Genomic DNA, 57,355 nt, shown 5'->3' on the forward strand with positions numbered 1-57,355 from the left:
GGGTTGGGGTAGCCGAGGAAGTCGCTGACCGGGGCGATGACCTTGGGGTCGAGCAGGTTGTTGAGGAACTCATGGGCCTCACTGACGTTCTGCGCGCTTTTCGGGATGGCGAAGGAGTCATACCACAGCGGCGCGCCTTCCTTCGGCAGACGCCAGTCGACCACCACGCCGTTGCCGGCTTCCTTGGCGCGGTTGGCGAATTGATAGAAGCTGCCCGAATAGCCGATGGCCACGCAGATGTCGCCGTTGGCGATATCGGTCATGTACTTGGCCGAATGGAAGTAGGCCACGTAAGGGCGGATCTTCAGCATCAGCGCGCTGGCCTTTTCGTAGTCTTCTGGCTTAGTGCTGTTGGGGTCGAGGCCCAGGTAGTGCAGGGCGATTGGCAGGATGTCGCCCGGCGAATCTAGCATGGCCACGCCGCACTGCTTGAGTTTGCTGATGTTCTCTTCCTTGAAGATCAGGTCCCAGCTGTCCACTGGCGCATCGGCACCCAGCACGGCCTTGACCTTGTCCGGATTGAAGCCGATCAGCACCGTGCCGTACATATAAGGCACGGCGTATTGGTTGCCGGGGTCGTTGGCGGTTATCAACTCGAGTAGGCCAGGGTCGAGATGTTGCCAATTCGGCAACTTGCTCTTGTCCAGTTTCTGGAAAACGCCGGCTTTGATTTCGTTCTCGAGGAAGGTGTTAGTGGGCACCACCAGGTCGTAACCCGAGTTGCCGGTGAGCAGCTTGGCTTCCAGGCCTTCGTTAGTGTCGAAGATGTCCCAGGTCAGCTTGATGCCGCTGTTGGCGGCAAAGTCTTTGGGCACCGAGGGCAACATATAGTCGGCCCAGTTGTACACGCGCAGTTCGCGTGGCTTCTGCCCGGCGGGCTCCGCCGTTTGCGCCTGGGCCGCAGTGGCCAGCAGGGTTGCGCCGCATATGGCGACGGCGAGCAGGTGTTTGATTGTTTTCATCGTTCTTCACCCTGAGTGATTAAAAGAGAACCTATGCGCCTTCGAAACCTTCCAGCACGTTGACCGCGTTGACGCCGATCGCCTCGACCGCATAGCCGCCTTCCATAACGAACAGGGTCGGCAGGCCGAGCGCGGCGATGCGCTTGCCCATGGCCAGGTAATCCGGGCTGTCGAGCTTGAACTGGGAAATCGGGTCGTCTTTAAAGGTGTCCACGCCCAGCGACACCACAATCACGTCGGCATCAAACTCGGCGATGCGCTGGCAGGCTTCATCCAGCGCCGCGCTCCACACCGCCCAGGGGCTGCCCATGGCCAGCGGGTAGTTGAAGTTGCAGCCTTCGCCTGCCCCTTCGCCGAGCTCGTCGGCATAGCCGAGGAAGAATGGGAACTCGTCGGCCGGGTCGCCGTGGATTGAGGCAAACAGCACGTCATTGCGGCTATAGAAGATGTTCTGGGTGCCGTTGCCGTGGTGGTAGTCGACATCGAGGATGGCCACGCGCTTATAGCCCTGATCGAGAAAGGCCTGGGCGGCGATGGCGGCGTTGTTCAGGTAGCAGTAGCCGCCCATCAACTCACCGGCGGCGTGATGGCCCGGTGGCCGGCACAGCGCGAAAGCGCTATGAGCACCGGCAGAGATGGCGGCCTGGCCGCTCAGTGCCACCTGTGCGGCGCTGTAAGCCGCTTGCCAGGTGCCAGCGGTAATCGGTGCGCCGCCGTCGAAGCTGTAATAGCCGAGCTGGCCGTGCAGATCCCTGGGGATCACCGCGCGCAGGGTGCGCGCCGGCCAGGTGAAGGGCAGTAGGTCGCCGCTACCGTTCTGCGCCTGCCAGCGATCCCAGGCACCCTTGAAGAAGTCCAGATAAGCGCCGCTGTGAATACGTTCGATCGGCGCGAGGCCAAAATCCTGCGGTGCGCGCACCTCGCCAAGCTGACGGTTCTTGACGCGCGCAAGGATATGGTCGGCGCGTTGCGGCTTCTCGAAGCAGGGCATCAGCTGGCCATCGATCAGTTCGCAGCTGCCGTGGTGCAGGTGATGATCGTCGCTGTAAAAGGTCAGCATGTGAAACGGCTCCAGGCGTGTTGTTGTGCCTGCATTGTTCGCCTGCCGGGCGCTTTGCAGAACGCTGACAACGGCCAAAAGGGGATCGATGTGGCCAGATTTCACGGCCGCCATGGCATTTCGTAGGAGGCGCTTTAGCGGCGAGTTGTTTGATCGCGGTTATCGCGGCTAAAGCCCCTCCCACAGATCCGTGCTGTCTCACGCGCGAAAACGGCTCGGCGGTACGCCACTCCAACGCTGGAAGGCGTGGCGGAAGCTGGCGGTTTCGCTGAAGCCGAGGTATTCGGCGATCCGGCAGACTGGCCATTCTTCCTGGCCCAGCAGGGTTTTCGCCCGTTCGAAGCGTAGCTCGTCGAGCAGCTCCTGGTAGTGCGTGCCGAGTTCGTGCAGGTGGCGGCGCAGGGTGCGTGGCGAGCAGTGCATCTGCTGCGCCAGTTGTTCCAGGCCGGGTGGCGCGGTCAGTTGCTCGCTCAGCAACTGGCGGATGCGCCCGAGCCAGGCCTGGCGGGTGGTGAATTCGGCATTCTGTTTGCGGCAGCGGTCGAGCACTTCGCGGTGGGTCACCGGGTCGGCCAGGGGCAGGCGGCGTTGCAGCCAGGCGGCGGGAAAGGCAAAGGCATTGCGCGGGGCATCGAACTGCAGTGGGCAGGCAAAGCTCAGCAGGTAGCGCTGGCTATAGGCCGGCTCGGCATAACTGAACTGCGCGGCGCTAAGTGGCAGCGGCTGACCGAGCAGGTCGTCGCTGGTCAGCTTGAGCGAAGCCAGGCACATCTCCAGGTTGAACATCTCCAGGGCGGGGGCGTGCTGGTAGTCGCTGGCGCTGACCCAGGCCAACTCGCCTTCGATCTGCAGGTCCATCTTGAAATAGGTGCCGAGCAGGGCCGGGTACTGCAGCATCAGTCGCCAGGCGTCACCAAAGGTGGCACTGGACAGCGCGGCGTAACCGACCATGCCGTAGGCCGATACGTGCATGTGCCGGCCCAGTTCCAGGCCCAGATCACTGCGCAGCTGCAGGCCGTTGGCGCAGACCTGCAACTCCTGGGTGCGGGTGATGCGGGTGTCGCTGCAGGCCAGGTCGGCCGCGGCGATGCCGCTACCGGCCAACAGCTGCTCGGTCAGTTCGGGGTGGGTGGCAAAGGCTTCGAGGATCAGCGAAACCACATGCAGGGTGGTCAGGTGGGCATGCAGCATCAGGGCAACCGCAACTGTTCAGGATGCCCGAACAACGCAAGAACTATGCCGCGGGTCAGCCGCGTGCGCCGGATTGCGCTATTTTCGCGCAGCCTGAGCGTTGGCCGGGGCCGCGTCAGGCGGCCCTCGACAAACGGTGCGTCAGGGTGCCCGCCAGCCCAGGCTTTACGGTATACTGCGCGGCCTTTGGCCGGTCCCGCACCGCCATAATTCATACACTAACAAGCCACGCCTGGTCTCCAGCGTGGCTTGTTAGTTTCTGCAGCGCCTACGGGCACCTGATGAAGAAGAGGCACGACGATGAGCGCACTGGTTGGCGTGATCATGGGCTCCAAGTCCGATTGGTCCACCCTTAGCCACACCGCCGAGATGCTGGATAAGCTGGGCATTCCGTACGAAGTGAAGGTGGTTTCCGCCCACCGCACCCCGGACCTGCTGTTCCAGTACGCCGAACAGGCCGACGGCCGCGGCATCCAGGTGATCATCGCCGGTGCCGGCGGCGCGGCGCACCTGCCGGGCATGTGCGCGGCCAAGACTCACCTGCCGGTACTCGGCGTACCCGTGCAATCGGCGGTGCTCTCGGGTGTCGATTCGCTGCTGTCGATCGTGCAGATGCCGGCCGGTATTCCGGTCGCCACCCTGGCCATCGGTAAGGCCGGCGCAGTCAACGCCGCGCTGCTCGCCGCGAGCATCCTCGGTCACCAGCACCCGCAGTTCCACGAGCGCCTGAAGGCGTTCCGTACCGAGCAGACTGAATCCGTACTGGAAAATCCGGACCCGAGGGACGCGTAATGAAGATCGGCGTAATCGGTGGCGGCCAGCTGGGCCGCATGTTGGCCCTGGCAGGCACGCCGCTGGGGATGAACTTCGCCTTCCTCGACCCCGCGCCGGATGCCTGCGCCGCGGCCTTGGGCGAGCATATCCGCGCCGATTACGGCGACCAGGATCACCTGCGCCAGCTGGCCGATGAAGTCGACCTGGTGACCTTCGAGTTCGAAAGCGTGCCGGCCGAAACCGTGGCCTTCCTCTCGCAGTTTGTACCGGTCTACCCCTCGGCCAACGCCCTGCGCATCGCCCGCGATCGCTGGTTCGAGAAATCCATGTTCAAGGACCTCGGCATTCCGACCCCGGATTTCGCCGATATCCAGTCGCAGGCTGACCTCGACGCCGCAGTGGCCAGCATTGGCCTGCCAGCGGTGATGAAGACCCGCACCCTGGGTTACGACGGCAAGGGCCAGAAGGTCCTGCGTGCTGCTTCCGATGTGGTCGGTGCCTTTGCCGAGCTGGGCAGCGTGCCCTGCATCCTCGAAGGCTTCGTGCCCTTCACTGGCGAAGTGTCGCTGGTGGCGGTGCGCGCCCGTGATGGTGAAACGCGCTTCTACCCGCTGGTGCATAACCGCCACGACAGCGGCGTGCTGGCGCTGTCCATCGCCAGCACCGATCACCCACTGCAAGCCCTGGCCGAGGACTATGTCGGCCGCGTGCTCACGCAGCTCGATTACGTCGGCGTACTGGCCTTCGAATTCTTCGAAGTCGATGGCGGCCTGAAAGCCAACGAGATCGCCCCGCGCGTGCACAACTCCGGGCACTGGACCATCGAAGGGGCCGAGTGCAGCCAGTTCGAGAACCACCTGCGCGCCGTTGCCGGCCTGCCGCTGGGCTCGACTGCCAAGGTCGGCGAGAGCGCGATGCTCAACTTTATCGGCAGCGTACCGCCGGTGGAGCAGGTCATCGCCGTCGCCGACTGCCGCCTGCACCACTACGGCAAGGCGTTCAAGGTCGGCCGCAAGGTTGGTCACGCCACTTTGCGCTGCACCGACCGCGCCACCCTGGACCAGCAGATCGCCGCCGTCGAAGCGTTGATCGCCAAGGCTTGAGGCCGGCTTTGTGACTAAGCTCTTGCGTGGGCCACACGCAAGAGCCTCGTCATGAAGTTTCTGTTGCTGCTGTCTTTGCTGTACCTGCCGCTTTGCCATGCCGAACAGCTGTTACACGCCGATTACCGCGAGCGTCCGCCGGAGATGCAGGTCGTTGACTCACTCCCCGCTGGCCCGCTGATCGAGGTGCTGGACACGGCCGCGCAACGTGTCGGCGCGCGTATCGAATGGCGCTACGCGCCCTTTGTGCGCAGCCTGGAAGACCTCAAATCCGGGCGCATCGACCTGGTGCCGCGCGTGCTGTTCACCGCCGAGCGGCTGGACTACGTGCACTTTCTGCCGTCGATCGGCACACAGCGCAAAAGCATCCGTTTTATCGTCAAGGCCGAGCAGCAGGCCAGTTTGCGCAGCTATGCCGACCTGCACGGCAAGGTGATCGGGGCCAAACGCGGCACCGCCTATTTCGATCAGTTCGACAGCGACAGGGCACTGAAAAAAAGCCTGGCCACCGATGACTACCTGCTGGCCGGGATGTTTCGCGCCGGACGCCTGGACGTGATGGTGGTGCTGGACGCCGAAGCCATCGAGGCGCAGTTCCGCAAGATCGGTTTCAGCGACTACAGCTACGCCGAGTACCAGCACGAGCAGTCCGTCGGTAACTATTACGGCGCGTCGAAGCGCCATTATCTGGGCGAGAAAAAGGCCCTCTACGAGCAACTAGAGCAGGCACTGCGCGGTATGCGCGAGAGTGGTGAAATTGCCCGCATCTACCACCGCTACGGCGTCGCCCCGCCGGAGACCGAGGAATAGCGAACTGCCAGCTTTCTCCGTGGTCAGATCAAGTCATCCCACCGTTCACTGAGGAGGCTCGCATGAGCATTATCGGCATCATCTTTATCGGTCTGATCGTCGGCCTGATCGCGCGCTTTATCAAACCCGGCAATGACAGCATGGGCTGGATCATGACCATCCTGCTGGGCGTCGGTGGCTCGATTGCTGCCACCTACGGCGGCCAGGCGCTGGGCATCTACCAGGTGGGTGAATCCGCCGGCTTTATCGGCGCAGTGATCGGCGCAGTGCTGCTGCTGGTAATCTACAGCGCAGTCAAAAAGGGCTGATGCTCGTTTCTCCTGCCGCCTTGTGAGCCCACCGATGCGCTATCTGTTGTTACCCCTGCTGTTTGTCAGCACCCTGGCCTGCGCCGAACTGCCGGAAACCGATTGGCTGGAGCTGATGCCGCCGGAAGACCGCCAGGCCCTGGAAGACATGCCCGAGATCAGCCACCAGGGCCTCGAACAGGACAGCGGTTTCTACAACCCCGGCGGCCTCAAACAGCAGGACCAGAACCTGCCAGCGGTGATGTACTCGACGAAAACCGTCGCCGCCTTCGACGGCAAAGCCATCCGCCTCGGTGGCTACCCGGTGCCGCTGGAAACCGATGCAGAAGGGCGCAGCACGCTGTTCTTCCTGGTTCCCTACCCCGGTGCCTGTATCCACGTCCCACCACCACCGCCGAACCAGCTTGTACTCGTTCGTTACCCCAAAGGCATCGAACTCGAAGACATCTACAACCCACTCTGGGTCAGCGGCACGCTGAAGATCGAACAGGTCAACAACGAACTGGCCGATGCGGCGTATGCGCTGGAAGCGGAGTTGGTAAGGGTGGTTGAGGAAAGCGACCTGTAACGGTCACATGCCGGGACTCTTCAGGCACATCTCGGTTACCTGCGAGTACTCCAGCAAGCGGTCGGCTCAGTTGGTCTCGATGGCGCGTAACAGCTCCGCCGCTGTCAGGCGCTTCAGTGTGTGGGTGGCAGGGTCCGTTTCCACGTCAAGCGCCAGCGGCGTGGTGCCGTCCGCGTCATACACGAAATAGGCATTGCCGCTGCTCACTTCATGGTTTTTCGCTGCCGCCGTCACGATGGTCTTCGGGGTCGCCGACATCAGCTCGTCGACCGAGCTGTAGCGCAATGCCACATCGACCTCACCCAGGCGGCCAAGGGGCACGTCGGCCGGCTCGGAAGGCTCGGCCATCACGGATTGCAGGGAGACAGCGTTGGAGGCATCGATCCATTTGTCCGAGTAGGCGAAAATCAGGTCCTGGTATTCGCTCGATAGCGGCTTGTCCAGATTGCACACGGCCTTGCGGATAGATACTCCGTTCTGGGCGTTGCGGATATTGCCGTACAGGCAATTGATGACCGGGACGTTGTCCTTGAGCCCGAGGGTATAGAACACCTCGAAAGATGTGCTCGATGCAGTGTTTTCGTAGGTCAGTGCGGGGGCTCCGTTAAACGAAATCAGGGTTCTGAACGTTTCGCCAGCGTTGCCAACGGTGTCGGTGAACACTTTGGTTTCCGGGCCCCAGCCGATGGTTAGCTCGCCGGTATCTGCATTCGTCCGGTATGTTTCGGTGATGCCGTTTCTATCGAATGTTAGGGGTTCGGTCTGCGCGTGCGCAGAGGTAACCAGCGCCAGCGATAGCAGAAGGGTGGCGGATAGGGTGTGTTTCATGGGGTGAAGGTTTCCTTGGCCGAGGAGGTTTCTTTGAGGATGGCTTCGAACTTTCGTGCATATCCCGCTATGCGATCCTGTTGATCGGAACCGTTAATGATTTTCCTAGCATTCACATAGTCCACGCCAGAAGCACTGATGTAATCCGCCAGCTTCTTGTTGGTGAAAATGCCTTCTTTCATGCCCCAGATCATGATCGGAATGGAGTGTTCCGGTTCGGCTGCTTTATCAGGTTGGGTTACGAAGTCTACGCCGAAGTGTTCCTTGGCCTTGCGGTAGTTCTTCTTCCAGGTGAGGTGTACCAGGCCGCGCCCCCGGTACTTGTAGCCGTCACCCTGTACGGTGTTTTCGCAGCCTACGGCCCTGTCACGATGCGCCTGTGTGGCCGCCAGCACTGGATCGTACTTGTTGAAGTAGGAGACATTGCCCACTTCCGGCTTGGAACTGAAGAACTCGCCGGTGGGGAAGTAATAGGCCTCGTGTCGGGCTGTGGCGAACATGTATGCCAGCTCGAAGAGGTTGGCTTTGCCGGTGTCGCTTTCGTAGAACTTGTTGATCTGCTCGACGATGGTGCGCAGGTTGCTCTTCGACAACGCCGAGAAGGCTGGGGAGTCGGCCATGAATGAGTCGTGCTGGGCGGCATATTTCTCGAGGAAGCGCTCGATATCGATCAACTGGCCGCCTCTCTGCATAAACATGTCGAGTGTGGCCAATGGATGCAGGTGGTGAACGCTGGGGTTGGCCAGTGCCGGGATGGCCGTGGCGATGGAGTCCCAGAACACCAGGTTGTCGATTCGCTCTTTCTCATGCCGGAGCACTTCTGGCGTGTCCTTGAGCAGATCGTCCAAGGGTTTCCATTTGGCTTCGCTGGATTTTGCTTGCCACTCGGAGGGGTGGTAACCGATCAGCTTCGACCAACGATCCCGCAGCTTGACGTTCTTCAGGGCATTGGCGATCTCATCGGGTGTGACCTTGCCATCCTTATTGCCCAGTTGGTCGATCTTTAGATAGAGCGACTGGTAAAACTCGGGAATCGCCTGTGGGTCGAGGAAGCCATCGGAGTTGCTGTTGGTTTCCTTGATGATCTGAAAACCGAGCTTTTCCCAGTCGTGCTGGGTGATGAGTTCTGCGTCCTGCTTGGCGATAAAGCCATCCACCGGGGTGGTGGCAGTGTTGACCTTGATCGGGTACCACTCCTTGCCGTCCGGCGCTTTGTACAGCTGCGACTGGTTCGGCTTGATCACATAGTTCTCGCCCATCGTCGTACTGGGCGTGAAGACCGGCGCTGCGGCGGTGCCGCCCTTGCTGTAGATGGATTTCCCCTGTGCGATGCGCAGGTATTGGCGGCCGCTTTTCAATTCCGCCGGGTTTTTCAGAAATTTCTCCATGTTGGGATCGGCAGAAAGCAATTCCACGTGCACTTGATGCTGGCTCTTCACGCCACCGTTGGCGCTGGCAAGCGTTTCGTACAGTCCCAGGTAGCCAACCGGGTCACCGGCCTTGATTGGAATCGAGCAGGTAATGACTGTATCGAACTCAGTCGGGTCCTCGGGAGTCAGCTCGGCCGACTCGCTGTCGATCGCCACCCATAGTGGGTTCGGCGGCGTCAGGGGACTATCCCAGAAGCCGCCGCTGACGAGGGTACAAGGTGCCATGTTGAGTTGCTTGCCGTCACGCTGCACACGCTTGAGGGTGTCCGTGCGGTATTCCAGTACGCTGTTTTCGGTGAGTTGTGCGATCACCGCGCCATCGGCCGTGCCGTAGGCTGGAACGCGCCTCTTCAGCTTGGCCTTGACCAGGCCACGCCAGTAGGTCGGGCGTATGCGCTTTTGCGGCGGAAGCTCTTCCGTGTAGCGCTCTGCATCCTTGTCGACTGCTTTCTTGCTGAGCGCCATCCAGATGACGTCGCCGGCCTTGGCGGTCTGCGCACCGTTTTTCTTTACCGACTTGCTGAGGATCTTCAGCTGCGCCAACTCATAGGTCGTGGTGTCACCCGGGCTGGCCTTGTATTCAGGCGTTATGGAGATGACTTCAAGCTCGGCTCCGGACTCGATCTGCCCGAGTGGGATGCCGGTCAGGTTGGCTTCCTTGCGTACGTTGCGGCCAGCAACTTTGACCCGCAGGCGTTTCTGGAACTCGCCTTCCTTCAGCGGGTACTGCTCGAACGGCAGCAGGTGCATGTACAGGCTATAGAACACCAGTTGGTTGCTTTCCGGCTTCGCTTCCGGAGCTGGCGCAGGCGTGGTGGGTGCGGGGGGTGGCACTTCTTTGAAGATCGCTTGGTTGTTGCTGCCATTGAGGACGGCCCCTCGATTATCGAAGGCAACGAACCAGATCTGAGCGGTAGCGACGCGGGTGACTGGGCTGCCGGCGCGATCACGTCCAGGTAGTGCGGCTGTGGTCTGGGCCAGGGCGTAGCGCACATTGTCTGCGTCGTGGAAGCGGAGAAGTTTCAGTTCCGTGCCGGCAGGCATCAATCCCTCGAAGTTGCCAGTGGTACCGAGCTGTTTGGCTGCGATGTCGCGGGCGTTGCGCGCTGACTCTAGACGTATGGTCTTGCCTGTCCATTCGATCTGTGGCGCGGCGGTGGGGGTGACCGGGCGCTTCGCGGATTCGTAAGTATGGCGAATCAGACAGAACGAGGTCGAATAGCGCAGCAAGTCGACTCGTTCCGGGCCCTGGAAGGACGACGTCAGGTAGTCCTTGTTCAGCCGATAGGCGACCACTTCGCCGTCAGCCATGCAGCGTACGGCCTGCTTGAGCTTGGCGTGCGGCACGCTCGCTTCGCTGAAGTGGATGCCGCCATGCCAGAAGCCATGGTTACCCAGCAGGTAGTGGCCGGAGCTTTCTTTCTCCAGCTCTTTGTATAGTTCGTCCAGGGTGTAATGGCTGCCGTCGGCTTTACGTACGGGGAACTGATACGAACCACCGCTGGCCTTGGCGGGCGTAGGTGCTGCAGCGGGAGCCCCTGTTGGTGTACCGGTTTTGTACTGGACCTTGGGGCGCAGAAACTTGTCTGGTGTCGGCCAGTAGCCGTTCCCGCCAAAACTCGCGGAAGCGGGGCCGGTACTGGTTTGCGAACCATAGAACCGGCCGTTGCCGGTCGCCGGAGTGAAGCTCTCAACCACCCCAGTGTGCTTGTGGGCACTGGTCTGCCAGACCGCTACATCGCCGGCCTGAACGTTGTCCTCGGCGATTTCCTCGTAATAAACGCTGGCAGCATACAGTTGCCCAGTTGTCAGGTACGGGATTTGATAGCCAGCGCCGCGCACCATCTTGAACAGCAGATGCGAGCAGTCGATTTCCTTGCGGCCGTCGTTGTCGGCATCGGCACCACCGCCGCTGCCGTAACCGTATTCGTAGTTGGTCGCGGTGTAGTTGGCGCGTTGTTCGAGAAGTCCTGTGCTCATGGTTGGCGTCCTGCCTGTATGCACTTTATTTGTTCACTGCTTGGCACACCCTTGGTCGCCAGGCGTTTTACATTCTTCTCGGCGCGTGCCGAGCCCTTGCCAGCGGCGCTGGTGTAGCAGGCCAGCGCGCGCGAGGGGGCCTGCTCGACCAGGGTGCCGGTTTCATAGGCATAACCCAGCTGATTGAGAGCGTCCGCCGAGCCCATGTCGGCAGCAGCGATCAAGGCCTGTGCAGCTTGCTGTGGGTTGGCGCAGGGATGCTCGGTTTCGTAGTCACTTGCGGTGCAGTAGAAGTCCGACAGGGCGAGTGCTGCTTCGGGGCTTTTCTGAGCAGCTATTTCGAGTAGCTCCAAGATGCGCGAGTCCTGCAGCCGTGGTGCCTGGCCTGAAAGACTCAGCGTTGCAGCGGCGTAGCTGGCCTCCAATGAGCCTGCTTCCGCTGCGCAGAGATAGCTATCTAGCGCCGCTGCAAATAGCGCCTGGGTCGATGAGGTTTGTTCGGTACTGCCCAGGCGTTCATAAGCTTGTGCCCGTCTCAGGCATTGCTGGGCATTGGGCTGTGTGCCAGCGTTAGTAATTAATTCAGGGTCGCCGAGAGTCCAGTCTTCGACGCGCTTCAGCACCCAACAGGATTGGCGCTTGAAAACAAAGGTGCGCAGATATTCACCCTGGTGCCCGCGCAGTACGACCGTGGATGGAGGCACCCATTCTGGAATCAGACCGAGTTTGGCCCATTGTTCTGGGTGAGGGACTAACGTCGATGGGCGTTGGCTCGCGCTCAATTGCTGAAGTTTGATTTTGAGAGGAAGGTCGTCGCTCAGTGTTTGTAAGGTCAAAGGCGTTGCAATAGATGCCTGTTGCAGTACCTGATTTGCTGCGAATTGTTGGAAGAAAGTTCTGAAGTCACCAGTACCGCAGGTTGCTTCGGTTTGGGCTGCACTGGCCTGTCCAGATAGGAAGTAGAGCAGCAGTGCCCCGAGGCTGAATATCGAGTGAAATTTGAAATGGGTATACATGGCTTGGCTCGTTATTCAGAGAACAGGAAAAATGCTTGCGGCTGGGTTTCAGTCTTTTGCAGTGAATTCAACAACGCCTCATCCAACAGATTTCCTGCCTTATCGCTATCCGCCGCTCCCGGCAGTACTGGTGGTTTGATCTTGATCCCCGTGCCTTTACCCGGTGCGCCGCCGGCGTTGATTTTGGCCAGGGGGCCGCTGAGGGTGATGCCGCTGGGGTCGAGTTTGATAAAGCTGCCGCCGGCCTTGAGTGTGAGCTCACTGGCGGCCTCGATAACCATTTTCTGTCCGGCTTTGAGGTGGATTTCGCGGCCGGCTTTGGTCAGTTGGGCGGTGCCGAGTTTGATGTGCTGGTTCTGCCCGACGGTGAGGTGGTCGTCGGGTTTGACCTCGACCTTGCGCTCGGTTTTGACCGTGAGGTTTTCTTCGGCTTTGAGCTCGGTGTAGCTGTTGGCTTCGACGGTATCGTGGCGTTCGTTGCCGACGCGGATCTTCTGGTCGTGCTCAATGTTTTCATCCCAGTCGCGTTGGGCGTGCAGGTAGATCTGCTCGGTGCCTTTCTCGTCTTCGATGCGCAGCTCGTTGTAGCCGCCACCGCCTGGCGTGCTGAGGGTTTTGAATACGGTGCGGGTCTTGTTCGCCGGCAGGTCGTAAGGCACCACGTGTTCGGCGTGGTACAGGCAGCCGGTTACCAGCGGCTGATCGGGGTCGCCTTCGAGGAAGGTCACCAGCACTTCCATGCCGATCCGCGGGATGGCGATACCGCCGTAGCCATCACCGGCCCAGCTGGAGGCCACGCGCAGCCAGCAGCTGGTTTTATCGTCGGCCTGGCCTTCGCGGTCCCAGAAAAATTGCACTTTGATTCGGCCGTATTCGTCGCAGTGGATTTCTTCGCCTGCTGGGCCGGTGACCACGGCGGTCTGGCTACCGAGCACCCTGGGTTTCGGATGGGCCAGTGGCGGGCGGAAGGGCACGTCCCAGGGCGTGGCGGTGAAGTGGTTGCGGTAGCCCTGGGTGAAGCCGTCGCTGGCTGCGGTATGGCTGGTGACCGATTCCTCCAACACTTGCGGTTGTTTGCCCTGGTGAATCACCTCGTGCAGCAGCCAGAGGTCGTTGTAGTCCTGGCGCGGGTGGTCGGAGAGCTCGAGAAAGTGCCCGCAGAGTAGTTTTGGCTGATCGCCACGGCCTTCGGCCAGGCGGTAATCGGCGCGGTGGCGTTCGAGGTTGCGTTGGCTGAGGTGTTTACCTCGCGCACGGTCGACAAAGCGGCCGGGGTAGTCGTAATCCTCAAGATCCGGCAGCGGCTTGGCCTCGGGGCCGCGATCTTCCTTGAAGGCTGCTTCCATCAGCAGGCGCGGTTGTTCGAAGTCGTAGTCGCGGCGGGTGGTGCGGCTGGTGCGGGTCTCCAGGCGCACGGTGAAACGCTTGATCACCGGTTCGGCGGCGGTCATGCCGTTGTCTTGCAGGTAGGCGGTGGGCTGGCCGAGTTTGCCGAAGGCGCTCTGGTCATCGCCGAAGACCAGTACATGGCCCTGTGCGCTGTGCTGGAAGTGATAGTGAATACCTTCTTCCTCGCACAGGCGCTGGACGAAGTGCAGGTCGCTCTCGTCGTACTGCACGCAGTAGTTGCGCTTGGGGTAGACGGTTGGGCCGAGTTGGAACTGGTAACCACCTTCGACGATGCCGTGCTCTTGCAGCACCTGGGCAACGATCTGCGGCACCGTCAGGTGCTGGAAAATCCGCTGGTTGGTGCGCAGGGCCAGGTAGCTCAGCTGCGGCACGATGCTCAGCTTGTAGCGGGTCAGGCGCTTGCCGGATTCGGCCTGGGCGACCTGGTAAATCAGGCCGTGAATGCCCAGGCCGTCGGGGGTAAAGGCGAGATAGGCACGCTGATGCAGCAGGCTTTGCAGATCCAGCTCGGCGTTCTCGCTGATCAGCTCAACCTCGAAACGATAGGGCTGACTGATGGCTTCGCGGCCGCTGAACTCGAGCACTTGCAGGTCGTGCTCAAGGCCTTCGATATTCAGGCTGAAGTGGGTTTCATTGGCCGGGTTGAACATAGTCATTTCCTTGTTAAAAAATCATCCATTGATGCTGCTGATCCGCGCGTGCTGCGTTCAACTGCGCCGCAACCAGCGTCGCCAACCGCTGGGCATGGGCTGACGAAATACCTCAAGCAACTGCGCGCAGCTGATGTTGCGCTGCGCTTCATCGAACGCCAGCGCGGTGCGCAGGGCGGGCCAGCAATGCGCCGGTAACTGCTCGGGGCGTTGCAGCTGTTTATCCAGCTCCATGGCCTTGGCCTGTTTGGCGCTCTGCCGGCTAAATGGATGGCGCCCACTGGCCAGCTCATACAGCACACAGGCCACGGCATAGACATCGGCAGCGGCGGTCAGCGGCGCGCCGTCGAGCAGCTCCAGCGCGGCGTAGCGCGGCGTCCAGGCGCTGAAGCGGCTGCGGCACAGGCGCGGCAAACCCGGCAGCAAGCCTTCCACCGGCTGACCGAGACCATAATCGAACAGGCGCAGGCCGTCGGCGGCGAGCATCACATTGCTGGGCTTCAGGTCGCCGTGCAGCACGCCCAGGCTGTGCGAATAGCTCAGGGCATCGAGCAGGGCGATGGCGATGCCCTGCAGCTCGCTCCAGGGCAATCCCTCAGGCCGTTCGCTGAGCAGTTGATCAAGCGTCAGGCCCTTGAGTAGCTCCAGGATAAGGAAGGCGCGCTGGCTCGGCAGATCCACCTCGAAGCCGAACAGGCGCACCACATGCGGGTGGTTGAGCCGCGCGGTGAGGGCGAATTCGCTATACAGCAGGGCATTGGCGTCCGGGTATTCGGCGAAGTCGTCGCTGAGGGTTTTCAGCGCCACATAGGGCTCGGGGTCGCCGAATTGCTCGCGCAGCAGATCACGTGCACGGTACACCGCGCCCATGCCGCCGACGCCGAGCAGGCGCTCGATCTTGTAGCGGCCGCCGAGCACTTCCGGCAGTTCGCTGAGTACTTCACGCGGGGCTTGCGTTGCCGGTTTGGCAGCCGTCGCGGCCAGGGCGAAGTAGGTCAGGTCGCTGGCCTCGTTGTTGGCCAGCGGCGCTTCGTCGAGCAGGTTCTCGCTCATCCTTGCGTCCTCATCGGCGCACCACCACCGCGCTCAGATTGTCCCGCGCGGGGCCGTCGAGGGCCTGCTGGAACAACCGATTCAGCGTCAGCTGCGGCGAAGGAAGATTGAGCGCCGCGCCCAGTTCATCGGCAGACAGGCCCTGATAGAGGCCATCGCTGCACAGCAGAAAGGCGTCGCCGGGGAGCACGTCCAGTTCGAGAATCTCCAGCTTGAGCTCGTCGCTGGCCCCGATGGCGCGGGTCAGCGCATGCGCCGCCGGATGCCGAGCGGCTTCGCTGGGGCTGAGCTGCTGTTCGTCGATCAACTGCTGCAGCAACGAGTGGTCGCGGCTGAGTTGGTACAAGCGGCTGCCGCGCCATAGATAGCAGCGGCTGTCGCCGGCCCAGACGCAGGCGGCGCGTTCGCCGTCGATCAGCAGCGCCACCACGGTGCTTCCGATTATCGGGTCCGGCTGGGCGGCAGTTACGGTCAACTCCTGGCCGAGGCGGCGGTTGAGCCAGTGCAGGCGCTGCCGCAACTCGACCAGGCGCTGCTGCAAGTCGCCCGTGTTCGGCTCGGCCAGCTGCTCGACGATCAAGCGGCTGGCCAGGGCACCGTTCTGGTGCCCGCCCATGCCGTCGGCAACCACCCACAGGCCCTGCTCCGGCAGGTCCAGAAAGGCATCCTCGTTGCGCGCCCGGACCTTGCCGGTGTCGGTACGCGCCGCGCTGCGCCACAGGTTGGCAACCGCCTGCATCAGAGCGTCGCCGGCAGCTTGAAGCTGCGCAGCAGCTGGATGTCGAACGGGTTCGGCGAGCGTTGGCTGTGCAGCAGGTAGTTGGCGCGCAAGCCGCCGAGGTCGGCCTTGAGCATCAGTACGTCGCGGCCGCTGTGGTAGTCCACGCTCATCAGGTCGAGCAGGCGGAACAGCGACCAGGGGCCGGTGTTCTTCTCGATGCCGACCTTGCGTCCGCCCAGCTCTTCCACCACCAGGCTGGTGCGGCCTTCGTCGGCCTCGGCCGGCCAACTGAAGGCGGTCTGCACGATCGGCCCGTGGCGGTATTCCATCTGCTGGTTGCCGAAGCGGAAATCGGCACGGCCCAGGCTGGAATCCAGCGAGTAGGGCTCGAGCTTGAACAGCACTTTCGGCTCGTTGGGGTTCTCGGCGAAGAAGCTGCGGCGGATGGTTTGCGCGTTGCTCATCTGCAGCAGGAACTCGCGCGACAGCGGTAGGCCACGGCCATCCACGCGGCGCAGCTGGTACTGGCCGGCGGTGCCGCTGACGAAGGGCCTGAGGTAGCCATCGAAGAAGCGTTCGGCGGTGCCTTGGGCCTTGAAGAACTCGCGGAAATCGGCAATCGCCACGTCGCTTTCGCTGTGCGCGCTGAACGGATAACGCTGCTTCAACGAACCCTTGTAAGCGGCGTACAGCTCGTCCTTATAACGCTGGTTGAGATACTGGTAGGCGTCGCCCAGCACCAGCATCCAGCTGTCTTCGGCGAGCAGGCCGAGCCAGTTGCCGACCGGTTGCGGCAGGCGCGCGGCGCTGCTGCGCAGCTGGTTGATGGCGTCGCGCTGACCGCCCATGCGTGCCTTGGCCAACTCGAAGGCGGCCTGCTCGGGCGCGCTGGCGTGCGCCAGGCTGGCCAGTTGCAGTTGCAAAGCGTCGAGCGCCTGCAGGCTGGCGGCCAGTTCCGCGCCGGCCCCGCCGTTGTCGTCGAGCAGCCGGTGCAGCGGCTCGAAGCGGCGTTCCAGGGTCTTGCGCGCGGTGTCCGGGAGGTTCTTCACCAGTGCCGCTTGCGCCTGCTCGGCGGCGGAGCTGGCCAGTTTTGCGGCCTTGCCCAGCTTGCCTTTGCTGCCTTTCAGGGCGTCGGCGGCAGCACCGGCATCGTCGGCCGCTTCGGCCAGGCCGTTGAAGCGGGTGTTGTCGCGTACTTCCACCAGCAGTTGCAGCAGCGGCGAGTTGGCGGCGGTCAGGCCGGCCAGTTGCAGCGCGCCCTGGTTGGCGCTGCCGATGGGGTCCAGCGTCAGCTGCGCGAGGGCTTCGCTCCAGTAGTTGGCGTAGTCGCGGAAGTACAGCTGTTCCATTTCCACCAGCAGGCGGCTGAGGTCGTTGTTGCTGAGGCTGTCACCTTCGCCGAGCACCCAGTTGTCGCGCAGAATTTCGCGCACCAGGTCTGCACCCTGGGTGACGAACAGCTTCTGGTAGCCAACCTGGGTGTAGAAGCCCGGGATGCTGTAGTCGCTGCCGACAAACAGACCGGCCTGTGGGCCGAGTTTCTGGCTCAGACGATAGTCCGGCAGGCTGCGCGCCTGTTCACGCAGCATGCGGTAGACCACGTTGGCCAGCGATTCGCTGCGCAGCACCTGGCGCGCCTGGGCCACCAGCGGTTCATTCAGCGAGTAGGGCGCGAATGACTCGGCCAGCAGGCGTTCGAAATGCTCATTCAGGCCACGCTGGCCAGCGCTGTTGCCGGCGTAACGCACTGACCAGTCGGCGGCCAGCCACTCCTGCAGGAAGGCCTTGTCGCGACGCTCCTCCAGGTTGAGCATGAGGTAGGCGCGCAGGCTGTTAAGCAGGCGTTCGCGGTCATTCAGGTTGGCCCGTACCTGGGCTTCCAGCTGACGGCCGACGCGCGGCAGCAGCAGGTTTTCCAGCTCGCCACGGTAGGCGCGTTGCAGCGTCGGCTCGACCTTCTCGCCCTGGTACAGGCCGCCGCGTTGCAGGTAGGACACCTCATCCACGGCCGGGAATACCTGGGTGGCGGCATAGCTCTGGTCCAGTGCCTTAAGGGTGCGCAGGGCATCGTCCTGGGCGCTCAGGCTGTCGTGTTGCTGGGTCAGCTTCTGGGCCAGCTCGCGCAGCTGTTCCAGGCGCTCATGGTTACCTGAGAAGCCGTTGGCCCAGAGCAGGCCAAACAGTGCCAGGCAGGCGACGGCACAGGCGTACATGGCGCGCTGGCCCCAGTCGATACGGCGCACTTCCTTCTGGTCGAGGCCGGCCAGTTCGGCTTCGGGGAAGATCACTCGGCTGAGCAGGTGATTGATAAAGCGTGCACGACCGGTGCGGAAGGTCGGCAGGGCGCTGCTGGACAGGCCCAGGTTGCGGCCGATGCTGCTGGTGCTCGGGTCGAGCTGGTCGTTCAGTTCCGGCGCGCTGGTCAGGTAGAAACCGCGCAGCTGGCTGGCGCGCTGGTAGCGGTTGCCGCTGAAAGCCAGCTCACTGAACAGGCACAGACGCTCGCCGAGCAGGCCCAGCTGGTGCGGGAAATCGAGGATGCGGCCACGGCGCTGGGTGTCGCGCTCCTGGTGCATGCGCAGGATCACCTGGCTGTTGAGGCGGCGCAGCAGCTCTTCGAACTCCTGGCGAATCACTTGCACGTCGGTGGCGTTCTGCTCTTTGCGGAAGCTGGCGCCGAGTACCTGATCGCTTTCTTCGCGCGACAGCTGGTCGAAGAACTCATCGAAGCCCAGCACCTTGTCGGCCTTGCTCAGCACCAGGTACACCGGCACATCGGCGCCCAGGCGCTGGTGAATCTCCTGCAGGCGCTGGCGGGTCTGGCGGGCGAGGTTTTCCAGTTCAATTTCGCTGCCGCCTTGCAGCTGCTCCACCGGAATGTTCACCAGCACACCGTTCAGCGGGCGCGCGCGGCGTTTGCGCAGCAGGCCCAGCAGGGTGTCCCAGGCGCGGCTGTCGATGGCCGGGTCGGGTTGAGTCAGGTAGCGCCCGGCGGTGTCGATCAGCACGGCGTGGTCGGCGAAATACCAGTCAGCATAGCGGGTGCCGGAGACGTCTTTGGTCAGGCGTTGCTGGTCACCGCGGTTGAGCGGGAAATCCAGGCCGGAGAAGTCCAGCAGGCTGGTCTTGCCGCTGCTTTGTGGGCCGAGCAGCAGGTACCAGGGCAGCTCATTGCGCCATTTTTCGCTACGGCCGCGGTACAGGCTGGAGCGCTTGAGGGTGTGCAGGGCCTGCTTGAAGCGATTGCGCAGTTCGAGCTGCTCTTCGTTGATCAAGCCTTCGCGGCGCAGGCGCTCCTGGGCGTCGGCGTCATCTTCCTCGGCCTGCTTGCGGGCGGTGGCTTTCCAGCTGGCGAACACCATGGCCAGGCCCCAGATCAGGAACAATCCGCTGATGCTCAGCAAGCGGCTGGTGGCCGATTCCCAGAACTTGTAATCGTTGACCGCCAGCAGCGGGCCGACAAACCACACCAGCAGCGCCAGAACCAATACCAGACACAGGCTCCATACCCAGGTCTTGCGGAAAAATGCGGCTAACTTGCCGAAAAAACTCTTCATTTCAGATCATCCATGCTTACACCCGCAGACGGGTCGAGTTGCTCGTACGGCTGCAAAATAGTTTCGCGCTGCTCGCCCAGTACCCAGGCGAAACCGCCATACATCACCACCAGGCACACCAGGGTAAACAGTGCCACCAGCCACCACGGCACGATGCGCACCAGACGCCGGCGGGTGTCTTTCAGGCCCTGCCAGTGCGGCGAAACTTCGCGCGGCACGTCGCCGCGCATTTGGCGGATCTGCCGATAGAGGCTGTCGCGCACCGCTTCCAGTTCGAGCATGCCGCGCGGCAGTACGCGGTACTTGCCCTCGAAACCGAGCGACAGGCACAGGTACATCAGCTCGAGCATCGGCAGGTGCTTGACGGGGTTGCGCGACAGGCGTTCGAGTAGCTGGAAGAACTTCTCGCCGCCGAAGGTCTCGTTGTGGAACGAAGACAGCAGGCTCATTTGCGACCATTCGCTCTCGTTGCCCCAGGGCGTGGTCACCACGGCTTCGTCGACCACGGTGCAGAGCACGTAACGGGCGGCCATCACCTGGCTGCTTTCCGCGCCTTCATGCAGGGCGCGGTGTTCGAACAGCTTGATGGCGCTGGCCAGGCGCTGGTTCAGCGCATGCATGTCTTCGCTGTCGAAGCTGTGCTTGAGGCGCACCACTTCCGAGAGCAGGGTGGCGGCGGCTGCGACCAGCGGGTTGAGGCTGATATTGAAGCTTTCGGCCGGGCGCAGGCGCGCGGCGTAGATCATCCGCTCTTCCAGCTGCTCGAATTTCGGCGGCGCGGCGAAGTCGGTCAGTGGGCTGTGCGCGGGGGCATCGCCCTTGCGGTTGAGGATGACGGTTTTGTCGTCCTGGCCGTATTCCATTTCCTTGGTCGTCATAATCAGTTCCTGATCGCCCAGAATTTCATCTCAAGCCCGGAGAACTCGCCGGACACGTGGAAAGCGAAGCCACCGGAGCGCTCCAGCTGCGCCAGTTCCTCGGAGCCCAGTTCCAGGGCGAAGTAGGTTTTCCCCGAGTGGAAGGGGATCTGCCGTGGTGCCACCGGCATCGGTTTGACCTTGATGCCTGGCAGGTGCAGGTTGACCAGTTGGCGAATCTGCTCCACCGGGCCGACCTTGAGGTGTGCCGGCAGGCGCTGACGCAGCTCTTCCGAGTCGCACTGGGCGCTGGCGGCGAGGACGAAGGTGGAGGTGGCGAGCAGCTTGTGATCGTGCAGCGGCGACACCTGAATGCCGTACTGACGCTGTTGCAGCAGCATCTCGATGGCGTGCTGTTCCAGCACCATCGACAGTACCTGGCGAATCGCATCCATCAGCTTGCGGAAGCTCACGCCCTGATCGCTGTGCAGATAACGGCCTTCCAGGCGCGGGCGCTTTATCTCGCTGGAGAAGGTCGCCAGCTCGCCGAGCAGGCCGAGTAATTCGCGGTAGATCTGCTCCGGGTGCACCTGCTCGATACCCAGGTAATGCCGCAGCACTGGTTCGAAGCGGTTGATCAGCTGCAGCATCATAAAGTCGCCGACTTCCGCTCCACCGACCTTGCCGGTGGCGCGAATACGTTCGGCAAGGATGTCGCCACGGTGGGCGAGCATGCTGATCACTTCCTTGAGGCAGCTCAGCAGGTAGCCGGAAGCCTGGAAGTTGACGTAGGTCGGAATAAATTCCGGGTCGATGCTTATCACCCCGTCCGGGGTGGTGTCGAGCACGTCGCACAGCTGCAGTTTGACGTAGGCCTGATCGCTCTGTTGCTCGCCGAGCAGCAGACGGAAATCCGGGCGGCCGCAGCTGACCTGACTCGATGCGCTGTCGCCGGCGTTGGAGTCGGTGACTTCCTCATCGAAGGCGGTAAAGCGCGCCAGCACGTCCTGCTGCTCCGGGCGGCGGCTCTCGATATGGTTACCGGTGACCAGCGGCAGTGCCAGGTACACCGGGGTGTTGCCGGTGTTTGGCGGCACGTCGAGGGCCAGCGGCTCGCGCTCGGCACCGATGTCGAACAGGGTGCCGTCGGGCAGGATGCCGCTGGCCTTGCTCACCACCAGCTTGCCCATATTGAGGAACTGACGGTCGATCTCCAGCTCGAAAAAGCCCCAGGCGTAGCTGTCGAGCTTCTGCGTGCGGGTTTTCAGTTGGTAGTCGTAGTAACGGTCGTTCTGCTGGAAGTGCTGCGGGCGCAGCAGCATGCCTTCCTGCCAGACCACTTTATGCATGGCCATGGCTTATTCCTCTTCCTTGTTGGCATCGTCCTGGGCCTTGATGCCCAGGGCATTGAGGGTCAGGACGCTGCTGTTGCGCTCTTTTTCCTGCAGCGGAATCACCACGCGCCAGTTGCTTTCCGGCAGGTCGCGGTAGGCCGCCAGCACGCCGACATAGCGGCTGCCCGGCTGCACCGAGAGCTTCATTTCGCGCTGCTCGCCCGGGCGCAGCTCCAGCTCTTCGAGCACCACCATATCCGGTGACAGGGCTTCTTTTGGGCGCTGATAGAGCGAGAAGAAATCGGCCGTTTCAAAGGCTACTGGGTGCTTCAGCTCGATCAGACGCAGGACGATCGGCGAAGGGCGGCCATTGAGGTCCGGGTTGAGCTCATCGCTGCCGTTAAGGGTTAGGTCGAGCTTGGTCATATCCGAATAGGGTGAAAGCGCCGCGCAGCCAGTCAGGCTGAGCAGGGCGGCCAACAGGGCCAGGCAAGTGAAACGGTGCATGGAGATCATCCTTGAACGTCGTTGTTGAGGGTGGCGATCAGGCGAACCTGTTCTTCATAGGTGTTGGCAAAGTCGCGGGCGAACAGACGGTCGCTCCAGTCGTCGTTCTGCTCCAGGGCGCTGTGCAGGCGACGGTAGGCGCGCCAGCGGCTGCCGGCGGTGGCGATCAGCGGCTTGCGGCCTTCGCGCTCGAAACGCAGGCTCAGTTGCTCCGGCGATAGTTGTTCGAACATGCCTTTGACCGCCGCGCGGCTGGCAGCGAGAAGCGCCACCTGATGCGCCTGCAGGTCACGGAAGCTGCGGCTGATGGTCTGCTCGGCGCTCAGTTGCCCGGCCTTGCCGCCACGCAGCAGGGCGCTCAGCGCTTCACTGCTGTCGGCGGTGTGCTTGAGCGGGTTGTTGCCAGCGCTTTGCACGGTGGTCAGGGCCAGACGCAGCTCGTTCTTCAGCTCGCTGCGCGTGCGCAGGCTTTGCTGCAGGCTGCCGATGCTCTGCTTGAGCAGCTTGGCGCTGTGAATGGCCAGGGCTTCGCGGGCATCGTCATCGAGGTCATCCAACTTGACCCCGAGGGCCTCGCCGAATTTTTCCCAGAAGCTCAAAGGCAGGCGTACCGGTTCCGGCGCACGCTTGGGCTGCGGTTCAGGCGTTGGCATCACCAGCGCAGGCACCAGCAGGTTTTCTTCATCGATCTGCGCATAGTCGCGCTGCTGAGCCTGCACGTTCTGCGGGCGCAGAATCGCCGTCAGGTCATCGACCTCGGCATACACGCGTTCCTGCTGGTCGATTGCGGTCAGCGGGTCGAGGTCGAGAAAGGCATCATCCGGGATGATGCTGCCGGCGGGCTGTGCACGGCCGATATCGCCGGCGAACATGGCCGGGTCCTGAATCAGCCGCGCGCGCAGCTCGAAATCACCAAAGCAATACACGCTGCCATGCTCGATGCGCTGGGCCTCGCCCTTGCGCAGGCTAGCACCGCTGTCTTTCAGCTGAATGCCGTTGCTGCTGGTGTCGGTCAGGTAGAAGGAGCCATTGCGATAGCTCACCTCGGCATGCCGGCTGGACAGCACGCGCTTGCGATCCGGAATCACCCAGTCGCATTCCTCCGCCCGGCCAATAATCCCGCCGGCTTGCTTGAAGGTTTTGGTGGTCAATAGACCTGGCACGAACTGCTGTGCACTGACCACATCGAAGACCAGTTCCATGGTTGTTAACTCCTTGCGGTCAGTTGCCGCGTTTCACTGCTTGCGGTTCGCCGAGGGGGCGATATTCATCATCGTTGAACTTGTAATTGCCGCTGCAGGCGGTGAGGCATAGGGCCAGGGCGAGTAGGGCGGTTGGCCAGAGGCGTTTCAGCATTGGGTGCTCCTTGCATTAAGTGGACAGAGGGTGAGCAATGGCGTGGTAATCAACTCAGAGCGCCGTATGCAGTGGCAGCAGGTCGCGGTCTGCAAGGCTGACTTCGATGGCGTTGGCCGCCTGGATATGCGCGGGGTTGCGTACGTCGAAAACTGCATCGCGAACACTGGCGATCAGCGTTCCCAGCTGTGTCTCTGCGCGAGAGACAGGGAAGATGCCGGCACTAACGGGGAGTGCGTCTTCTGCAATGATTTGCGGCAAGTACAGAATCCATCCCGCTCCCAGGCGATCCTTGAAGACCTGGTGCATGGCGAAATAGCGAGCAGGCCCAACGGAGGCCATGCTCACAGGCCATGGCCAGGTGCTGATCAGTTCACGCAGTAGTTCAATCAGCGGCTCCAGGCGGCCAAGGCTAGGCAGTGATTTGGTTTGCAATGTCAGGGTGCAAGGCGAGCCGGATAAGGTTGACAGGGTCAGGTCGAATGCAGCCGCGCCATCTTTCTCCAGCCCGTTCCAGACACCCAGGCTGCGCCAGTAGCCTACCAAGGCGTCGGGTGAATCTTTTTCGGCCTGTAAGGCGGCACCTACAAGTGCTTGCGAGGCGCAGCTTGGCTCGAACGCTTGCAGGGCTATTGATGCCTGTGGCGTATCCGCTGGCGGATGCCACTGATGCTCTGGCAATCCATAACGCTTCAGCAGTTGCGCCACCTGCCAAAGGGCATCGGCATGCTCTTGGGCAGTGGGTAGTGAGGTGGTCAGGCGAAAAGCCAGCGATAGATTGATACTGCTCATGGTTGCCAAAAGGTCTGAGTTCTGAAGCCGCAAAGGGGACACGTTTGTTATGTCCGCATCGGTAATGGCGATAGGCGTAGACATCAAACATCGCCCTCGCCGGACCAATACCAAAGCGTCGCGCCCCAACGGGAACCGTCGAAAGCCGGCATGATTTCGCCCTGCGTGAACGCACGCCGAGAATTGGCCTGGGCCGGGGTAAACCAGTAGCCCGCTTTGGGGCAGGGTTGCCCGGATTCGATGCGGCCAGTCTGCGTCGAGTTAGAGGGCGAGCTGAAATTACGGGCGTAAGCCACCAGATCTTTGGGGTAGACCATATGGTCGACTTCGCTGTCGTCGATGTCGTAAAGAAAGGCAATGGCAGCTGCTTCGAAGGCCCAGTAGCCGTAATAACTACCTTCGTCACCGTCGATATCTAGGTGGGTGTCATGCCAATTGGTTTGCTTGTCTTCAAAAGCGCTGTACCACTGATCGCAATAAAGCTTCAGTAATGCAGAGGCCTCTTCTTTGGTAGGGGCATAAATAGCTCGGATGAGCGGCGTATAAATATCGTGATACCACTCATCCAGGTCCTTACGATTGGATAAAACCTTGCGTAACAGATCTTCATACAATGTGTCGTCACCGGCATAGCCGGCGTTGTCTAACAAGGCGACAAAGCGCTGCAGCAAGTCGATCCGATGCAGCAGAATGCAGAGACTTATAACCTGTACGCACTCTTCATATTCTCCTGGCCAATCTTCGATGGCGAGGGGCGAAATATTGGGAAGCTGCTCTTGGATCTCCAGTGCTCTCTGGTAATTTTCGTAGTTATCGATCAATTTTTCCAGCGACGGAATAAGTACATCAATGGGCTCGCCGGCTGTATATTGAATAAAAACCTTATCAAGTGCAGCGGATTGAATATCTCGAGCCTTGAGGGCTGTCTCTTGCTCGGCAGAGTCAGATTCCATTGAGTTGTTAGCCCAAAAAGATTCTGTTCCTTCACATAACGCGAGCACGCTCTTGTAGTAATCTGGGGTAATAAATTTTTGTCTTCTTTGCATAGATAAGTTACTCGATAGCCAGAGTAGTTAATTTGCCGTGTTTGGCGACGAGAGATTTCTTCTTCTTATTAACGGCTTGAGTTATTTCTGCATCGTCATAGTGAAAGGCAGCATGCTCTGCATGCTCGTTTTTTTGCCCTGATAGTTTTGCCTCAGCGTGGCTTTTAGGGCTTCCACTTGGGTGATATAAAGGTGAAAAAAACAAGTGCCTATTGTATGAGGTTAGGATTATCTGGTATGTGCTTCGAGGGAATGATTTGGTTATGTTCTCGTATATCCATTCTTTGCTCATTTGCACAAGAATACGATTGCCCTTATTAGGTCGCGCCGCTTGGTTCGAGGCCTGAGGTGTGGATGGCGTTGTTCCTAGCTTTCCACCGGACTTATTCTTTTTCTTTTTGGATGGCTGGTTTGGGGTTACATCCTCCTCGCGCGGCTCTAAAAGCTCACTGGGATCTGCAATTCCCGATACGCCTAATTTGGAGGTGATACTTGGTTTGCGCTTATTGTTCACCTTACGCATGAACTTCGGAGCATCCTCGTCCTTGCTCGCCTTGGCCTCGATAATGGCAAACTTCTTTCCACCATTCGTTGCAGGATTGGCGCGCCAAACCGCATCAATACCTGTGCCGTTGGCGCCGTCGGTTAGTTTGTAAAGCACATGGGGCGATTTAGGGCTGCCGCCTTTAGAAAGCTTGCCCATTTTGCTGGCGTTGGGCTTGCCTTCCAGCCACTGGCCTTCGGCTCCCTTGTCGTGGCCATCCCAGTCTTTGCCCCAGCCGAATTCTTCGGCGCAAATGTAGTCGGCGATATGTTCGCCGCTGACGCCTAAACCTTCGTTGGTCAGGCTGGAGAGTGTTTGGGTGCCGAGGCTGGAGTTATCGATTTTGTTGGAGTGAGTCTGGCTTGCGCCATCTTTACCTTCTGCAGCCACTTGCGCATCTTTGGCTGCTGGTTTTTGCCCTTGACTGGAGCCTCTTCCAGCCGAGGCTGCCGCACTATTGCGTTGTATGCGCTTCCACTTGGTCAGGCGTTTTTCGACGATCCCGACAAGAGCAGGCATGCTGTCTCGTGAAGTAGAAAGCACCGTCAATACGGCGCTCTGCATCCATGCGGGCAGGCTTTTGAATGCAGATGAGCCTTTTACCCCAGAGATGATTTCGTCCAGTTCGGCACGCAGGGCACCTGCGTTAAATACCTGTGCCAACAGCTCTTCCGGACTGGTTTTGACGCCACACTCCTGCAGAACAAAGCGCAGCAGGTCAAACAACACAGGTGCTAAGCGTTGAGGATCCTTGTTGACAATACGCAGGCTTTTTTTCAGACCGTCGCCCGGCCCTGGAATCCAGCCGATGATGGCCATTAGCAAGTCAAACTGGGCGTCTTCTTTGCCCTGGGCAGTCTTCTCGTTGTAGAGATGGATACACGACTCAACGGTGTCATAGGCATCAATCGCTTGGCCTAGGAAGGGCACTGCACCGAGTGCAATACCAGCAGCTAGCTCGGTTAATGCTTCGTTGTATTCCGCCTGCTTTTCTCCAGTGCTCATGCCAGCCTCCCTGCTGCTTGCTCAACCAATTGCTGTAAATCAACTTGACTGGGGTCCAGTCCAAGCGTGCGCAAGTCGTCCTCAATACTTGCATCGGTAACGTCGACTGCCTTGACCGGCGTGCGTACGAACGGGCGAGGGTCTTCGCCGTACCACACCTTGGCCGGCCCAGGCGGTACATCTTCTAGCCGGGCAAAACCGTCCGCGTCTAAAGCGCCCTCGCGAACAGAGCCATCTGCAAATTCGACGCGGTAAGCTGCACCCGGCACGGGCTCCAGGTTTTTGTAGTGCAGGTTCAACTCCAGCCAGGTGGTATTGGCGCTGGCGCTATCGAGCAAATTGCCCGCTTTATCCGTATCCGCAGCGCCCGGAATAGTGGGCGGCAGAATAGAGATGCCTGAGCCTTTGCCCGGGCCACCGCCTGAGTTGAGCTTGATCGTCGCGCCGCTGAGCGTGACGCCACCCGGGTCAAGCTTGAGAAAGCTGCCGCCACCTGAGGCGGTGAGTTCCATGCCGGCGTCGATCACTACTTTGTTGCCGGCGTAGTAGTGGATTTCGTTGCCGGCTTCGACGTACTGGCCGACGCCGACTTTCACATGCTGGGTCGCGCCGACTGTGAGGTGGTCGTTGCTGCGGGTTTCCACTTTGCGGTCGGCGTGGGTGGTGCGCTGTTCTTCGGCGAGGAACTGGCTGTAGCTGTTGGCTTCGACCGTGTCGTGGCGCTGGTTGCCGATGCGAATCTTCTGGTCGTGCTCGATGTTTTCATCCCAGTCGCGCTGGGCGTGCAGGTAGATCTGCTCGGCACCTTTCTTGTCTTCGATGCGCAGCTCGTTGTAGCCGCCACCGCCAGGGCTGCTTAGGGTTTTGAACAGGCTACGGGTCTTGTTGGCGGGCAGTGCGTAGGGCACCACGTGGGCCTTGTGGTACAGGCAGCCGGTCACCAGCGGTTGGTCGGGGTCGCCTTCGAGGAAGGTCACCAGCACTTCCATGCCCACCCGTGGGATGGCGATACCGCCGTAGTTATCGCCGGCCCAGCTGGAGGCGACGCGCAGCCAGCAGCTGGTCTTGTCGTCAGCCTGGCCGTGGCGATCCCAGTGGAACTGCACCTTGATCCGGCCGTATTCATCGCAGTGGATTTCCTCACCGGCAGGGCCGGTCACCACGGCGGTCTGGCTGCCCAGCACCTTGGGTTTCGGGTGCTTCAGCGCTGGGCGATGCAGCACATCCCAGGGCGTGGCGCTGAAGCGGTTGCGGTAACCCTGCTGGAAGCCGTCGCTGAGCTGGGTGTGGCTGGTGACGGATTCTTCCAGCACTTGCGGTTGTTTGCCTTCATGGCTGATTTCCGTCAGCAGCCAGAGCTGGTTCCAGTCATCACGCGGATGCTCGCTAAGGCTGAGGAAGTGGCCGCTGACCAGCAGCGGCTGGTCGCTTTCACCGCTGGCCAGTTCATAGTCGCTGCGGTGGCGTTCCAGATTGCGTTTGGCGAGGTGTTTGCCGCGTTCGCGTTCAACAAAACTACCGGGGTAGTCGTAGTCCTCGAGGTCGGGTTGGAACTCGCTGCTGAAGGCCGCTTCCATCAGCAGCTTGGGCTTCTCGAAGTTGTAGTCGCGGCGGGTTACGCGGTTGCTGCGGGTTTCCAGGCGTAGGGAGAAGCGCTTGATAACCGGGTCGTCGGCAACCAGACCGCTGTCCTGCTGGTACGCAGTCGGTGCCAACTTCGGGAATACCGTCTGGTCGTCGCCGAAAACCAGCACATGGCCTTGTTCGCTGTGCTGGAAGTGGTAGTGAATGCCTTCTTCTTCGCACAAGCGCTGAATAAAGTGCAGGTCGGACTCGTCGTACTGCACGCAGTAGTCGCGCTTGGGGTAAAGCGTTGGGCCGAGTTGGAAGGCGTAGGCATTGCTCTGGATGCCGTGCTCCTCCAGCACCTGGCCGATGATCTCGGCCACCGTCAGGTGTTGGAAAATGCGCTGATTGCTGCGATGGGTCAGGTAGGCCAGCTGCGGGCGCAGGGTCACGTGGTAACGGGTCAAGCGCTTGCCGGACTCGCCTTGGGCGACCCGATAGATCAGGCCGTGAATGCCGCTACCGGTTGCCGTCAGGGTCAGGAAAGCTGGCTGATGCAGCAGGCTTTCCAGATCGAGATCGGGGCGCTCGCTGATCAGTTCCAGCTCGAACACGAACGGCTGGCTGATGGCTTCACGGCCGGTAAATTCGAGCACCTGCAGATCGTGGCTAGCACCTTCGATGTTCAGGCTGAAATGGGTCTGATTGGCGGCGTTGAACATGCTCTTCTCCTTAAGCCTTACACGTCAGCCGGGCTGATATTCAGCCGCTGCATGCGATACAGCAGGGTGCGGCGCGGCAGGCCGAGTTCGCAGGCGGCGCTGGTCTGGTTGCCACGGTTCTTGCGCAGGCAATCGAGCAGCAGGCTGCGTTCGACGCGTTCCATGCGTTCACGCAGGTTCATGCTGTGGTCGTCGGTGTTGCTGTCCTGGCGCAGATCGAAGTGCTCGGGCAGCAGCTCGCCGCCTTCACACAGCAGTACGGCGCGCTCGACCAGGCCCTTGAGCTCGCGCACATTGCCGGGGAAGGCATAGCTGGCCAAATGCTCCAGGGTGCGGTCGGCCCAGCGGCAGGGGTTGCGCTGCAGAAAGGCGCTGGCTTTGTCGGCGAAGTGTCGCGCCAGGGTCAGGATGTCCTGGTCGCGCTCGCGCAGGGCAGGCAGCTCGATGGGGAATTGCGCCAGGCGATAGAACAGGTCTTCGCGAAAGCGCCCGTCTTCCACCAGGCTGCGCAGGTTGTGGTGAGTCGCGGCGACGATGCGCACGTCGACCTTGTGTGTGGCGGTCGAACCCAGCGGCCGCACTTCACCTTCCTGCAATACGCGCAGCAGCTTGGCTTGCAGGCTCAGCGGCATATCGCCGATTTCATCGAGGAACAGTGTGCCACCGTCGGCTGCGTCAAACAGGCCCTGATGATCACGCTCGGCCCCGCTGAACGCGCCCTTGCGATAACCGAACAGCTCGCTTTCCAGCAGGCTTTCCGGCAGCGACGCACAATTCTGCGCGACGAAGGCCTTGCTCCGGCGGAAGCCGCAGTCGTGGATGGCGCGCGCCACCAGCTCCTTGCCGGTGCCGGTTTCGCCAGCCAGCATCACGCTGACCGGGTTGTGCAGCACCTTGCTGATCAGCTGGTAAACGCCGCGCATTGGCGCGCTGTCGCCGATCAGCCCGTAACCACTGGCGCACGGTGGCGCAATGCTGCTGGGTGCTGGCTCCGGGTGCGCCGAGCGCAGGCGTTGCAACAGATGCAGCTGGGCGATGACAAAGCTGCCGAGCTGCGCCAGCGAGCCGGCGAAACCCTGCAGGTCACGCGAGCGCTGGCTGGCGATCAGCAACAGGCCGCAGACGCGTTTCTGCTCGTCGAGCAACGGCTGGCACAGCAGGCTGCGCCAGGCCGGGCTGGCGTCCGGGAGGAAGCCGGTTTGATGCAGGCTGCTGTCCAGCTCGTTGAGGCTGAGCAGCTGGTTCTGGCACAGGCAATATTGCAGCAGCTGTTCGCCGTCGTAGTCACTCGGCAGGCTAGCGTCGGCGCGCGGTTGCAGCAGGCCGTCCTGCCATTCGGCGGACAGGGTCAGGCGGGTGTGAGTGTCGTCGAGCAGGTACAGCTGACTCAGCTCGCAGCCGGACAGTTGCGCGGCGCTTTCCACCAGGCCGCCGAGCAGGGCGTCGCTATTGGCCGCGCGCGCCAGCGTGGCGAAGCGTTGCAACAGCGCTTCGGCATAGCGCAGTGGCTGCGGCACCTGGCTGAACATCAGCGACACGTTAAGCGAACTCACAGACCACCGTCCCTTCGCCGTCCAGGGTGGCGTGTACGCGTTGCAGGCTTTCGCCACTGGCCATGGCGTCGAGCAGGCGGTCAACCACCAGCGGTTGCAGGTGCTGGTCGATCAGGTGATCGATCAAGCGCGCGCCGCTGTCGCTGTGGCTGCAACGCTCGGCGAGGTTTGCCAGCAGCGCCGGGCAATGGCTGAACTGCAACTGACGACGTTGCAGGCGCTCGGCGAAACGCGCGAGTTTGAGGCCGACCAGTTCGTTGAGCACCTCGCCATTGATCGGGTAGTACGGCACCACGCGCATGCGGCCGAGCAGAGCCGGCTTGAAGTGCTGGGTCAGGGCTGGACGAATCGCCTGTTCCAGGTCCTCGGCATCAGGACGCTGGCCGCCCTGGCAGAGGCTGGCGATACGCTCGCTGGCCAGGTTGCTGGTCATCAAAATCAGCGTATTGCGGAAGTTGATCTCGCGGCCTTCGCCATCATTGGCCACGCCCTTGTCGAAGATCTGATAGAAGACATTCATCACGTCCGGATCGGCTTTTTCCACTTCATCGAGCAGCACCACCGAGTAAGGCTTCTGTCGTACGGCTTCGGTGAGCATGCCGCCTTCGCCATAGCCAACGTAGCCGGGCGGCGCGCCGATCAGCCGCGAAACCGTGTGCTTCTCCTGGAATTCGGACATGTTGATGGTGGTGAGGAAGCGCTCGCCGCCGTACAACAGATCGGCCAGGGCCAGAGCGGTTTCGGTCTTGCCGACGCCGCTGGGGCCGACCAGCAGGAATACGCCCACAGGTGCATCGGCGCGGTTAAGGCCGGCGGCGCTGGCGCGCATCGAGCGATCCAGTGCCGCGATGGCTTGCTCCTGACCGCGTACGCGCAGGCCGAGGTCGCGGGCGAAGGTCAGCACCTTGCTGTTGTGCTCGCGGGCCAGCTGGCTTAGCGGTACGCCGGTCCAGTGACTGATCACTTCGGCGACCAGACGCGGGCAGACTTCGAAACTGACCAGGCGCTCATGCACCTGAGCGCTGGCCAGCTCGGCTTGCACGGCGCGTAGTTCGCCTTCCAGTTGCTCCAGCTGCACCGCCTGGCCGTCGCTGTTCTCGGCTTCGGTAGGGTTTTGGCGCAGGCTGGCGCATTGCTTGCGCAATTCCAGCAGGTGTTCGGCCAGTTCTCGCTGCACCGCCCAACGGGTTTCGATCTGCTCCAGCTCGGCGCGGGCCTGGCCCAGGCGGACTTCGAGCTGTTCGAGGATTTCGCTGTCGATTTTCAGGCCGGCTTGCATATCCCGGCCCATGGCCTCGCTCTGCCGTTCGCCTTCGGCAATTTCGCCGCGCAAGCGCTCCAGCGCTTCCGGTGCGGCAGCCAGGCTGATGCGCACGCGGGCGCAGGCGGTGTCGAGTACATCGACGGCTTTGTCCGGCAGCTGGCGGCCAGCCAGGTAGCGCGCGGACAGCTCGGCGGCGGCGACCACAGCGTCGTCACGCAGGTAGATGCCATGGCTCTTTTCATACACTGGTGCCAGGCCACGGAGGATGGTCACGGCTTCATCGACGGTCGGCTCATGCAGCTGCACCAGCTGGAAGCGCCGGGCCAGGGCTGGGTCCTTCTCGAAGTACTTCTTGTATTCGCTCCAAGTGGTGGCGGCGATGGTGCGCAGCTCGCCACGCGCCAGGGCGGGCTTGAGCAGGTTGGCTGCGTCGCCACTGCCGGCCTGGCCGCCGGCGCCGATCAGGGTGTGGGCTTCGTCGATAAACAGGATGATCGGCTTGAGCGAGCCTTTAACCTCATCAATCACGCCCTGCAGGCGGCGTTCGAACTCGCCTTTGACGCTGGCGCCGGCTTGCAGCAGGCCGAGGTCCAGGCACAGCAGTTCGACACCCTTGAGCGCGGCCGGCACTTCACCAGTGGCGATACGCAGGGCCAGGCCTTCGACGATGGCGGTCTTGCCGACACCGGCTTCGCCGACCACGATCGGGTTGCTTTTGCGGCGGCGGGCGAGGATGTCGATCATCTGGCGGATTGCGCCATCGCGGCACAGCACCGGGTCGAGTTTGCCGTCACGAGCCTGCTGGGTGAAGTTGTGAGTGAAGCGCGACAGGTTCGATTCGCCGCCTGCTGCGGGTTTACCGGCGGCGGTTTGCGGCTGCTGGGCCAGGGCGAATTCGCGCAGGCGCTCGGCATCCAGCTTGGCCAGTAGTGGCTGATAATGGCTGCCGGCATAGCGCATTGGATTGCGCAGCAGGGCGAGGATCAGCGCGGCTTCATCAACCTGGCTCTGGCCGAGCTCCAGGCTGGCGACCAGCAGAGCGTCCTGCAGCCATTGCACCAACTCGGTGGCAAATACCGGGTTGCGCGATTCGCTGTGCTCGCCACGCGGTTGCAGCGCGCGGGCCAGCTCGCCGGCTTCCACCTCGGCGTCCTGCAGGGCGCGGGGCAGCAAGCCTTCCGGGCGCTCAAGCAGGCCGAGCAGCAGGTCTTCCACGAGAATCTTGCTGCCGCCGCGCACCACGCAGCGCTCGGCAGCGGTTTCCAGGTCCTGTTTGCTGGCAGCGTCGAGGGCTTGCACTAGTTGCTGTAAATCGACGTTGATCATTTCATCAATCCTTAATGAGCTTTGCTGCCGAGGGTGACCACGCCGTCGGCGTTGTCACGCCCCAGCCAGGTGGTCCAGCCCAGCAGGCAGGGGTTGTCCGCGCCGAGGCGCAATTCGCGTATTTCGTCCTGGCGCAGTTCCAGGCGGATGTCGTAATCCAGCGGGTCGCGCAGGGTGAAGCGCACCAGCGCGCAGAGCGGTTGGTAGCCGCTGCCGATGGGCAGAAATTCATGGAAGCGATCCCAGTTCAACTGGCGTACATGGATGCGGAACTTGCCGCCGCGATCCCGCACGAACTCGCCGAGCACCAGGCTCTCACCCAGCTGGCTGTTGGCCAGACCGAGGCGGTTGCGCTGTTCGCCGAGGATTTCCACCTGGCGCTCCAGGCACTGTTCGATATGCAGATCGGCGTGCTTGAAGTAGTAGCGCAGCACCGACTCGATCAGCGCCGCCGAGTGGGCGCGCAGGCTGAGCAGGCCGAGGTAGGGCAGCAGGCGCTTCCAGTTCAGCTCCTTGGCCTGGCGGATGGTCGCGCCGCCGAGGCCGATCAGGGCGAACAGCTGCTCGGAAAAGGGGTCCAGTGCGCCACTCTGGAAGCGCGAGTGGTAGCGGTATTTCTGCCAGATCGGCAGCAGCAGGCGCTGCAGGCGGTTGTTGAACAGGTCGAGGAACGCGCGGGTCGGGTTGCCGTCTTCACTATCGCCCAACGCCTGCTCGCCATAGAAGGCCGGCAGCGGCGAGCCGGCCCCGAACAGGCTGACCAGGTTGATGCGCAGGCGTGCGCGCAACTCGCCGTGCTCCTCGAAGAACTGCACGCGATCGATATCGCTGCCGGGGAAACCCATGCTCGGGTTGGCCTGCAGTTCCAGACGCTGGTACAGCGCCTCCTCATCCAGTTCCGGATGGGCGGCATGCAAGCGTTCCAGCACCAGCTGCACACCCTGAAACAGGCTGTATTCGCGGATGCCCTGGCTAAGCCGGGTGAGACCCGGCTCAAAGTCTGCTGCGCGTCGGCCAGGCGGCGTTGCAGTCGGGCTCAGAATGCTCATTTACACCTCGTAAACTGCGCTTCTTCGCCCGCCTGCGCCTTGCTTGGCTCTAGCTCGCATGCCTTTGTGCAGGGTCTCATAGCAGGGGCTGTTGCCCCATGCGCGGCGTCCATTGGTACACCTCTCCCTGTGTGCTCTGCACGCGCAGCTCGTGGTACGAGTTGAGGCTGGCGTACAGGGCGAAAAATTCATTGAGTACCGAGGCGAAGAGAAACAGGTCGCCTTCGCCGACATAGCCCTCGGGGTTGATCGTCAATTGGGTGCGTACCCCGCGCACCGGCAGGCCGCGATGCAGGCGGTCGACGTGCTGGTGGCTGATGCTTTTCAGGCCGTCGAGCAGGCGCTTGCTGACCTTTTCCGCGTGCTGGTCGTAGTAGCGCGGCAGGTCGTAGGTTTCGAGGATCACCTTGAGCGCATCGACGTTGGCCAGCGACAGGTAGTTCAGCGACATATTGCTGATCAGCTTCCAGAGAAAGTCGCGGTGCAGCGGCGGCGCGTAGCTCGGCGTGACTGCGCTGATATTGCGGAAGGTGAGGAACTCCGGGGTGTCCTCGCAGGGCATGCAGATATCACCGAGGCCCAGCTGACGTGGCAGGTTCTGGTTGGTGCAGGTCAGCTCGATCGACAGCGTTTCGTGCTGATCGAGGTTGCGCAGGCCAAAGCTCAGGTAGGTTTCCAGGCCGTCGCCAAGCAGCGAAGGTTGCTGGCGCACGCTGTAGTGCGGGCGCGCCAGGGGCACGTCGAAGCTGGCGTCATGCTCGAAGGATTCGAACGGTACGTACTCTTCGTAACCCTTGCCGCCGGGCTTCCAACCGGTGACGCGATCCACCGAAAACACCCCGCAGTGCTGCGAGTCGAATTCGGACGGCAGCAACAGGTATTGGTCCTGCTTGCCGTCGAGGCGAATCGGGATGGCGTCATGGGCGAACAGGTTGACCACCGGCGTGCAGTACAGACGCACGTTGTCCAGGGTTGGGCGAATGCGCTGCACCCCGGCTTTCTGAATATCGAAACGCAGCTCGATGCCGCGTGCCTGCTTGAGCAGGTCTTCCGGCAGGCGCTTGAGCGCATCCAGGCCCGTCACATCGACGAACAGGAACTTGTCCTGGAAGGCGAAGTACTCCTGCAGGTAGCGGTAGCCGCGGAAGGTGTTCAGCGGATAGGGGATCAGCGCCTGGTCTTCGGCAAAACCCACCGGTTGCACGCTGCTGCTGGGCAATTGCAGGGCGGCGACGGGCTGGCCGTAGGCGTCCAGCAGCGGTTTGCCGGCACCGTCCAATAGCACCAGCTGAATGCCGCCCAGGTGGCGCAACAGGCTCAGGTACAGCAGCTGGCTGATATAGCGTTCGCCGGCCAGGTGCAGGCGCAGTTGCTTGAGGTCGATTTCACCCAGATGACCATCGGCGCTCATCGCCAGGCGCAGGCTGAGTAGCGCACCGTCGCCCTTGATCGAGTAGTCCAGCGCACTTAACGCCAGCGGCAGCACCTCGGTGGCAAACGCCGTGCGGAAACGGCAGGTCACGCCCTGGATCGGCTTGGATTCCACCGGCGTATTGCGCGGCACCGGCAAGGCCGGACCGGGACGCTTGAGCGGGTCGAACTGCAGCATGCTGAACGCCGGCAGCGGGCGCATATAGTTCGGCCACAGCAGGTGCATCAGCGAATGGGTCAGCTCCGGCAGCTCGTCATCGAGCTTCTGCCGCAGCCGCCCGGTGAGAAAGGCGAAGCCTTCCAGCAGGCGCTCGACATCCGGGTCGCGCCCGCTCTGCCCGAGGAACGGTGCCAGCGCCGGACTGCGCTCGGCAAAGCGCTTGCCGAGCTGGCGCAGGGCGGTGAGTTCGCTCTGGTAGTAGTGGTTAAAAGACATCAGGCAGGGGACTCCATGTCATTGCCAGTAAGGGCATCCTGTAGCTGTAGGTATTCACGCCAGCCTTCGGAGTGAGAGAGCATCAGCCGCACTCCGGCAAGGTCCAGCCTTCATAGCCGTCGTTCGTGGGGTAGATGGCGTTGCCGTTGACCCACTGCTCGCTCTCGGTATCGGCGAACTCGCGCTGCCAGAGCAGCCACTCCGAACTCTTAAGCAGGACATCGTCTTTGCGGTAAACCCGGAAGAACGCGTCGCTGCTGAACAGCTTCACGAGTTTGCCCGGCACACCGAGAGACGAATAAGCTGGGATGTAGGCGTTGATATAGCAGGACCTTGAGTCGCTCCAGGTGGTCGCATAGGGTTCGGTGTTACGGCTCAGGTCGAGCTTCACGTACAGCCAGACGGCCATGGGTGTCAGTACGAGTACTGCCAGCAGGGCTGCAAGTGCCTTGAAACGGAGTTTTCCAGACATACGGCTCTCAGATACTCGATGCGCGAGCGTTGAACTCTTTGAAGTCGGTACTGTTCAGGTGCACGACGATAGATACGGGGTAGTGCTTGACGGTGGAGAAAACGAGGAAATCACCTCCCTTTCTCAACTTCTTGCGGTAAGCGTTGAAGCTGCCGTTGGTTACTTTTACGTGGCGGACATCACCCTTATCGATGTACTCCGGCTCAGCGAAGTAATCGATGGGGCCGGGGCGAGTGACGCCTTGCTTGCTCCAATAACCCAGTAGCTGGTCGCCATCCACGTTTAGGAAGTCATAGGTATCGCGGACGTATAGGCCGATCTCTTCGATCTCGATGGCGGGGTAGCCGTGGTCGTTGGCCATGGTCCTGAACTTGGTAGCAGCGATCTTGATGGCAAAGCTACCAAGCGCTCCATATACGTCATCGAGGCCGTCAGTGGCCTTCTCCCAGGTAGTGGCACCGATTCGTATCAGGTTGAACTGAGAGGTGTCTTCCAACTGGACCGCGGAGAGGTTGCTGAAATCCTCGTATGCGTTCTGCAGCGTGTGGGCCTTCTCGTCGAGATGGCCGATGCGCTTCAAGCGCGTCATGAACAGAAGGAGCCCTCTGGACAACTGGTCGAGCGGTGTCTTCAGACGCCCGGCCATGGCATTGAACTCGGTAACATTGCTCAGTCCGGAAACCAGTTCTTCGACATCATCCTTGACCCTGGTAGAGCTACTAAAAAGCCAGTCGAAAGGAAGATCAGTGAGCAGATGGGTTGGGTCCAGGGTGCTGGGGGAAACGCTGCCACGCTTAACCTCTGTGGGTAGCTCATAAGCCGCATCGCTGAACCATTTGCGCATCAGGCGTGCCCCTTGCGTCCACTTCAGACTGTCCATGGCAAGTGGGATGTCGGTGATCTTGAAAGTCTCCACTGCCGTTTCCTTGCCAGCGGTCTGGCTGGAGGGACTGAGTTTGGAGAGGATGGGGGCGATGATCATGCGTGCTCCTTATGCAATGACCAGGGTGGTTTGCGGTTCGAGTGTCAGCGCCACGTTTTCGGCTTTGTGGGCGCTAATGAGTTTGGTCTTGCCGTTTCTATCGGTTGTACCTGTTATGACCTGACCGGATTCGGTTTCCAGTCGATAAGGTTGATCGGCAAGCGGTTCTCCCGTGATCGAGTCGCGAATGATGAAGTGCTCATTAAAGACACCTGCCATCACAACCGGAGTGGGCGCAATAAACGCTGCCCCACCTCCGCTAGTCCCGATAATCACCGTCCCCGACCCGCCTACTACCACGTTGCCATGGTTGCCCAGGGTACCGAGGGTGGTCGCCGGTTTGCCGTTGATCAGCACGGTGGGGATGACTGCGCTGGCCAGTTTGCTGCCGCAGGCGGTGGGGTCGCCCATGCGGGCGGCGGACAGGTTGTCGAACAGCACGTCGGGGGAGCCGGCGACTATCGGATTGGTGCCGTGGCCGGGAATCGGGCAAGCAGTGGGGTCGCTGACGCGGGCTGCGGGTTTACCGGACATGGGCTCTCCTTAATTGACCTTGACCTGTCCGCTGCCGTCCAGGCGCGCGGAGAAACTGACTTGGCGTTTAAGGCCGTCCACTTCCAGCAGGCCTTCGATGGCAAAGGCCAGGCTCAGCGGGTTGTTGTCGCGGGGCAGGGAAATCACCCGCACGTCGCTTAAACGCGGTTCGTACGCTTCGATAAAGCGTTCGATGGCGATACGCGCCTGCTGCAGCGAATCGTGCAGCGACAGGCGCATATCGTTGAGATCGGGCAACCCGTAGTCGGGCAGCGTTTGCACGCTGCCCGCCCGGGTGCTGAGCATTTTCGCCAGGTGGGTAGCCACCGACGCCATGGCGGCGACCTCGCGGCTCCAGCCAGCACGCTGGCTGGCTTCACCGCCGAGGCGTTCGAATAGGCTTCCGTACCCGGCCATAAGGATGCTTATTCCTTGTCCAGCTTGCCGACGAGCGACAGGGTGAAATCGGCACCCATGTACTTGAAGTGCGGGCGCACGTTGAGGCTGACGCGGTACCAGCCCGGCTCACCATCAACATCACTGACGATCACCTGAGCGGCGCGCAGCGGACGGCGGCTACGTACTTCGGAGCTCGGGTTTTCCTGGTCGGCAACGAACTGGCGGATCCACTTGTTGAGTTCCAGCTCCAGGTCGGTGCGCTCTTTCCACGCGCCGATCTGCTCGCGCTGCAGCACTTTCAGGTAGTGGGCCAGGCGGTTGATGATGAACATGTACGGCAGCTGGGTGCCGAGCTTGTAGTTCAGTTCAGCCGTCTTGCCTTCTTCGCTGATGCCGAAGAACTTCGGCTTCTGCGCCGAGTTGGCGGAGAAGAATGCGGCGTTGTCGCTGCCTTTGCGCATGGTCAGGGCGATAAAGCCTTCTTCGGCCAGCTCGTATTCACGACGGTCGGAGACCAGCACTTCGGTCGGGATCTTGGTTTCGATCTCGCCCATGCTTTCGAAGTGGTGCAGCGGCAGGTCTTCTACCGCGCCACCGCTCTGCGGGCCGATGATGTTCGGGCACCAGCGGAACTTGGCGAAGCTGTCGGTCAGCTTGGAAGCGAAGGTGTAGGCGGTGTTGCCCCACAGGTAATGCTCGTGGCTGTTGGCGACGTTCTCTTTGTAGACGAAGGTCTTCACCGGGTTGTCTTCCGGATCGTAGGGGTTGCGCAGGAGGAAGCGCGGTACGGTCAGGCCGACGTAACGGGCATCTTCCTGCTCGCGGAAGCTCTGCCATTTGGCGAACTGCGGGCCTTCGAAGTGATCTTTCAGATCCTTCAGGTCTGGCAGGCCGGTGAAGCTTTCCAGGCCGAAGAATTTCGGGCCGGCTGCGGCGATAAACGGCGCGTGGGACATGCTGGCGACGCTGGCCACGTATTGCAGGGTCTTGACGTCCGGTGCGCTCGGGTCGAAGAAGTAGTTGGCGATCAGCGCGCCGACCGGCTGGCCACCGAACTGGCCGTATTCGGCGGTGTAGATGTGCTTGTACAGGCCGGACTGGGTGATTTCCGGGCTGTCTTCGAAGTCATCCAGCAGATCCTGCTTGGAGGCGTTGATGATCTCCAGCTTGATGTTTTCGCGGAAGTTGGTGCGATCCACCAGCAGCTTGAGGCCGCGCCAGGAGGATTCCAGTGCCTGGAATTCGGCGTTGTGGAGGATTTCGTCCATCTGCCGGCTGAGTTTGGCGTCGATCTCCGCGATCATGCGGTCGACCATGGCCTTTTTCACCGGCTCATTTTCGTTCTGCGGCTTCAGCAACTCTTCGATAAAGGCCGACACGCCACGCTTGGCGATGTCATAGGCTTCGTCGTCCGGAGTCAGTTTGGTCTCGGCGATGATGCGGTCGAGAATGCCGAGTTCGGCGGCGCTGCGGCCGCTTTCCACTGCTGCACTAGTGCTCATGAATTAGCTTCCTTGTTAATTGGATCAGGAGTCCAGCTTGGCTTGGGCGGCCAGGCCGAGTTCGCCGAGCACGCGGTCACGCGAGTCGTCGTCGGCGAGTACGCTTTCGATCGCCTTGCGGAAGGCCGGGGCGTTGCCCAGTGGGCCTTTCAGGGCAACCAGGGCGTCGCGCAGTTCCATCAGCTTCTTCAGCTCGGGCACTTGCTCGACCAGGTTGGCCGGGTTGAAGTCCTTCATCGAGTGGATGCGCAGCTGCACGGCCAGCTCGTCGCCTTCGGCTTCGTCCTGCAGGCGGTTGGGTACGCCGAAGGTCAGGTTGAGTTCCTGCTTGGCCAGCACTTCGTCGAAGCTGTTCTTGTCGATGCTGATCGGCTTGCGGTCTTCGATCTTGCGATCGTCGGCGCGCTGGGTAAAATCACCCAGAACCATCAGTTTCAACGGCAGTTCGATCTCTTCCTGAGCACCGCCGGTGGCGGGTTTGAACGTGACGTTGATGCGTTCCTTGGGGGCTACCGAGCCTTCTTTGGCCATGGTCATTCTCCGTTATGGTTATGGCCCGAGGGCCTAGTCCAGTACCACTTCAAGATCGAGGTGGCACAACCTGCGGTAGATCTCTTCCTTGCTTTCACGCACCGCGTGGTTCTGCGGCAACAGCTCACAACAGCTGTGCAGCATGCGCAGTACATCCAGGGCGAGATCGGGTTCCCAGTCGCTTAGGCCTGCGGCCTGGAGCGTCTGGTCGAGCGATTCGAGTTGGGTCTTGGCCAGTTCGTACTTCTTGGCGCTGTAGCACAGGCGCGCCAGGGTCAGCTGCCAGAAGAAGCGTTCGCGGCCGCCACGAGCCTTGGCCAGGCCGAGCTTGAGCTGCTGCACGGCGGATTTGAGACCGTCTTTGCGCAGCCGCGGCAGGGTTTCCTGCAGGGCGATTTCCCAGGCTGGCTGGCTGTCGCCTTCGTTGGTCACGGGCGCGCTGGTGTTCGTCGGGGCTTGCAGATGCGGCATCACATGGGAGCTGAGCCAGGCGCGGGTCTGCGCATCGGCAAAGGCGCTGCCATCGTGGTAACGCAGTTCTTCCAGGCCGCTCATGCGCTGCAGGAACAGCGCCAGCTGGATTTCCACTTCGCGCATCGCCTGTTCGGCGTCCAGGCCTTGCAGGCATTGCCAGACCAGATGCTGACCGTCGAGCCAGAAGGGCGCGCGGGCGATGCTGGCTTCCAGGTCGACCAGCAGGTCGGCGTATTGGCCGTTCTGGTAGCGCTCCTGGTAGCTGGCCAGTTTGTCGGCAGGCAGGCCACGCAGGGCGGTAATCTGTTCGGGGTTGCGTTCCGGCAGGCTGTCGATCGGTAGCCACAGCAGGGTGCGCGCCAGGCGCAGGGCGCGCAGGTCGCTGGCTTTCTGTTTGAGCCAATACGCGCACAGCGGTCGGGCCTGGTCTTGCAGGCTGCGCAGGCTCTTGTGTGCATCTTTTTCGCTTTCAACCGGTGCGCCGGGGGTGAGGATTTGGCTGGCGACTTGTTTGACCTGGGCGATGGCGGCACCGACGCTGCCGGGCTCCGGTTGGCCTTGGCTGGCACGGTTGACCAGCTCATCCAGGCGGCGGCACAGCGGCAGCAGCAGCGGCGCGTCTTCACCCAGGTGTTCGGACAGGCAGGCCTCGAGGGTGCGCAGTTGTTCGGCCAGGGTGCGGAACAGCGCCAGCTGTTCGCCAATCGGCACGTGCTCGGCCAATGCCTGTTCCAGGCGCGGGATCAGCCAGCTGATGGCGGCGGCGCGGGTACGCGGTTTGCGTGGGTGCAGTTCGTGCCAGTGGTTGAGGCACAGGTAATGCAGCAGGCTGAAGCCGGCCTGCAAGCCGGCGAAGGATTCGCGCTGGTACAGGCCCCAGATCAGCCAGGCGGCAACACGCAGATCCTTGGAGTGGGCGCTGAGCAGTATCTCGCTGTTTTCGCGGACTTTCTGCCAGTCGATCGCGGCGGTTTCATGCAGCGCCGTGGCCTTGCCCAGTTCGCTCTCAAGTACTTCATATTCCGTGGAATAACGGACATCAGTGCCGGCAAAGTTCCCTTCATTAATAGGGAGTTTGGCCAGCTCTAAATAATGAGCGGTGAGCTTGTTTGAATAGGTCATTCCATGACTCGGTTATCGATGCGGATAACTTCGAAGAAGCCGACCTGATTTCCTACTGGTCGCTTGTCGCACACTAAAGTGCGCCAAAAGTTGCGCACTTAGATGTGCAACAAGTTGCGCATGTCCCTAGTGAGGTGGGCATCCTAGCCGCATGAAGAGTGTCGGACAACCGTAGAAAGTGTGAAATATGTAACAGTGGTCGATATTGGGTGGTTAATTACTGGGACGCTAGTTCCTAAAAAATGTGAGAGCTAATGCACAAGTAAATTAACCCTGAAGATCATGTAGGGATATGGCTATCTATATGTAAGTAATTGCTTACTGGCAAACTAGTGGCAGGTCACAGAAGTTGCACTTGTGCTGCAAGTTAGTGTGACGCAGTGCAGGTTTTACCGGGTTGGCGAGTGACGGGTGCCTTGCGGCCGACCCTGGGCTGGTTCGGCGCGGGAGGGGTGATAAGCCGTTGGTCGGTTAATGCCCGAAGGGCTCAGTCCAGAGACTCAAGTCGAGCCGATGCTGTTCTCCGGCGTGCAGCACGCGAATGTCGTCCATCACGTTGGCGTGTTCGATGCACAGCATGCCTTGCCAGGCGTCGGCGGCGAATTGCGACAGGCGTTGCGCCTTGTCCGTCCAGGGGTTCCACAGCACCGCCGAATTCGAGCCGCTGCTGTGCAGGTGGATGCGCCGCTGCCAGGCGCGGTCGAGGATGCTCAGTTGCGCTGGGGTGCCCTGGTAGATGCGGTCGGTTTCGCCAGCAAACTGCAGTGCGCCGTCATGCTGGCGCTGCTGCCAGTCTTCCAGGGTTTCGAGGTAGCGGCAGCCGTGCAGGCCGTCGACTGCGACCTGGCGGATATCACTCACGGCAAAGTAGCTGTGCAGTGCCTGGCTGATGGCCAGCGGCGTGTCGCCCAGGTTGCGGCTGTTCAGTTCGATATGCAGGCGGCCATCCAGGCGAACGCGCAGGTGCAGTTCGGCGGCATGTGGCCAGTCGGCCAGCGGCTGGGTGGCGCTGTTGAAGACGAAGTCGAGCTGGATGCCGTCGTCCAGGCTGTCGATCCCGAGCAGTTGCCAGTCGAGGCTGCGCACCAGGCCATGGGCGGGCGCAGTGTCGGGGTGCCGATGCATGGCCTGTACCGCCTGCGGGTTGCGTTGCAGGTTGCCGAACCAGGGCCAGCAGATCGGTACGCCACCGCGCACGCCGTGACCGCGGCGGTAGGCGGCCTGGTCGCTGAGCCAGATCAGCGGCGGCTGTTGGTCTTCCTGGTAGCTGAGAATTTGCGCGCCTTGTTGGCTGATCAGCAATTCGCAGGCCTCATAGCGCACCCGCCAGCAGGTCAGCTCGTCCAGTTCGAGGCGTTCAACGTGGGATCTGGCCATGGTCATGCTCGCGGCGGAGTGGTGGGGAGGGTGCTATTGGAGCCGATCTGCCGTGCAGAAAGCAAAATGCCCACCGGGCGGTGGGCGTTTATCGAGGGTGGCGGCTACTGGCCGTACACCTGCTCGGGCAGCCAGGTGATCAGCCCGGGGAAGAGGTAGACGATCACCAGCATCAGCAGTTGCAGCAGGATAAAGGGCACCACGCCCTTATAGATGGTGCGGGTGGGAATGGCCGGCGGGGTGACGCCGCGCAGGTAGAAGAGGGCGAAGCCGAATGGCGGGGTGAGGAACGAGGTCTGCAGGTTCAGTGCGATCATCACGCCGAGCCACAGCGGGTCCATGCCCATGGCCAGCAGCACCGGGCCGACAATCGGCACCACGACGAAGATGATCTCGATAAAGTCGAGAATAAAGCCGAGCAGGAAGATTACCAGCATCACCAGGAAGAACGCGCCGAGCACGCCGCCGGGTAGTTGGGCGAACACATCCTCGATCAGCACTTCGCCGCCAAAGCCACGGAACACCAGGGAAAACAGCGAGGCACCGATCAGGATCATAAACACCATGGCGCTGATTTCGGTGGTGCCGTAGGCCACCTCGCGCAGCTGGCCGAGGTTGAGCTTGCGTTTGCTCAGGGCCAGCAGCATGGCACCGAGCGCACCGAGTGCCGCCGCTTCGGTCGGCGTGGCGTAGCCGGCGAGAATTGAGCCGAGCACCGCGCCGATCAGGATCAGCGGCGGCACTAGGGCATTGAACAGCTTGCTCCATTCGATCGGGCCGAGTTCTTCCTGCGGCAGCGCCGGCAGTTTCTTCGGCTGCAGGATGGCGATGGCGATGATGTAGAGGATGTACAGGCCGACCAGCAGCAGGCCGGGGATCAGCGCGCCGACGAACAGGTCGCCGACCGAGACGGTCTTCGGCGAGAAGATGCCCATCTTCAACTGCGCCTGCTGGTAGGCGCTGGACATCACGTCACCCAGCAGCACCAGCACGATCGATGGCGGGATGATCTGCCCCAGGGTGCCGGTGGCGGCCAGGGTGCCAGTGGCAATCGCCGGGTCGTAACCGCGGCGCAGCATGGTCGGCAGGGCCAGCAGGCCCATGGTCACCACGGTGGCGCCGACGATGCCGGTGGATGCCGCCAGCAGCGCGCCGACCACGCACACGGAAATCGCCAGGCCGCCGCGTAGGGTGCCGAACAGCCGTGACATGGATTCCAGCAGGTCCTCGGCGACGCGGCTCTTCTCCAGCATCACGCCCATAAACACGAACAGTGGCACCGCCAGCATGGTCTGGTTATTCATGATGCCGAACAGGCGGTTGGGCAGGGCGCTCAGGTAACTGCCATCGAAGCTGCCGGTGAGCACGCCGAGGCCGGCAAACAGCAGCGATACGCCGCCGAGGGTGAAGGCCACCGGGTAGCCGGCCATCAGGGCCACGCAGATGCTGACGAACAGCAGAATCGCCATCAACTCAGCCATGCTCCACCTCCGTGTCTGGTCCGTGACCGGCCAGCAGGTAGGCGCACTTGATCAGTTCGGCAATGCCTTGCAGCACCAGGCTGACGACCAGCAGCAGGATGATGCTCTTCTGCAGGTAGACGAGTGGCAGGCCGCCCGTTTCGCTGGATCCCTCCAGGGTGGCCCAGGCATTGCCGACGTATTCCCAGCTGCTCCAGCCGAGAAACAGGCACAACGGCAGGAGCAACAGCACGCTGCCCAGGCTGTTCACCAGGGCTTGGCGACGACGGCTGAACGCCTGATAGAAGATATCCACGCGCACGTGGCTATTGCGTTGCAGCGTCCAGGCGGCCGCTCCCATAAAGACCAGTGCGTGGCCATACAGCACGGCCTCCTGCAGGGCGGTGGCACCGATGCCGAAGCCATAGCGCAGCACCACCACGATGGCGGTGCCCAGCACCAGAAACACGGTCAGCCAGGCGCAGGCCTTGCCCAGTGCGGCGTTGAGCGTGTCGATCAGCTGTGCCAGGCGGCGCGGCAGGGGAAGCGTGGTGGGCATCTACGGTCCTTGGGGAGATGGGTGATGGCTGGCGCGGGTTCAGATCTCGACCTGGGTGCCCAGTTCGATCACCCGGTTGGTCGGCAGCTGGAAGTAGCGCAGGTTGCTGTTGGCATTCTTCAGCAGGAAGGCAAACAGCGACTCGCGCCAGGCCATCATGCCGATGCGCTTGGTGGGGATGATGGTTTCGCGGCTGAGGAAGTAGGTGGTGCTCAGCGCGGTGAAATCGAGGAAGTCATGCGGGTTTTTTTCCAGGGCCGCCGGCACGTTGGGCTCATCCATATAGCCGAAGTGCAGCACCACGCGGTAGAAACCCTCGCCGAAGCTGTCGACCTCGAAGCGCCTGGCCACGGGCACGTGCGGGTTATCGGCGATGTTCACCGTGAGCATCACGACCTGCTGGTGCAGCACCTGGTTGTGCAGCAGGTTGTGCAACAGTGCATGCGGCACTGCATCGGCCCGCGCGCAGAGGAATATGGCAGTGCCACGCACCCGGTGCGGCGGCTGCAGGGCGATGCTGGAGACGAACATCGGCAGTGGCAGGGCGCTTTCGTCGAGGCGCTCGACCAGCAGTTCGCGGCCGCGTTTCCAGGTGGTCATCAGGATAAACAGGGCGATCCCGGCCAGCACCGGGAAGGCCCCGCCTGCGACGATCTTGGGGATGTTGGCGGCAAAGAACAGCGCGTCGATCACGAAGAAGCACAGCAGCAGGGGAACCGCCAGCCAGGGCGAGGTTCGCCACAGCAGCAACATCACGGCGGCCACCAGCAGGGTGGTGACCAGCATGGTGCCGGTCACCGCAATGCCATAGGCGGCGGCCAGGGCACCCGAACTCTCGAAGCCGATCACCAGCAGGATCACCCCGACCATCAAGGCCCAGTTGACCACGCCAATATAGATTTGCCCTTCCTCGTTGCTGGACGTGTGCTGGATCTGCATGCGCGGCACAAAGCCGAGCTGGATGGCCTGGCGGGTCAGGGAGAACGCGCCGGAGATCACCGCCTGCGAGGCGATGATGGTGGCAAACGTGGCCAGGCCGATCAGCGGGATCAGCGCCCAGGCCGGTGCCAATAGGTAGAAGGGGTTGCGCGCGGCCTCGGGGTTGTCCAGCAGCAGGGCACCCTGGCCGAAGTAGTTGAGCACCAGGCCGGGCAGCACCAGGCCGAACCAGGCACGGGCAATCGGCTTGCGGCCGAAGTGACCCATGTCGGCATACAGCGCCTCGGCACCGGTCAGCGCCAGCACCACGGCGGCGAGGATGGTGATACCGATACCCGGATGGCTGATAAAGAAGTTGATGGCCCACCAGGGGTTGAGTGCATGCAGCACTTCCGGGTGGCGGGTGATGCCGTAGATGCCGAGCGCGCCGAGGGTGGTGAACCACAGACCCATGATCGGCCCGAACAGGATGCCGATGCGCGCGGTGCCGTGTTTCTGGATCAGGAACAGGCCAACCAGCAGGATCACGGTGATCGGTATCACCCAGTGGCCGACGCCCGGCAGGGCTACCCCAAGGCCCTCTACCGCCGAGAGTACCGAGATCGCCGGGGTGATCATGCTGTCGCCGTAGAACAGCGCCGCCCCGGCCAGACCGAGCAGTACCAGTAGGCGCGACAGCCGCGGATAAGCCTGGGTGGCGCGGCGGGCGAGGGCAGTCAGGGCCATCACGCCGCCTTCGCCTTCGTTGTCGGCGCGCAGGATCACCAGCACGTACTTGAGCGTGACCACCCACATCAGCGACCAGAAGATCAGCGAGAGAATCCCGTAGACCCCGTCCGGATTGACGTTGACGCCGTAATGGCCGGCGAAGACTTCCTTGAGGGTGTACAGCGGGCTGGTGCCGATATCGCCATAGACCACGCCGAGGGCGGCGGTGGTCAGGCTCAGGGTGCCGCTGTTGCTGCTCGAATTGCTCATGGCCGGGCCTTGGAGTTTACAGGCGGCGCATGCCGCGCCAGCCCATGAGTCTAGGCAAGCGCCTGCGTTCGTGCCGCCGGGTCAGGTGCTGAGGCGTGATGTCGCAGGGTTCTAGCGGCGCGCCGGTACCGGGCGGGTGCGGCCGCTGCCGTCGATGGCGACGAAGACGAACACCGCCTCGGTGACCTTGCGCCATTCACTGGACAGCGGATCGTCGCTCCACACTTCGACCAGCATCTGGATCGAGCTGCGGCCCACTTCCACGGTCTGGGTATAGAAGGACAGCTGCGCGCCGACGGCCACCGGCACCAGGAAGGCCATGCGGTCGATGGCCACGGTGGCGACGCGGCCGCCCGCCACCTTGCTGGCCATGGCGGTGCCGGCCAGGTCCATCTGCGATACCAGCCAGCCGCCGAAGATATCGCCGAAACCGTTGGTTTCCCGCGGCAGGGCGGTCAGTTGCAGGGCCAGGTCGCCTTGTGGAATGGGGTCTTCCTGTTCGAAATCGTGCATCTATCTGGGCTCGCGGCGCGGTTGTTGTTATTGGCGCGTTGCGGGGCGGTTGAAGTGGCGGCGAGCTCGGCTCGGCGGCATGCGCTTCCACGCCCTGCGGCCCGCAGGAGTGCGGGCGCTGCGAGTATAACGACTCGGCAGTCGCAGGGCGACCATGGCGGGTGGCCTGCATGCGGGGAGAGCAGGGGTTGGCAAAGTTTCCCACGGTCATCTAACTGTCATATTGATTACATACAGTCGTCACGCGGCCTGCAGATACTTGGCCCGTTCAATCCAACACTAGTTTGCTAGGAGTAAGGCATGAAACTGAAGCGTTTGATGGCGGCCATGACTTTTGTCGCCGCTGGTGTCGCCACCGCTACTGCGGTTGCTGGTGTCGATCCGGCTCTGCCGAGCTACACCAAGACTTCCGGCGTATCGGGCAACCTGTCCAGCGTGGGTTCTGACTCCCTGGCCAACCTGATGACGCTGTGGGCTGAAGAGTTCAAGAAGGAATACCCGAGCGTCAACATCCAGATCCAGGCTGCCGGTTCTTCGACCGCGCCACCCGCACTGACTGAAGGCACTGCCAACCTCGGCCCGATGAGCCGTGCGATGAAGGATGCCGAGATCCAGGCATTCGAAGGCAAGTACGGCTACAAGCCGACTGCCGTACCGGTGGCTATCGACGCCCTGGCGGTATTCGTGCACAAGGACAACCCGATCAAGAGCCTGGACATGGCTCAGGTTGACGGCATCTTCTCCGCCAACCGCCTGTGCGGTGGCAGCAACATCACCACTTGGGGCGACGTTGGCCTGACTGGTGACTGGGCTGACAAGCCAATCCAGCTGTTCGGTCGTAACTCGGTATCCGGTACCTACGGCTACTTCAAGGAAACCGCCCTGTGCAAGGGTGACTTCCGTCCGAACGTCAACGAGCAGCCGGGTTCGGCTTCCGTAGTGCAGTCGATCTCCAGCACGATCAACGCCATTGGCTACTCGGGTATCGGCTACAAGACTTCCAGCGTACGTGCCGTGCCGCTGTCGAAGAAAGGTGGCGAAGCCTTCGAGGCCAACGAAGTCAACGCACTGGCTGGCAAGTTCCCGCTGTCGCGTTTCTTCTACGTCTACGTCAACAAGGCACCAAACAAGCCGCTGAGCCCGCTGGATGCCGAGTTCATCAAGCTGGTGCTGTCCAAGCAGGGCCAGGACGTGGTCGTCAAAGACGGTTACATCCCGCTGCCGAGCAAAGTGGTCGAGAAAACCATGAAGGATCTGGGGCTGTAATCGCCACCAGGCTCTGACAAGGACGTCATAAGTAAGCCGCTACGCCCGCCTTCGTTTACGACAGGCGGGCGTAGCTTTGTCAAAGCGCTGTAACTTTTCTGTCACACAAGGCCGCTAAAGTTGGCCGCCTATAGCGACAGAACTCAATACGGCGCGCTCATGGCCGCGCAGAGACGCTCTTACCTATGAATGACTTGGCTAGTGAAACCATGACCGCCTCAAGCAAATCCCTCGGGCTGGACTTCAACACCCCGGCCCTGCAACGCAAGCGCCGTATTCGTGCGCTCAAAGACCGCATGGCCCGTTGGGCCGTGTCGGTGGGTGGCCTGGCGGTGCTGGGCACCATCACCCTGATCTTCTTCTATCTGGCTTATGTGGTGGTGCCGATGTTCCAGGGTGCCGACCTGGAAAGCCGCAAGGCCGTGCAACCGGCCTGGCTCAGTGAGGCCGGCGCGCCGCTGCTGCTGACCCTAGAAGAGCAGAACCAGATGGCCATGCGCCTGGACCAGAACGGTCTGGTGCAATTCTTCGATGCCAAGAGCATGCAGGCGCAGACCCAGGTCAAGCTGCCGCTGCCGGCGGATGCCAGCATCGTCTCGGTCGGTCAGGATCAGCCTGGCAGTAACCGCATCGCCCTCGGTCTGTCGAATGGCCAGGTGCTGGTATTCGAGCACGTCTACAAGATCACCTACCCGAACGATGTGAAAACCATCGCGCCGGGCATCGACTATCCGTTCGGTGACGCCCCGATCAGCCTCGACCCGCAGGGTCGCGCCCTCGATCATGTGGGCCTCAGCCTGAATGCCGGCACCCTGATGCTGGCCGGCTCCACCGGTGCCGAGCTGCAAGTGCTGAGCCTGGGCCGTGAAGAAAACCAGATGACTGGCGAGGTGACCCTCAGCGAAGAGCGCGTGACGCTGCCGCAGATCGCCGAGCCGATCAAGGCGCTGATCATCGATCCGCGGCATTTCTGGCTGTATGTGGTCAACGGTCGGGCCACTGCCGATGTCTTCGACATGCGCAGCAAGACCCTCAATGGTCGTTACAAGCTGCTCGACGACGGCAAGCTCGACGTCACCAACGCCACCTCGCTGCTCGGCGGTACCTCGCTGATGATCGGTGACAGCGCTGGCGGCATCGCCCAGTGGTTTATGGTGCGCGAAGCCGACGAAAAGTCTGTACTGAAGTCCATTCGCCGCTTCCAGCTGGGCGACAGCGCGATCACCCAGATTCTGCCGGAAGAGCGTCGCAAGGGCTTCCTGGCTCTGGATGCCAAGGGCAATCTGGGGGTCTTCCACAGCACCGCGCACCGTACCCTGCTGGTCGAGCCGGTTGCCGAGGGCCAGGCGCTGGCCGCCTTGTCGCCGCGCGCCAACCGCGTACTGGTTGAATCCGCGGGCAAGCTGCAGCGTCTGGTGCTGGACAACCCACACCCGGAAATCTCCTGGAGTTCGCTGTGGGGCAAGGTCTGGTACGAGAACTACGACGCGCCCGGTTATGTCTGGCAGTCCACCTCCGCCAACACCGATAACGAACCCAAGCTGAGCCTCGCGCCGCTGGCCTTCGGTACGCTGAAAGCGGCGTTCTACGCCATGCTCCTGGCCGCCCCGCTGGCCATCGCCGCCGCCGTCTATACCGCCTACTTTATGGCCCCGGCGATGCGCCGCAAGGTCAAGCCGGTGATCGAACTGATGGAAGCGCTGCCGACGGTGATCCTCGGCTTCTTCGCCGGCCTGTTCCTTGCGCCCTATGTCGAAGGCCACCTGCCGGGGATATTCAGCCTGCTGATCTTCACCCCGATTGGCATCCTCCTGGCGGGCTTCGCCTGGAGCCGCCTGCCCGAATCGATTCGCCTGAGCGTGCCGGATGGCTGGGAAGCGGCGCTGCTGATCCCGGTGATCCTGCTGGTCGGCTTTATCTCGCTGAGCATGAGCGGGCACCTGGAGAACTGGCTGTTCGCCGGCGATATGCGCGGCTGGCTGAGCAATGACCTGGGCATTCCCTTCGACCAGCGCAATGCCCTGGTAGTCGGCCTGGCCATGGGCTTTGCGGTGATCCCGAACATCTATTCGATTGCCGAAGACGCCGTGTTCAGCGTGCCCAAGAGCCTTACCCTGGGCTCCCTGGCCCTGGGTGCCACGCCCTGGCAGACCCTCACCCGCGTGGTGATCCTGACCGCCAGCCCTGGCATCTTCTCGGCGCTGATGATCGGCATGGGCCGCGCCGTCGGCGAGACCATGATCGTGCTGATGGCCACCGGCAACACCGCGATCATGGACATGAACATCTTCGAAGGCCTGCGCACCCTGGCCGCCAACGTGGCGGTGGAAATGCCCGAGTCCGAGGTTGGCGGCACCCACTACCGCGTGCTGTTCCTCTCGGCGCTGGTATTGCTGTCCTTCACCTTTGTCATGAACACCCTGGCGGAGCTGGTGCGCCAGCGTCTGCGCGTCAAGTACGCCTCGCTCTAAGGCTTGGGAAGGTATATGTCCGTGAAACAGAACAACCTGAAAACCTGGTTCAAGAGCGGTTCGCCGTGGATCTGGATGAACGCCGGCGCGGTGTCGATTGCGGTGATCATGACCATCGGCCTGATGACCGTGATTGCCGTGCGCGGCCTCGGCCACTTCTGGCCGGCGGATATCGTCGAAGCCGACTACCAGATCCCTGGCCAGCAGGCCAAGGTGATGGCGGGCGAGATCAGCCAGATCGAAGAAGTGCCGCGTGCGCGCCTGCTGGCTTCCGGCTTGCCGGTCGCCGAGGGTGGCGAGTTTATGACCCGCGAGCTGTTCAAGGTGGGTAACCGCGACCTCTACGGCGCGGACTTCACCTGGGTCATCGGCGAATGGCTGACTAACCTGCGCACCCCGGAAAACCTCAGCGCCTTCGAGCGCCGCGAGTGGGGCAACTTCTACGGCTACCTGATCAACGTCAAGGAAAACGGCGAGCTGGTCGCCGAGGGCGATGCTGCCTGGCCGGCGTTGCAGGAGCGCCTGGTGCGCATCGAGGAGTTGCACGCGCAACTGGTGCGTGTGGAGAAGAAGGACATCGGCCGGATCAACGCCGGCCTCGAGCGCATCCGCCTGCAAACCCGCAAGCTGGAGCTGCAAGGCAAGCTCGATGACGTGGCCCAGGCCGAACTGGCGGCCGAGCGCGCGCAATGGGATGCCGAATACAAGGTGCTGGAAACCGAGCTGGTCGCCCTTCATCAGGCGTTCAATCGCGACAGCATCACGGTCAAGAGCGTCGATGGCCGCGAGATCAACCTGAGCCTGGGCAAGGTGGTGCGGGCCTTCCAGCCCAACGCCATGAACACCTTCGACAAGCTCGGTTTCTACTTTGCCAAGCTGTGGGAATTCGTCAGCGACGACCCGCGTGAAGCCAACACCGAGGGCGGCATCTTCCCGGCGATTTTCGGCACGGTGATGATGACCCTGATCATGGCGGTGATCGTCACCCCGTTCGGTGTGATCGCCGCCATCTACCTGCGCGAATACGCCAAACAGGGACCGCTGACCCGGGTGATCCGCATCGCGGTGAACAACCTGGCCGGCGTTCCGGCGATCGTTTACGGCGTGTTCGGTCTGGGCTTCTTCGTCTATGTCCTGGGTGGCTCGCTGGACCGGCTGTTCTTCCCGGAAGCAGCCCCGGCCCCGACCTTTGGCACCCCGGGCCTGCTCTGGGCCTCGCTGACCCTGGCGATCCTGGCGGTGCCAGTGGTGATCGTGGCCACCGAAGAAGGCCTGGCGCGGATTCCTCGCGCGGTGCGTGAAGGTTCGCTGGCGCTCGGTGCGACCAAGATCGAAACCCTCTGGCGCGTGGTACTGCCCATGGCCAGCCCGGCGATGATGACCGGCCTGATTCTCGCCGTGGCCCGCGCCGCCGGCGAAGTGGCACCGCTGATGCTGGTGGGCGTGGTCAAGCTGGCACCGAGTCTGCCGGTGGATGGCAACTACCCGTACCTGCACCTCGATCAGAAGATCATGCACCTGGGCTTCCACATCTACGACGTCGGCTTCCAGAGCCCCAACGTCGAGGCCGCGCGCCCGCTGGTGTACGCCACCGCGCTGTTGCTGGTGCTGGTGATCGCGACCCTCAACCTCACGGCCGTGTACATGCGCAACCACTTGCGCGAGAAGTACAAGGCGCTGGACCACTAATCATTGCGCCGCCCAGCCTAGGCTGGGCGGCATAGACGAATTGTTAGCGTAGGGAGCCTCCCATGCAGCACGAAACGCACACACACGGTATCGATATGACCGCTTTGGGCCGCGAGCGCCAGGGCCTGAACATGGCCAACGAGCGGGTGGCCATCGACGTCCCCGGCTTGAACCTGTACTACGGCGAGAAGCAGGCGCTGTTCGACGTCAAGATGACCATCCCCAACCAGCGCGTGACCGCCTTTATCGGTCCGTCCGGTTGCGGCAAGTCGACCCTGCTGCGCACCTTCAACCGGATGAACGATCTGGTCGACGGCTGCCGCGTAGACGGTGAGATCAACCTCGACGGCAAGAACATCTACCGCAAGGGCGAAGACGTCGCCGAGCTGCGTCGCCGCGTCGGCATGGTGTTCCAGAAGCCCAACCCGTTCCCCAAGAGCATCTACGAGAACGTGGTCTACGGCCTGCGCATCCAGGGTATCAACCAGAAGCGCGTGCTCGACGAAGCCGTGGAATGGGCGCTGAAAAGCGCGGCGCTGTGGGATGAGGTGAAGGATCGTCTGCACGAGTCGGCACTCGGCCTGTCCGGTGGTCAGCAGCAACGCCTGGTGATCGCCCGTACCGTGGCGGTGCAGCCGGAAGTGCTGCTGCTCGACGAACCCTGCTCGGCCCTCGACCCGATCTCGACGTTGAAGGTCGAAGAGCTGATCTACGAACTGAAGTCCAAGTACACCATCGTCATCGTGACCCACAACATGCAGCAGGCGGCGCGGGTGTCCGACTACACGGCGTTTATGTACATGGGCAAACTGATCGAGTTCGGTGACACCGACACGCTGTTCACCAACCCGGACAAGAAGCAGACTGAAGACTACATCACCGGTCGTTACGGCTGATGGCCACGCCAGAACGCGCCGGGCGGCGTTGGCGAAGCTTGCCGTACAAATCGTACTGTCTGCGCTTCGCCGCCTTGCCCGACACGCTCTGGCAACGCCCATCCACTGTCGATACGTATCCGGTTAAACCAAGGGTTTGCACATGATCAACAAAGAAAACCTTACCCAGCATATCTCCCAGCAGTTCAACGTCGAGCTGGAGGAGGTGCGCAGCCACCTGCTGGCCATGGGCGGCCTGGTCGAGAAGCAGGTCAACGATGCGGTCACCGCGCTGATCGACGCCGACTCCGGTCTGGCCCAGCAGGTGCGCGAGATCGATGACCAGATCAATCAGATGGAGCGCAACATCGACGAGGAGTGCGTGCGCATTCTCGCCCGTCGTCAGCCGGCGGCGTCCGACCTGCGGCTGATCATCAGCATCTCCAAGTCGGTGATCGACCTCGAGCGCATCGGCGACGAAGCCACCAAGATCGCCAAGCGCGCGATCCTGCTGTGCGAAGAAGGCGAAGCGCCGCGCGGTTACGTCGAAGTGAGGCATATCGGCGATCAGGTGCGCAAGATGGTGCAGGAGGCGCTGGATGCCTTCGCCCGTTTCGACGCTGACCTGGCGCTGTCGGTGGCGCAGTACGACAAGACCGTCGACCGCGAGTACAAGACCGCCCTGCGTGAACTGGTCACCTACATGATGGAAGACCCACGCTCGATCGCTCGCGTGCTCAACATCATCTGGGCCCTGCGCTCGCTGGAACGCATCGGCGACCACGCGCGCAACATCGCCGAGCTGGTGATCTACCTGGTACGCGGCACCGATGTGAAACACCTCGGCCTGACCCGCATGCAGGAAGAAGTGCAGGGCACCAACAAGGGCAATTGACGCGCACGGCCGCGCTGACCTTGTGGGCGGCGCGGCCAGCGTGGCAGAAATTGCCGTTGTGCTGACATAAGGCACATTTCGGTTGGCCTTTGGCCAGCAGCCGCGACTATGCTTAAAGCCATCAGAACGGGAGTGGCCGATGAGCAAAGTCAGTGTGCTGGTAGTGGACGACGCGACCTTTATTCGTGATCTGGTGAAAAAGGGCCTGCGTGACCACTTCCCGGGCATCCAGATCGAGGAAGCCGTCAATGGGCGCAAAGCCCAGCAGATGCTGACGCGTCAGCCTGTCGATCTGATTCTCTGCGACTGGGAAATGCCGGAAATGTCCGGGCTCGAACTGCTCAGCTGGTGCCGTGAGCAGGAGACCCTGAAGATCGTGCCGTTCATCATGGTCACCAGCCGTGGCGACAAAGACAACGTGGTGCAGGCGATCCAGGCCGGCGTCTCGGATTTTATCGGCAAGCCATTTTCCAACGAGCAACTGGTGACCAAGGTGAAGAAGGCCTTGAGTCGCGCCGGCAAGCTGCAGGCGCTGATGTCCAGTGCGCCGCCGAAGATGCTCAGTTCCGGCGGTTTCGCCAATGACTCGCTGTCCGCACTGACTGGCGGCAAGGCCGATGTGGTCAAACCGGCGGCACCTGCCGTGACGGCTGCTGCCGCGTTCGCCGGCAAACCGGCGGCGGCCAAGGCAGCGGCAGCCAGTGCGCCGAGTGGTCGTGGCCAGGGCCAATTGCGCTTGCCCGGCGGGGCCAGCATGTCCTGCGTGATCAAGGCCCTGAGCCTCAAGGAAGCGTTGCTGGTGGTCAAGCGCACCGAGGTGCTGCCGCAGGTGCTGGAAAGCGCGGTGCTTGATCTTGAGCAGGGCGAGGCGGCGGAAACCGCGCGGCTTAACGGCTACCTGCACTCGGTGGCGGCCTTCGAGCCGAAGCCGGACAGCGAGTGGTTGCAGCTGACCTTCAAATTCGTCGACCGCGACCCGCAGAAGCTCGATTACATCTCCCGCTTGATCGCTCGCGGCACCGCGCAGAAGCACTTCAGCCCCGGCGCGTAAACGCCGTCCGTCCGGCAGCGCATGCGAGATGGCTCACAACCCCAGGCTGCCGGTTCGCGCGGGGTTGCAGTGGCTGCTAATCTCAACGATCCGGACAGACAAACCATAAGATCCGAGTCGTTATGCTAGGGCGTTCGTTACTTCTCTGCAGTTTGTTGACCCTTGCCGGCCAGGCGATGGCGTTGACCATTTACAAGTACACCGATGCCAACGGCGTGGTCACCTATACCGATCAGGCCGCCCCCGGTGCCCAGGTCTTCGTGTTTCGCGACCGCATGGTCGAGCGCCTGGATAGCCAGGTGAAACTGGAAACCAAGAAACACGAAGCCGGTGAAACCCTGTTGGTGCGCAATGACCTGTATGCGCCGGTGCAGATCGAACTGCGCCTGGAGCGGGTCGACAATGCCTCGGGCGTACCGGACAAGCCGATCAGCTGGGTACTGCCGCCGCGCAGCAAGATTCGCCTGGCCACCCTGGCCCCGCGCGATGCCGGCAAACCCATGCGCTACACGCCGAAGCTGCGTTACGCCCTCGGCGATCCGCGCCTACTGCCAACCCAGAAGAATTATCCGCTGCCATGGCGCGGCGGGCCGTTCCGCCTGACCCAGGGGGCCAACGGCAAATACAGCCACTTCACCCCGAAGGGCCGTTACGCCATGGACATCGCCATGCCCGAGGGCACGCCGATCGTTGCCGCACGGAGTGGGGTGGTGGTGAAGACCGAGAACCAGCAGGGCGGTCGTGGCAATAACCCGTCCGGCAACTATGTGCGCATCCTGCATGACGACGGCACCATGGGTGTCTACCTGCACCTGATGAAGGGCTCGGTGGCGGTCAGCGAAGGCAACCGGGTCAACGCCGGCAGCATGCTCGCGCGCTCCGGCAATACCGGCAACAGCACCGGCCCGCACCTGCACTTCGTGGTGCAGCGTAACGTCGGTCTGGCGCTGGAATCGATTCCCTTCGACTTCTCCCAGCCAGTCAACAGCCTGCCCAACTTTGCCGTGGGCGGCGAGTAACGCCTAGGTTCGACCTAGGCGGGCCATCAATCCAGCTT

The 57,355-nt window shown here is 61.9% G+C and carries 48 protein-coding genes (1 of these 48 cut by a window edge); 12 read left to right on the forward strand and 36 right to left on the reverse strand.

The window, feature by feature from the left end:
- The 3 genes from WBK23_RS11175 to WBK23_RS11185 all read right to left on the reverse strand — a co-directional run.
- A partial coding sequence (locus WBK23_RS11175) for a polyamine ABC transporter substrate-binding protein (protein ID WP_424484036.1) occupies window positions 1-962 on the reverse strand: 962 nt, incomplete at its 3' end.
- Between the two features lie 31 nt (window positions 963-993).
- Window positions 994-2,022: a histone deacetylase family protein gene (locus WBK23_RS11180; RefSeq protein ID WP_424484037.1), complete on the reverse strand. Its 1,029-nt coding sequence runs from the start codon at window positions 2,020-2,022 to the stop codon at window positions 994-996.
- 198 nt (window positions 2,023-2,220) lie between these two features.
- Window positions 2,221-3,213, reverse strand: coding sequence for an AraC family transcriptional regulator (locus WBK23_RS11185; RefSeq protein ID WP_424484038.1), 993 nt, complete (start codon window positions 3,211-3,213; stop codon window positions 2,221-2,223).
- Window positions 3,214-3,513: 300 nt separating this feature from the next.
- Between WBK23_RS11185 and purE the strand changes: the two genes are divergently transcribed.
- The 5 genes from purE (at window position 3,514) to WBK23_RS11210 (ending at window position 6,776) form a co-directional block, all read left to right on the forward strand.
- On the forward strand, window positions 3,514-4,005 hold the full coding sequence (gene purE, locus WBK23_RS11190) for a 5-(carboxyamino)imidazole ribonucleotide mutase (protein WP_424484039.1): 492 nt from the start codon (window positions 3,514-3,516) through the stop codon (window positions 4,003-4,005).
- Entirely contained in the window at window positions 4,005-5,090 is a 1,086-nt protein-coding gene (locus WBK23_RS11195; RefSeq protein WP_424484040.1) for a 5-(carboxyamino)imidazole ribonucleotide synthase, read from the forward strand. The genes purE and WBK23_RS11195 overlap by 1 nt, the downstream gene beginning before the upstream one ends.
- Window positions 5,091-5,141: 51 nt before the next feature.
- Window positions 5,142-5,900 (forward strand): substrate-binding periplasmic protein, encoded by a 759-nt coding sequence (locus WBK23_RS11200; RefSeq protein WP_424484041.1) that lies wholly within the window; start codon window positions 5,142-5,144, stop codon window positions 5,898-5,900.
- A gap of 62 nt (window positions 5,901-5,962) precedes the next feature.
- Window positions 5,963-6,208 carry a GlsB/YeaQ/YmgE family stress response membrane protein gene (locus WBK23_RS11205; protein ID WP_424484042.1) on the forward strand — a complete coding sequence of 82 codons (246 nt, stop codon included), beginning with the start codon at window positions 5,963-5,965 and terminating at the stop codon, window positions 6,206-6,208.
- A gap of 34 nt (window positions 6,209-6,242) precedes the next feature.
- Complete coding sequence (locus WBK23_RS11210) at window positions 6,243-6,776, forward strand: DUF3299 domain-containing protein (protein ID WP_424484043.1); 534 nt, start codon at window positions 6,243-6,245, stop codon at window positions 6,774-6,776.
- A gap of 66 nt (window positions 6,777-6,842) precedes the next feature.
- Here WBK23_RS11210 and WBK23_RS11215 read toward each other — a convergent pair whose 3' ends face one another.
- From WBK23_RS11215 to WBK23_RS11370, 32 genes are all read right to left on the reverse strand, one after another.
- Window positions 6,843-7,604 (reverse strand): hypothetical protein, encoded by a 762-nt coding sequence (locus WBK23_RS11215; RefSeq protein WP_424484044.1) that lies wholly within the window; start codon window positions 7,602-7,604, stop codon window positions 6,843-6,845.
- Window positions 7,601-11,014: a hypothetical protein gene (locus WBK23_RS11220; RefSeq protein WP_424484045.1), complete on the reverse strand. Its 3,414-nt coding sequence runs from the start codon at window positions 11,012-11,014 to the stop codon at window positions 7,601-7,603. Before WBK23_RS11220 ends, WBK23_RS11215 begins: the two co-directional genes overlap by 4 nt.
- Window positions 11,011-12,030 carry a tetratricopeptide repeat protein gene (locus WBK23_RS11225; protein WP_424484046.1) on the reverse strand — a complete coding sequence of 340 codons (1,020 nt, stop codon included), beginning with the start codon at window positions 12,028-12,030 and terminating at the stop codon, window positions 11,011-11,013. The genes WBK23_RS11220 and WBK23_RS11225 overlap by 4 nt, the downstream gene beginning before the upstream one ends.
- 11 nt (window positions 12,031-12,041) lie before the next feature.
- The gene (gene tssI, locus WBK23_RS11230; RefSeq protein ID WP_424484047.1) at window positions 12,042-14,090 is read right to left on the reverse strand and encodes a type VI secretion system tip protein TssI/VgrG; all 2,049 of its coding nucleotides are present in this window, start codon (window positions 14,088-14,090) and stop codon (window positions 12,042-12,044) included.
- A 57-nt stretch (window positions 14,091-14,147) separates the two neighbouring features.
- Complete coding sequence (locus WBK23_RS11235) at window positions 14,148-15,143, reverse strand: serine/threonine-protein kinase (RefSeq protein WP_424484048.1); 996 nt, start codon at window positions 15,141-15,143, stop codon at window positions 14,148-14,150.
- A gap of 10 nt (window positions 15,144-15,153) precedes the next feature.
- Window positions 15,154-15,882, reverse strand: coding sequence for a PP2C family protein-serine/threonine phosphatase (locus tag WBK23_RS11240; RefSeq protein ID WP_424484049.1), 729 nt, complete (start codon window positions 15,880-15,882; stop codon window positions 15,154-15,156).
- Entirely contained in the window at window positions 15,882-19,421 is a 3,540-nt protein-coding gene (tssM, locus tag WBK23_RS11245) for a type VI secretion system membrane subunit TssM (protein WP_424484050.1), read from the reverse strand. The genes WBK23_RS11240 and tssM overlap by 1 nt, the downstream gene beginning before the upstream one ends.
- Entirely contained in the window at window positions 19,418-20,299 is an 882-nt protein-coding gene (gene icmH, locus WBK23_RS11250) for a type IVB secretion system protein IcmH/DotU (RefSeq protein WP_296218377.1), read from the reverse strand. The genes tssM and icmH overlap by 4 nt, the downstream gene beginning before the upstream one ends.
- 2 nt (window positions 20,300-20,301) lie before the next feature.
- Window positions 20,302-21,633, reverse strand: coding sequence for a type VI secretion system baseplate subunit TssK (tssK, locus tag WBK23_RS11255; protein ID WP_160086100.1), 1,332 nt, complete (start codon window positions 21,631-21,633; stop codon window positions 20,302-20,304).
- Window positions 21,634-21,636: 3 nt separating this feature from the next.
- Window positions 21,637-22,119, reverse strand: coding sequence for a type VI secretion system lipoprotein TssJ (tssJ, locus tag WBK23_RS11260; protein WP_424484051.1), 483 nt, complete (start codon window positions 22,117-22,119; stop codon window positions 21,637-21,639).
- A gap of 5 nt (window positions 22,120-22,124) precedes the next feature.
- Window positions 22,125-23,321 (reverse strand): type VI secretion system-associated FHA domain protein TagH, encoded by a 1,197-nt coding sequence (gene tagH, locus WBK23_RS11265; protein ID WP_424484052.1) that lies wholly within the window; start codon window positions 23,319-23,321, stop codon window positions 22,125-22,127.
- 19 nt (window positions 23,322-23,340) lie between these two features.
- Window positions 23,341-23,475, reverse strand: coding sequence for a type VI secretion protein (locus WBK23_RS11270; protein ID WP_310284943.1), 135 nt, complete (start codon window positions 23,473-23,475; stop codon window positions 23,341-23,343).
- Window positions 23,476-23,529: 54 nt separating this feature from the next.
- A complete protein-coding gene (locus tag WBK23_RS11275) occupies window positions 23,530-24,351 on the reverse strand; it encodes a hypothetical protein (RefSeq protein WP_424484053.1) in 822 nt (273 codons plus the stop codon).
- Window positions 24,351-25,313 (reverse strand): PoNe immunity protein domain-containing protein, encoded by a 963-nt coding sequence (locus WBK23_RS11280; RefSeq protein WP_424484054.1) that lies wholly within the window; start codon window positions 25,311-25,313, stop codon window positions 24,351-24,353. Before WBK23_RS11280 ends, WBK23_RS11275 begins: the two co-directional genes overlap by 1 nt.
- Window positions 25,314-25,320: 7 nt before the next feature.
- Window positions 25,321-26,862 carry a hypothetical protein gene (locus WBK23_RS11285; RefSeq protein ID WP_424484055.1) on the reverse strand — a complete coding sequence of 514 codons (1,542 nt, stop codon included), beginning with the start codon at window positions 26,860-26,862 and terminating at the stop codon, window positions 25,321-25,323.
- Window positions 26,859-29,150, reverse strand: a complete 2,292-nt coding sequence (gene tssI, locus WBK23_RS11290; RefSeq protein ID WP_424484056.1) for a type VI secretion system tip protein TssI/VgrG — start codon at window positions 29,148-29,150, stop codon at window positions 26,859-26,861. Before tssI (WBK23_RS11290) ends, WBK23_RS11285 begins: the two co-directional genes overlap by 4 nt.
- A 17-nt stretch (window positions 29,151-29,167) precedes the next feature.
- A complete protein-coding gene (locus WBK23_RS11295; RefSeq protein ID WP_424484121.1) occupies window positions 29,168-30,679 on the reverse strand; it encodes a sigma-54 interaction domain-containing protein in 1,512 nt (503 codons plus the stop codon).
- 10 nt (window positions 30,680-30,689) lie between these two features.
- Complete coding sequence (gene tssH, locus WBK23_RS11300) at window positions 30,690-33,293, reverse strand: type VI secretion system ATPase TssH (RefSeq protein WP_424484057.1); 2,604 nt, start codon at window positions 33,291-33,293, stop codon at window positions 30,690-30,692.
- Between the two features lie 11 nt (window positions 33,294-33,304).
- Window positions 33,305-34,342, reverse strand: a complete 1,038-nt coding sequence (tssG, locus tag WBK23_RS11305) for a type VI secretion system baseplate subunit TssG (RefSeq protein WP_424484058.1) — start codon at window positions 34,340-34,342, stop codon at window positions 33,305-33,307.
- A gap of 76 nt (window positions 34,343-34,418) precedes the next feature.
- Entirely contained in the window at window positions 34,419-36,209 is a 1,791-nt protein-coding gene (gene tssF / locus WBK23_RS11310; protein WP_424484059.1) for a type VI secretion system baseplate subunit TssF, read from the reverse strand.
- Between the two features lie 82 nt (window positions 36,210-36,291).
- Window positions 36,292-36,681, reverse strand: coding sequence for a hypothetical protein (locus tag WBK23_RS11315; RefSeq protein WP_424484060.1), 390 nt, complete (start codon window positions 36,679-36,681; stop codon window positions 36,292-36,294).
- A gap of 7 nt (window positions 36,682-36,688) precedes the next feature.
- Window positions 36,689-37,663 carry a DUF6402 family protein gene (locus WBK23_RS11320; RefSeq protein ID WP_424484061.1) on the reverse strand — a complete coding sequence of 325 codons (975 nt, stop codon included), beginning with the start codon at window positions 37,661-37,663 and terminating at the stop codon, window positions 36,689-36,691.
- A 9-nt stretch (window positions 37,664-37,672) separates the two neighbouring features.
- Window positions 37,673-38,197 (reverse strand): PAAR domain-containing protein, encoded by a 525-nt coding sequence (locus WBK23_RS11325; RefSeq protein ID WP_424484062.1) that lies wholly within the window; start codon window positions 38,195-38,197, stop codon window positions 37,673-37,675.
- Between the two features lie 9 nt (window positions 38,198-38,206).
- Complete coding sequence (gene tssE, locus WBK23_RS11330) at window positions 38,207-38,614, reverse strand: type VI secretion system baseplate subunit TssE (protein ID WP_108489173.1); 408 nt, start codon at window positions 38,612-38,614, stop codon at window positions 38,207-38,209.
- A gap of 8 nt (window positions 38,615-38,622) precedes the next feature.
- Window positions 38,623-40,098: a type VI secretion system contractile sheath large subunit gene (gene tssC, locus WBK23_RS11335; protein WP_424484063.1), complete on the reverse strand. Its 1,476-nt coding sequence runs from the start codon at window positions 40,096-40,098 to the stop codon at window positions 38,623-38,625.
- Between the two features lie 24 nt (window positions 40,099-40,122).
- Complete coding sequence (gene tssB, locus WBK23_RS11340; protein ID WP_424484064.1) at window positions 40,123-40,629, reverse strand: type VI secretion system contractile sheath small subunit; 507 nt, start codon at window positions 40,627-40,629, stop codon at window positions 40,123-40,125.
- A gap of 33 nt (window positions 40,630-40,662) precedes the next feature.
- Window positions 40,663-42,225, reverse strand: a complete 1,563-nt coding sequence (gene tssA, locus WBK23_RS11345; protein WP_424484065.1) for a type VI secretion system protein TssA — start codon at window positions 42,223-42,225, stop codon at window positions 40,663-40,665.
- Between the two features lie 471 nt (window positions 42,226-42,696).
- Window positions 42,697-43,602: a D-hexose-6-phosphate mutarotase gene (locus tag WBK23_RS11350; RefSeq protein WP_424484066.1), complete on the reverse strand. Its 906-nt coding sequence runs from the start codon at window positions 43,600-43,602 to the stop codon at window positions 42,697-42,699.
- Window positions 43,603-43,706: 104 nt separating this feature from the next.
- Window positions 43,707-45,083, reverse strand: a complete 1,377-nt coding sequence (locus WBK23_RS11355) for a TRAP transporter large permease (RefSeq protein ID WP_424484067.1) — start codon at window positions 45,081-45,083, stop codon at window positions 43,707-43,709.
- A complete protein-coding gene (locus WBK23_RS11360; protein ID WP_424484068.1) occupies window positions 45,076-45,621 on the reverse strand; it encodes a TRAP transporter small permease subunit in 546 nt (181 codons plus the stop codon). Before WBK23_RS11360 ends, WBK23_RS11355 begins: the two co-directional genes overlap by 8 nt.
- 39 nt (window positions 45,622-45,660) lie before the next feature.
- A complete protein-coding gene (locus WBK23_RS11365; RefSeq protein WP_424484069.1) occupies window positions 45,661-47,538 on the reverse strand; it encodes a potassium transporter Kup in 1,878 nt (625 codons plus the stop codon).
- 111 nt (window positions 47,539-47,649) lie between these two features.
- Complete coding sequence (locus WBK23_RS11370) at window positions 47,650-48,051, reverse strand: acyl-CoA thioesterase (RefSeq protein WP_424484070.1); 402 nt, start codon at window positions 48,049-48,051, stop codon at window positions 47,650-47,652.
- Between the two features lie 300 nt (window positions 48,052-48,351).
- Between WBK23_RS11370 and WBK23_RS11375 the strand changes: the two genes are divergently transcribed.
- The 7 genes from WBK23_RS11375 to WBK23_RS11405 all read left to right on the forward strand — a co-directional run bounded on the left by WBK23_RS11375 (window position 48,352) and on the right by WBK23_RS11405 (window position 57,317).
- Complete coding sequence (locus tag WBK23_RS11375; RefSeq protein ID WP_424484071.1) at window positions 48,352-49,317, forward strand: PstS family phosphate ABC transporter substrate-binding protein; 966 nt, start codon at window positions 48,352-48,354, stop codon at window positions 49,315-49,317.
- 185 nt (window positions 49,318-49,502) lie between these two features.
- The gene (locus WBK23_RS11380) at window positions 49,503-51,788 is read left to right on the forward strand and encodes an ABC transporter permease subunit (RefSeq protein WP_424484072.1); all 2,286 of its coding nucleotides are present in this window, start codon (window positions 49,503-49,505) and stop codon (window positions 51,786-51,788) included.
- Window positions 51,789-51,803: 15 nt separating this feature from the next.
- Window positions 51,804-53,477 carry a phosphate ABC transporter permease PstA gene (gene pstA / locus WBK23_RS11385; protein WP_424484073.1) on the forward strand — a complete coding sequence of 558 codons (1,674 nt, stop codon included), beginning with the start codon at window positions 51,804-51,806 and terminating at the stop codon, window positions 53,475-53,477.
- A 62-nt stretch (window positions 53,478-53,539) separates the two neighbouring features.
- Window positions 53,540-54,373 carry a phosphate ABC transporter ATP-binding protein PstB gene (gene pstB / locus WBK23_RS11390; RefSeq protein WP_424484074.1) on the forward strand — a complete coding sequence of 278 codons (834 nt, stop codon included), beginning with the start codon at window positions 53,540-53,542 and terminating at the stop codon, window positions 54,371-54,373.
- A 142-nt stretch (window positions 54,374-54,515) separates the two neighbouring features.
- Entirely contained in the window at window positions 54,516-55,247 is a 732-nt protein-coding gene (phoU, locus tag WBK23_RS11395) for a phosphate signaling complex protein PhoU (RefSeq protein ID WP_424484075.1), read from the forward strand.
- Between the two features lie 139 nt (window positions 55,248-55,386).
- Window positions 55,387-56,298: a response regulator gene (locus WBK23_RS11400; RefSeq protein WP_424484076.1), complete on the forward strand. Its 912-nt coding sequence runs from the start codon at window positions 55,387-55,389 to the stop codon at window positions 56,296-56,298.
- A gap of 122 nt (window positions 56,299-56,420) precedes the next feature.
- The gene (locus WBK23_RS11405) at window positions 56,421-57,317 is read left to right on the forward strand and encodes a peptidoglycan DD-metalloendopeptidase family protein (RefSeq protein ID WP_424484077.1); all 897 of its coding nucleotides are present in this window, start codon (window positions 56,421-56,423) and stop codon (window positions 57,315-57,317) included.
- Between the two features lie 26 nt (window positions 57,318-57,343).
- Here the strand turns inward: WBK23_RS11405 and WBK23_RS11410 are convergent, their stop codons facing one another.
- Window positions 57,344-57,355: the 3' end of a hemolysin family protein gene (locus WBK23_RS11410; RefSeq protein ID WP_424484078.1), read on the reverse strand. It continues 1,329 nt past the right edge of the window; the window shows 12 of its 1,341 coding nt (coding positions 1,330-1,341); the start codon falls outside the window, past its right edge — the gene reads right to left on this strand; its stop codon occupies window positions 57,344-57,346.

Origin of the sequence: Pseudomonas sp., assembly GCF_049653025.1 — a bacterium.
GTDB lineage: Bacteria > Pseudomonadota > Gammaproteobacteria > Pseudomonadales > Pseudomonadaceae > Aquipseudomonas.

What these genes read in the sequence shown, in the direction of transcription:
- WBK23_RS11320 (WP_424484061.1), bottom strand. Translation starts at nt 37,663, where the DNA reads ATGATCATCGCCCCCATCCTCTCCAAACTCAGTCCCTCCAGCCAGACC.
- WBK23_RS11295 (WP_424484121.1), bottom strand. Translation starts at nt 30,679, where the DNA reads ATGTTCAGCCAGGTGCCGCAGCCACTGCGCTATGCCGAAGCGCTGTTG.
- WBK23_RS11270 (WP_310284943.1), bottom strand. Translation starts at nt 23,475, where the DNA reads ATGCTGAAACGCCTCTGGCCAACCGCCCTACTCGCCCTGGCCCTATGC.
- tssH (WP_424484057.1), bottom strand. Translation starts at nt 33,293, where the DNA reads ATGATCAACGTCGATTTACAGCAACTAGTGCAAGCCCTCGACGCTGCC.
- WBK23_RS11360 (WP_424484068.1), bottom strand. Translation starts at nt 45,621, where the DNA reads ATGCCCACCACGCTTCCCCTGCCGCGCCGCCTGGCACAGCTGATCGAC.
- tssC (WP_424484063.1), bottom strand. Translation starts at nt 40,098, where the DNA reads ATGAGCACTAGTGCAGCAGTGGAAAGCGGCCGCAGCGCCGCCGAACTC.
- tagH (WP_424484052.1), bottom strand. Translation starts at nt 23,321, where the DNA reads ATGGAACTGGTCTTCGATGTGGTCAGTGCACAGCAGTTCGTGCCAGGT.
- WBK23_RS11375 (WP_424484071.1), top strand. Translation starts at nt 48,352, where the DNA reads ATGAAACTGAAGCGTTTGATGGCGGCCATGACTTTTGTCGCCGCTGGT.
- WBK23_RS11275 (WP_424484053.1), bottom strand. Translation starts at nt 24,351, where the DNA reads ATGTCTACGCCTATCGCCATTACCGATGCGGACATAACAAACGTGTCC.
- tssI (WP_424484056.1), bottom strand. Translation starts at nt 29,150, where the DNA reads ATGTTCAACGCCGCCAATCAGACCCATTTCAGCCTGAACATCGAAGGT.
- WBK23_RS11210 (WP_424484043.1), top strand. Translation starts at nt 6,243, where the DNA reads ATGCGCTATCTGTTGTTACCCCTGCTGTTTGTCAGCACCCTGGCCTGC.
- WBK23_RS11185 (WP_424484038.1), bottom strand. Translation starts at nt 3,213, where the DNA reads ATGCTGCATGCCCACCTGACCACCCTGCATGTGGTTTCGCTGATCCTC.
- WBK23_RS11350 (WP_424484066.1), bottom strand. Translation starts at nt 43,602, where the DNA reads ATGGCCAGATCCCACGTTGAACGCCTCGAACTGGACGAGCTGACCTGC.
- WBK23_RS11200 (WP_424484041.1), top strand. Translation starts at nt 5,142, where the DNA reads ATGAAGTTTCTGTTGCTGCTGTCTTTGCTGTACCTGCCGCTTTGCCAT.
- WBK23_RS11215 (WP_424484044.1), bottom strand. Translation starts at nt 7,604, where the DNA reads ATGAAACACACCCTATCCGCCACCCTTCTGCTATCGCTGGCGCTGGTT.
- WBK23_RS11225 (WP_424484046.1), bottom strand. Translation starts at nt 12,030, where the DNA reads ATGTATACCCATTTCAAATTTCACTCGATATTCAGCCTCGGGGCACTG.
- WBK23_RS11400 (WP_424484076.1), top strand. Translation starts at nt 55,387, where the DNA reads ATGAGCAAAGTCAGTGTGCTGGTAGTGGACGACGCGACCTTTATTCGT.
- phoU (WP_424484075.1), top strand. Translation starts at nt 54,516, where the DNA reads ATGATCAACAAAGAAAACCTTACCCAGCATATCTCCCAGCAGTTCAAC.
- tssI (WP_424484047.1), bottom strand. Translation starts at nt 14,090, where the DNA reads ATGTTCAACCCGGCCAATGAAACCCACTTCAGCCTGAATATCGAAGGC.
- WBK23_RS11380 (WP_424484072.1), top strand. Translation starts at nt 49,503, where the DNA reads ATGAATGACTTGGCTAGTGAAACCATGACCGCCTCAAGCAAATCCCTC.
- WBK23_RS11365 (WP_424484069.1), bottom strand. Translation starts at nt 47,538, where the DNA reads ATGAGCAATTCGAGCAGCAACAGCGGCACCCTGAGCCTGACCACCGCC.
- WBK23_RS11280 (WP_424484054.1), bottom strand. Translation starts at nt 25,313, where the DNA reads ATGCAAAGAAGACAAAAATTTATTACCCCAGATTACTACAAGAGCGTG.
- icmH (WP_296218377.1), bottom strand. Translation starts at nt 20,299, where the DNA reads ATGACGACCAAGGAAATGGAATACGGCCAGGACGACAAAACCGTCATC.
- tssM (WP_424484050.1), bottom strand. Translation starts at nt 19,421, where the DNA reads ATGAAGAGTTTTTTCGGCAAGTTAGCCGCATTTTTCCGCAAGACCTGG.
- tssJ (WP_424484051.1), bottom strand. Translation starts at nt 22,119, where the DNA reads ATGCACCGTTTCACTTGCCTGGCCCTGTTGGCCGCCCTGCTCAGCCTG.
- purE (WP_424484039.1), top strand. Translation starts at nt 3,514, where the DNA reads ATGAGCGCACTGGTTGGCGTGATCATGGGCTCCAAGTCCGATTGGTCC.
- pstB (WP_424484074.1), top strand. Translation starts at nt 53,540, where the DNA reads ATGCAGCACGAAACGCACACACACGGTATCGATATGACCGCTTTGGGC.
- WBK23_RS11285 (WP_424484055.1), bottom strand. Translation starts at nt 26,862, where the DNA reads ATGAGCACTGGAGAAAAGCAGGCGGAATACAACGAAGCATTAACCGAG.
- tssB (WP_424484064.1), bottom strand. Translation starts at nt 40,629, where the DNA reads ATGGCCAAAGAAGGCTCGGTAGCCCCCAAGGAACGCATCAACGTCACG.
- tssA (WP_424484065.1), bottom strand. Translation starts at nt 42,225, where the DNA reads ATGACCTATTCAAACAAGCTCACCGCTCATTATTTAGAGCTGGCCAAA.
- WBK23_RS11325 (WP_424484062.1), bottom strand. Translation starts at nt 38,197, where the DNA reads ATGTCCGGTAAACCCGCAGCCCGCGTCAGCGACCCCACTGCTTGCCCG.
- WBK23_RS11370 (WP_424484070.1), bottom strand. Translation starts at nt 48,051, where the DNA reads ATGCACGATTTCGAACAGGAAGACCCCATTCCACAAGGCGACCTGGCC.
- tssF (WP_424484059.1), bottom strand. Translation starts at nt 36,209, where the DNA reads ATGTCTTTTAACCACTACTACCAGAGCGAACTCACCGCCCTGCGCCAG.
- WBK23_RS11405 (WP_424484077.1), top strand. Translation starts at nt 56,421, where the DNA reads ATGCTAGGGCGTTCGTTACTTCTCTGCAGTTTGTTGACCCTTGCCGGC.
- pstA (WP_424484073.1), top strand. Translation starts at nt 51,804, where the DNA reads ATGTCCGTGAAACAGAACAACCTGAAAACCTGGTTCAAGAGCGGTTCG.
- WBK23_RS11205 (WP_424484042.1), top strand. Translation starts at nt 5,963, where the DNA reads ATGAGCATTATCGGCATCATCTTTATCGGTCTGATCGTCGGCCTGATC.
- WBK23_RS11240 (WP_424484049.1), bottom strand. Translation starts at nt 15,882, where the DNA reads ATGCAGGCGGTTGCCAACCTGTGGCGCAGCGCGGCGCGTACCGACACC.
- WBK23_RS11195 (WP_424484040.1), top strand. Translation starts at nt 4,005, where the DNA reads ATGAAGATCGGCGTAATCGGTGGCGGCCAGCTGGGCCGCATGTTGGCC.
- tssK (WP_160086100.1), bottom strand. Translation starts at nt 21,633, where the DNA reads ATGGCCATGCATAAAGTGGTCTGGCAGGAAGGCATGCTGCTGCGCCCG.
- WBK23_RS11180 (WP_424484037.1), bottom strand. Translation starts at nt 2,022, where the DNA reads ATGCTGACCTTTTACAGCGACGATCATCACCTGCACCACGGCAGCTGC.
- WBK23_RS11220 (WP_424484045.1), bottom strand. Translation starts at nt 11,014, where the DNA reads ATGAGCACAGGACTTCTCGAACAACGCGCCAACTACACCGCGACCAAC.
- tssE (WP_108489173.1), bottom strand. Translation starts at nt 38,614, where the DNA reads ATGGCCGGGTACGGAAGCCTATTCGAACGCCTCGGCGGTGAAGCCAGC.
- WBK23_RS11315 (WP_424484060.1), bottom strand. Translation starts at nt 36,681, where the DNA reads ATGTCTGGAAAACTCCGTTTCAAGGCACTTGCAGCCCTGCTGGCAGTA.
- WBK23_RS11355 (WP_424484067.1), bottom strand. Translation starts at nt 45,083, where the DNA reads ATGGCTGAGTTGATGGCGATTCTGCTGTTCGTCAGCATCTGCGTGGCC.
- tssG (WP_424484058.1), bottom strand. Translation starts at nt 34,342, where the DNA reads ATGAGCATTCTGAGCCCGACTGCAACGCCGCCTGGCCGACGCGCAGCA.
- WBK23_RS11235 (WP_424484048.1), bottom strand. Translation starts at nt 15,143, where the DNA reads ATGAGCGAGAACCTGCTCGACGAAGCGCCGCTGGCCAACAACGAGGCC.